The following is a 56,491-nucleotide window of genomic DNA, read 5'->3' as shown; positions in this document are numbered from 1 at the left end:
AAGCAATGCCGGCGCAGACCCGACCGCCTGGCGTGGCCGCCGTCGACCCCGGCAGCGTGCTGCTGCCCGGCCACGACGTGCCGCTGGGGCGGTACACGACGGTGCGGCGGCTGCTGCCGCAGCGGCAGCGCCGGATGGTCGGCGCCTGGTGTTTCGTCGACCACTTCGGGCCGGACGACGTGGCGGAGCGCCCCGGCATGGAGGTGCCGCCGCACCCGCACACCGGCCTGCAGACGGTGACCTGGCTGCTGGACGGGGAGATCCTGCACCGCGACAGCCTGGGCAGCGTCCAGCCGATCCGGCCGGGCCAGCTGAACGTGATGACCTCGGGCCAGGGCATCGCCCACTCGGAGCGGTCGCCCGACGTGCACCCGCCGGTGATGCACGGGGTTCAGCTCTGGGTGGCCCTGCCGGACCCGGCGCGGGCCGGTAGCGCCGACTTCGCCCACCACGCGGACCTGCCCCGCTGGCACGACGGCGGGCTGGACGTCACGCTCCTGGTCGGCGAGATCGCCGGCGAGCGGTCCCCGGCGGTGGTGCACACCCCGCTGGTCGGCGCGCAGCTCGAGCTGACCGGGCCGGCGCCGGTCGACCTGCCGCTGCGCCCCGACTTCGAGTACGCGCTGCTGGCCATGTCCGGCTCGGCGGAGGTCGACGGGGTGCCTTTCGCGCCGGGCGCGCTGCTCTACCTCGGCATCGGGCGGAACCGGTTCACCCTGCGTGGCGAGCCGGGCAGCCGGCTGATGCTGCTCGGCGGTGCGCCCTTCGAGGAGCCGCTGGTGATGTGGTGGAACTTCGTGGGTCGCTCGCACGAGGAGGTGGCCACCGCACGCGAGGACTGGATGGCCGGGCGGCGCTTCGGCGTGGTCGCCGACGATCCCGCGCCGCCGCTGCCCGCCCCGGCGCTGCCCACCACCCGGCTCAAGGCCCGCGACCGCGGCGGCGACATCCGAAGCTGACCGCCCGGCGGCGTCCGAAGCTGACCACCCGGCGGGCGACCCGGACAGGCGGAGCGCCCGGCGGCTGACCAAGGCTGACCGCCCGGCGTGTGACCGGCGGTGGCGCGGGTAGTCGCCGGCATGCCGACCAGTGCGATCTCCAGCATCGAGGACAAGAAGCGTCTGGTACGCCGGCTTGCCGGTAGCAGCCGTGGCTTCGCCGAGCAGTACGGCTTCCAGGTCACCAACAACCCGGCGAGCCTCTTCCAAGTGCTCTACCTGTCGGTCCTGCTGGCCCGACGGGGCGATTTCCGGCGTGCGGTGGAGAGCGCGCGGGCGCTGCGCGACGAGGGGTGGGACAGTGCCGCGCGGCTGGCCCGTTCGCTGCACGAGTCCCGGGTAGACGTGCTGCGCAGAGCCGGGCAGCGCGGTGACGTCGACGCGCTCGCCGACGTGCTCGGCGACCTGGCCCGCGTCGTGGTCGACCGCTACCGGGGTGACCTGCGACGGTTGCGGGCGAAGGCGCACTACGACCCGCGCCAGGAGCGGGAGTTGCTCAGTGAGCTGCCCGGAGTGGACGGGCAGGTGGTCGAGCTGTTCCTGCGCGAGGCGCAGGCGCTCTGGCGGGAGGTGGCCCCGGTCGCCGACCGGCGGGCGCTGGTCGCGGCGCGCCGACTCGGGCTTGGACGGTCCGCGAACGACCTGGCCGGGCTCGCCGGCAGTGGCGAGTCCGAACGGCTCGCCTGGCTGGTGGGCGCGCTCGCCCGGGTGGACCTGGAACAGCGGTATGCCGAGGTGATGCGCTGATCCGGCGACAGTGCCCTGGCCCACAGTTCGCCAAAAATCAGCCGTTCGGATGATGCCGCACTGTATGGTGATCGAGGCAGTCATGCCCGCCCGGTTCGGGCGTTACTACCGGCCTGGTGGTCGCGGCCCGGTTCGGGCCGCGGCTACCACCAGGGACAGGTATCTGCGTGGCGCCCCCGGTCGCGGTTCGCGGCCTGGGGCGCCCGCCTGTCTCCGCGGTCCCGACTCGGCTGCCCGCGTCAACGGGCCAGGCCGGCCAGCAGGTTCACCGTCACCGCGATGACGAACGCCCCGAACAGGTACGACAGCATCGAGTGCATCAGGACGGTCCGGCGCATCTCCGGGCTGGTCAGGGTGGTGTCGGACACCTGGAAGGTGGCCCCGACGGTGAACGCCAGGTAGGCGAAGTCCACGTAGCACGGTGGCAGTGACTGGTGGAAGTTCACTCCGCCGTCCGGCCCGGTGTAGTAGACCCGCGCGTACCGGGCGGCGAACACGGTGTGCACCACCAGCCAGGAGAGCAGCACGCTGAGCACGCCGGCGGCGCCGTACAGGTCGCGGAGCAGGCCCGGCGGAGTGGTGTCGGCGGTGCCCACCACCAGCAGCACCGCGAGCAGGCTGGCCGTACCGGCGCCGAGCAGCACCACGTCGCGGATCGCCCGGTTGGGGTCCTCGTGGGCGGCCAGCCGGGCGGTCTGCACGCCGTCCAGCGGCCAGATCTTGCGCCACACGATGACGAGCCAGGTCACCGCGGCCACGTCCCAACCAACCAGCGGTGCGAGCGGCGGCGACACCAGGACGCCGAATACGCCCCCCACGGCGAGCCCGACCAGCGCCACCACCGCGATCTGGACCATCGCCGGGGTGTGCCCGTCCGGCGGGCCCGGCCGGGATCCTGCCGCCGTCACCCGCTGCCCGTCGTCGTCCCCCGGCGCGGGTCCGGGCACGGCCGGGTCAGATGCCGCGCAGGTGCTGGGAGACCCGTGGGTGCCGGTCGCGGGCCTGCGCGGCGCGCTGCGACGGGCTCAGCTCGGGGGCGGCCTCGATGCCGGCCGAGCGGGCCACCTCGTTGCCGTTGGCGTAGTCCACCGGCGGCAGCGCCCGCAGCGCGCGCAGCACGTCGGGCGGCGCGCCCTCGCGTTCGGCCTCGCGGATCACGTCGTCCTTCTCGGCCGGGTAGTCCAGGCTCGACAGGTACTGCAGGACGTCGGCGTAGCTCGCCATGGGGTCGGCTCCTCGGGGCATCGATCCGGTCACGACCGGCGGCGGTTACCCGCCCCCCGGCCGGTCACGCCCGGCCGGCGGGGAAATCCGGCCTCCGTTTCCGCCGGCGCGCCGCGGGTACCCGCAGGCTCCGACGCAGCCCGAGGAGTACGCGATGAACTACGACACCTTCGTCGACCAGGTGGCCCAGCGGACCCGAACCTCGTCGGAGCAGGCCGTCACCCTGACCCGGGCCACGCTGGTGACACTGGCGGAGCGGCTGACCGGCGGGGAGGTGCTGGACCTGGCCGCGCAGCTGCCGAAGCCGTTGCAGGTGGTGTTGAAGCCGGGGCCCGGCACCGAGGCGGCGGACCGGTTCGGGGCCGCGGAGTTCGTCGCCCGGGTCGGCGAGCGGGCCGCTGTGGACGAGCCGGCCGCCCGGGACGCCATTCGCGCGGTCCTCACCACGCTGCGCGAGGCGATCACCGGCGGCGAGTTCGACGACGTGGTGGTCCAACTCCCGCGCGACTACCGGGACATGGTCGAGCCGGCCATGGCTCCCGGCGCGACGCTGCGCCGGGGCTGAGCACGGCGGGAGCGCGGAAGCCGTTGACCTGGGCAACCATCGACACGCGTAGGGTGGCCCCGCTTGGCGCACCGTCTGAGCCTGACCTAACCTTGTGCCCACGAGGGGAGTACTTCCCACGAACCATTCCGGTCAGTACGGCGTGCCCGGCACGCCTCGGGTGGTTGCCCACGCAAAGGTGGGTGAAGGAGACCTCGAACATGACACGGTGTTCGAGGAGGCTCCATGACTGAGCTGTCGTACCTTTCCGCCGCCGAGCTGTCGACGGTCGGCACCCCCATGCTCTGGGGGGTGACCATCGCCGGCGTGATCGTGCTGCTGGTGCTGGATTTCCTGGTCACCCGCCGCCCGCACGAGGTCTCACTCCGCGAGGCGCTCGGCTGGTCGGCGTTCTACATCGCCCTGCCGCTGGCCTTCGGCGCCTGGGTCTGGAACCGCTACGGCTCCGAGCTGGGCGTGCAGTACCTGACCGGCTACCTGGTCGAGAAATCGCTCTCGGTCGACAACCTCTTCGTCTTCATGCTCCTGCTGGCCGCCTTCGCGGTCCCGGCGGTGCTCGCCCAGCGGGTCCTGCTCTACGGCATCGCCGGCGCACTCGTGCTCCGCGCCGTCTTCATCGCCCTCGGCGCCGCCGCCCTGGAGACCCTGGACTTCGCCTTCCTGCTCTTCGCGATCATCCTCATCGCCACCGCGGTGAAGCTGCTGCGCGACGCCCTCTCCGGGCACCAGCAGGAGGTGGACATCAACAAGATGCGCTCGGTGCGGCTGCTGCGCCGGTTCATGCCGGTCACCGACGACTACCACGGCACCCGGATGACCATCCGGGACGCCGGCCGCCGGACGCTCACCCCGTTTGCCCTGGTGGTGGTGGCCGTGCTCGCCACCGACGTGGTCTTCGCGGTCGACTCGGTGCCCGCCGTCTACGGCATCACCGAGGACCCCTACCTGGTCTTCGCCACCAACGCGTTCGCCCTGCTCGGCCTGCGCGCGCTCTACTTCGTCCTGCACGCCGCGCTCAGCCGGCTGGTGCACCTCAGCTACGGCCTGGCGATCATCCTGGCGTTCATCGGCCTGAAGCTGGGCCTGCACTGGGCACACGGCATCTGGAAGGGCGTGCCGGAGATCCCCACGCTGGCGTCGCTCGGCGTCATCATCGGCGTGCTGGTGGTCGTCACGCTGACCAGCCTGCGCGCCACCCGTGACCGGCAGCCGGCCGAGCCGGAGGTGGTCGCCGAGCGGCGGTGACGCCGCACCGGCGCGGCCGCCGTCCGACCCGGCGGCCGCGCGCCACGCCCAGACACCAGGCGGTACGGGCGAACGGACCCGTCCGGCCTCCGCGGGTGGTACGACTGACGAGTGGGAATTGTGTCTCCAGGCTTCCAGGGCCGCCCCCGCTCGTCGGAGCCGGCGCTGCCGCCGGGGCAGTACCTGACCCAGGACTTCCCGGTGCTCTCCGCCGGCCCGACGCCGAAGGTGCCGCTGGACACCTGGGAGTTCGTCATCAGCACGGAGACCGGCGCCGAGTACAGCTGGTCCTGGTCGGAGCTGATGTCGTTGCCCCAGGAGACGCCGCACGTCGACATCCACTGCGTCACCCGCTGGTCCAAGCTCGGCACCAACTGGCGGGGCGTCTCGCTGGACACCCTGCTGGAAGGGATCGAGACCGACGCGCACTACGCGCTCGCGCACTCCTACGGCGGCTACAGCACCAACCTGCCGCTGGACGACCTGCGCGGCGGACGGGCCTGGGTGGCGCACACCTTCGACGGCGCCGACCTCCCGGCCGAGCACGGCGGCCCGGCCCGGCTGCTGGTGCCGCACCTCTACTTCTGGAAATCCGCCAAGTGGGTGCGCGGCATCCGGCTTTTGACCTCGGACCGGCCCGGGTTCTGGGAGACCGCCGGCTACCACGACTACGGCGACCCGTGGCGCGAACAGCGGTACCAGGGTGACTGAGGGCGTCGCGGTGAGTGTCCCGGCTCGGGCTCCGCTGACCTGGCGGGTCGCCCGGCTGGTGGAGCGCCGGGTGGAGACCGCCACGGCGCAGACCCTGGTGCTGGAGTTGTCCGACTGGCCGGGGCACCTGCCCGGGCAGCACCTCGACATCCGGCTGACCGCACCGGACGGCTACCAGACCGCCCGGTCGTACTCGCTGGCCGGGCCGGTGGTCGACGGCCCGGGCGGGCCGCGGATCGAGGTGACCGTCCAGCGGGTGCCCGACGGCGAGGTGTCGCCGTACCTGATCGACACCTACGCCGAGGGCGACCCGGTGGAGGTACGCGGGCCGGTCGGCGGCTGGTTCGTCTGGCGCGCCCAGGAGAGCGCGCCCGTCCTGCTGGTCGGTGGCGGCTCGGGCATCGTGCCGCTGATGGCGATGCTCCGGGCCCGCCGGGCGGCCGGCAGCCGCACCCCGTTCCGACTGCTCTACTCGGTACGCACCCCGGACGACGTGATCTACGCCGACGAGCTGCGCCGGCGGGGCCGCGACGACCTCGGCCTGGACGTGGCGTACCTCTACACCCGCCAGGCGCCGGAGGGCTGGCGGGGGGAGCCGCACCGGATCGGGTTGGCCGACGTCAACAGCCACGGCTGGCCGGCCGACCTGGAGCCGGTCAACTATGTCTGCGGCCCGACCGGCTTCGTGGAGACGGTGGCCGACCTGCTCGTCGGGCTGGGACACCAGCCCCGCCGGGTGAAGACCGAACGGTTCGGCCCCACCGGCTGACCGCCGAGGAGACCCCATGACGGAGATGTCCTACCTGGACGGCAACATGCTCGACGGCCCGCTGCGGGAGCTGTTCGCCGTCGACCTCAGCACGGCCACCGGCCAGTGCGAGCACTGCGGGGCCGTCGGACCGATGGCCGCGATCCGCGTCTACTCGCACGCACCCGGCTATGTGGGGCGCTGCCCGAACTGCGCGGAGGTCATGCTGCGGCTGGTCCGCTCGCCTGACTGGGCTCGGCTGGACCTGCGCGGCACCACCTTCCTCCAGGTGCCCATGCCGCTCGACCAGCCGCACCCCGGCCCGCTCTAGGCGGCCCCGTCGCGGGTGTCCGGCGGCGGAACCGGCTGGACAAATCCCACGCCGGGCCGTGAAAGTTGTCCGCCGTGAGATACCTGCGCACCGGCGGGCCCGCCGCCATCCGCCGACCCCGACCGGCCGACGAGGCGGAGTTCCTCGCCGCCGCCCACCGCAGCCGCGAGCTGCATCATCCGTGGCTTGCCGCCCCGGACAGCCCGGAGCAGTACGCGGCCTACCTCAGCAAGATCCGTCGGCGGGACGGCGCGGGCTACCTGATCTGCGATCGGGCCAGCGGCGCCATCGCCGGCTACGTGAACATCAGCGGGATCGTGCTGGGCGCGCTGCGCGGCGGTTACCTGGGCTACGCGGCGTTCCTGCCGTACAGCGGGACGGGGCACGCCACGGCTGGCATCCGGCTGGTGATCGAGCACGCGTTCAGCGCGCTCGGCCTGCACCGGCTGGAGGCGAACATCCAGCCGGGCAACGAGCCGTCCCGGCGGGTGGCCCGCAAGCTCGGCTTCCGGCTGGAGGGATTCTCACCCGACTACCTGTTCATCGACGGGGCGTGGCGCGACCACGAGCGGTGGGCGATCACCGCGGGCTGAGCCGGGGAGGGCCGGCCGATGCCGGCCGGCCCTCCCCGGACGCCGGTGCCCGCGCCGGTCAGCTGCCCGGCCGCGGGAACGCCACCGGACTGCGCAGGCCGTCGCGGCCCACCGCGCGGACGCCGAAGAAGACGTTGTCCTTGGACAGGTCGACGGTCACCCGGGTGACGTCGCCGACCGGAATCACCTTCTGCCACTCGGCGGCGGTGGTCTCCCGCCAGAGCACCTCGTAGCCGGCCAGGTCCGGCTCGTCGCCGCGCTGCCAGCGCAGCGTGGTGTTGTTGGTGAGGTCGGTGGTGACGATGACCGCGCCCTTCGGGGTGCCGGGCGCCTGGGCCAGTGACCAGAGCGCGGCGCCGTTCACCCGGGCGACCCGGGTGATGTACCCGAAGTCGCAGAACTCCGGCAGGTCGCCGTACTGCTGCCCGTCCACCACCCGGACGTCCTGGTGCTGGTGGGCGAAGTCCTCGTGCGGCTCGGTGAACCGGCCGGCCGGCCAACCCTGCTCGAGGAACGAGATGTGGTCGCTGCCGCGCAGGTAGCGGTCCCGGCGGTAGATCACCCGGACCTGCATACCGGTCGCGGAGTTCTCGGCCACATCCGTGACGAAGCGGGCGAGCTGCCGCGACGGGGAGTCGTTCTCCCCGCCCACCGACCGGCGGGTGTTCGCCTCGGCCGGGGTCTCCGCGGTCGGCACGCCCTCGGCGAAGAGCCGTACCGCGCGGGGGTCGCGGGTGCCGTCGTCGGCGGTGCTGCTGCCCACGATGTCGTCGCTGAACATCCCCTGCACGTCCGCGCCGGCCGCCTTGAGCTGCTGGGCCAGGTGGGCCGAGCCGTAGAGGCCCTGCTCCTCGGCGGCCACGGCGGCGAAGACGACGGTGGCCGCGGTGCGCCGGGTGGCCATCAACCGGGCCAGCTCCATCACCACCGCCACCCCGGAGGCGTCGTCGTCCGCCCCCGGCGCGTCGCTGACCGCGTCCATCACGTCGGTGGCCCGGGAATCGTAGTGGCCGGTCACCACGTACGTCCGGTTCGGCGACGTCTCCCCGCGCAGGGTCGCCACCACGTTGGTGATCCGGGTCGGCACCGGGATCCGCGACGCCGGCTGCTGGACATAGGACTGCAGCTCGACGGTCATCCGGCCGCCGGACGCGGCCGCGTACTCCCGCATCCGGTCGTAGATCCAGTCCCGGGCGGCGCCGATGCCGCGCTCCGGGTCGTCCTGGGCGGAGAGGGTGTGCCGGGTGCCGAAGGCGGCCAGCCGGCGCACGATCGCCTCGATTCGGCGCTGGTCGACCGCGCGGAGCAACTCGCGCAGCTCGCGGTCCGGTGACTGGGGGCGGGCCGGCCGGCCGGGACCGGCCGGCGTGCTGCTGCCGGTGGCGCCGGCCGGATCGGCGAGGGCGGGTACGGCCACCGTGGCGGCGGTGGCGGCGGTGGCTGCGGTGGCGGCGGTGGCTGCGGACAGGAAGGTGCGGCGGGTGGACCTCGTGGGTCGGGCGCCGCTGTCGTCAGTTCCCATGACGGCAACCTCACCATTGACGGCCGTCGGTGTCCATATCGTTCGGCGTGGATGGGCTGAGGTTTCACCCGGTGCGGGTGATGCCGGCCCCGCCGCTGCTTCCTACCGTGGAGGGATGGCTGCCGCACGCCCGACGCCCGCGGACCCCATGCCCGGCGCGGTCACCGCAGGCGAGAGCGGTGACCAGCGGGCGATGCCGCCCGAGCTGGGCCCGAACTCGATGGCCGTGCTGAGCGGCCCCACCTTCATGTACTCCGACCCGGTCGGCGACGTGCCGCCGGGAAGCATCGGCGGGCTGGTGCACCTGGACACCCGGCTGATCAGCGGCTGGGTGCTGTCGGTCAACGGGGGCCGGCTGCTGGAGCTGGCTTCGGACACGATCGACCACTACTCGGCGCAGTACGTGCTGACCAACCCCGACCTGCCCGGTCTGCCGGTGAACAGCCTGGGGGTCCGTCGGTTGCGTTACGTCGGTGACGGCTTCCACGAACGGGTCACGATGATCTCGTTCTCACCCGAGTCGGTCCAGGTCGAGCTGCGGCTCGCCGTCGACGCCGACTTCGCCGACCTGTTCGAGGTCAAGTCGGGGGTCCGCGACCGGTCGTCGCGGATCGTCCGCCGGCACGCCGCCGACGGCTCCGAGCTCTGCTTCTGCTACGAGCGTGACGGGTTCGCCGCGCAGACCCGGGTGTGCGCGCAGACGCGGGCGGACCGGGTCGAGGGTGACGAGTTGGTGTGGACGTTCACCCTCCAACCGCAGCAGGAGTGGGAGCTCGACCTGCACGTGCCGTTGCCGCCCGGGATGGGGGTGGTGGAGCCGGTCCGTGGCGACATCGCCGACGTGATCCACCGCCGGGCCGACGACCCGCTGCGCCGGTGGGCGGAGGAGCGGGCGGTGCTGCGCAGCGACAACGACGCGCTGGAACGGACGGTGCGCCAGTCCCGCGACGACCTGGCGGCGCTCCGGCTCGACCTGGAGGTCAAGGGCCAGCGGATCATGCTGCCCGGGGCAGGGCTGCCCTGGTTCCTCACCGTCTTCGGCCGGGACACGCTGATCACCGCCTACCAGACTCTGATCGCCGGCCCCACGCTGGCTCGTGGGGCCCTGCTGGCGCTGGCCCGGTTGCAGGGCGAGACCTGCGACGACTTCACCGACGAGGAGCCAGGCAAGATCATGCACGAGGTGCGCAGCGGCGAGCTGACCCGCACCGGGCAGAAGCCGTACGGACCGAACTACGGCACGGCGGACGCCACCCAGCTCTGGCTGATCCTTCTCTCGGAGTACTGGCGGTGGACCCGGGACGACGAGACCGTCCGGTTCCTGCGCGAACACGCGCTCGCGGCGCTGCACTGGATCGACCACTACGGCGACCGGGACGGCGACGGCTACGTGGAGTACGCCACCCGCTCGCCGGAGGGGCTGGGCAACCAGTGCTGGCGGGACTCGCCCGACGGTGTCTGCTTCGCCGGCGGCGGCATCCCGGAGCTGCCCATCGCCACCAGTGACCTGCAGGGCTACGCCTACGACGCGAAGCTGCGGCTGGCCGAGCTGGCCGACGGGCCGCTCGCCGACCCGGAGCTGGCCCAGCGGCTGCGTAGCGACGCGGCCCAGCTGTACGAACGGTTCAACCGGGACTTCTGGATCGAGGAACGGGGGGGCTTTTACGCCGTCGGGCTGGACGCCGACAAGAACCCGATCGACTCGAAGACCTCGAACATGGGGCACCTGCTCTGGAGCGGCATCGTGCCGCCCGAGCGGGCCGACGCCGTGGTCCGGCAGCTGATGGCGGACGACATGTTCTCCGGCTGGGGCATCCGCACCCTGTCCCGGGAGGAGCGGCGGTACAACGCCATCGGCTACCACCTCGGCACCGTCTGGCCGCACGACAACTCGCTGGCGGTGCTCGGCCTCGCCCGGTACGGCTTTCGGGCGGAGGCGAACCAGATCAGCCTGGCGCTGCTGGCGGCGGCCGAGCAGTTCGGCTACCGGCTGCCCGAGGCGCTGGCCGGTTTCCCCCGGTCCCGGGTCATCCGTCCGGTGGCGTACCCGACCGCGTGCAGCCCGCAGGCATGGGCCACCGGCACCCCGCTGGCCCTGGTCCGGGCGATGCTCGGCCTGGAGCCGGTCGACGGCAAGCTGCTGATCGACCCGGACATCCCTGCCGAGCTGGGCCGGATCAGCGCCGAACGGGTCCGGGCCTTCGGCCACCGCTGGGAGCTGGAGGCGGTCGGCAACACCGGCTACGTCCGGCTCTCGCCCGGCTGAGGCCACGTTTGTCCCGGCTTTCGGCGGGAACGGGTCCGCAATGACGAAACCTCGTGTGGTGATCGTGGGGGCCGGGTTCGCCGGTTACCACGCGGCGAAGACGTTGAGCCGGCTGGCCGGCAACCGCGCCGAGATCGTGGTGCTGAACTCGACCGACTACTTCCTCTATCTGCCGCTGCTGCCCGAGGTGGCGGCCGGCGTGGTCGAGCCGACCCGGATCTCGGTGCCGCTCACCGGCACGCTGCGCGGGGTCCGGGTGGTGATCGGTGAGGCCGACGAGGTGGACCTGCAGAACCGGTGGGTCGGCTTCACCCAGCCGGAGGGGGACCGCAACCGGCTCGCGTACGACCGGCTGATCCTCGCCGTCGGCAGCGTCAACAAGCTGCTGCCGATCCCCGGCGTGACCGAGTACGCCCACGGCTTCCGGGGCCTGCCCGAGGCGCTCTACCTGCACGACCACGTGGTCCGCCAGATCGAGCTGGCCGAGCAGGCCGAGGACCCGGCGGAGCAGCAGGCCCGGTCCACCTTCGTGGTGGTGGGCGCCGGCTACACCGGGACCGAGGTGGCCGCGCACGGGCAGCTCTTCACCGACGCGCTGCACGCCCAACGGCCCCGGCTCACCGTGCGCCCCCGGTGGATGCTGCTCGACGTGGCGCCCCGGGTGCTGCCCGAGCTGGACAAGCGGATGTCGGACACCGCGCACCGGGTGCTCGAACGACGCGGCGTGGACGTGCGGATGGGCACGTCGGTCGCCGAGGCCACCGCGGACGGCGTCAAGCTCACCGACGGCGACTACGTCCCGACCTGCTCGCTGGTCTGGTGCGTCGGGGTACGCCCCGACCCGTTCGTGGCCGAGCTGGGCCTGCGCACCGAGCGGGGCCGGCTGGTGGTCGACGAGTACCTGACCGTGCCCGGCTTCCCGGAGGTGTACGCCTGCGGCGACGCGGCGGCGGTGCCCGACGTGACCCGCCCCGGGCAGGTGTGTGCGATGACCGCGCAGCACGCCCAGCGGCAGGGCAAGCTGGCCGCGCACAACATCGCCGCCTCCTACGGCAAGGGCCGCCGCCGGCCGTACAAGCACCACGACCTGGGTTGGGTGGTCGACCTGGGTGGCAAGGACGCGGCGGCGAACCCGCTGCAGCTCAACCTGGCCGGCCTGCCGGCGAAGGCGGTCACCCGCGGCTACCACCTGCTGGCCATGCCGGGCAACCGGGCGCGGGTCAGCGCCGACTGGGTGCTCGACGCGACCCTGCCCCGCCCGGCCGTGCAGCTCGGCCTGGTCCCGGCGAACGCGGTGCCGCTGGAGAGCACCACCCCCGAGGTTGTCGTCCGAGGTCGCTGAGCGACCGCACAACGGTACGGGTGGCCGAGCGGCCACCCGTTTTCCGTGCCGTCAGGCGGGCGGCGGGGCCGTCAGGCCGGCGGTGGGGGACGGCGGATCGGGGCGTACTCGCGCAGCAGGATCTGCACGATGCCCGCAGCCGGGATGGCCAGCAGCGCCCCGACCAGGCCGGCCAGATTGGCCGCGAGCAGCACGCTGACCAGCACGGTCAGCGGGTTGAGTCGGACCGCCCGGGCCAGGATGATCGGCTGGAGCACGTGGTTCTCGAACTGCTGGTAGACCACGAAGAAGACCAGCACCACGATGCCGGCGGTCGGCGAGTGCAGGAACCCGGCCCCGGCCGCGATGACCGCGCCGAGGGTCGCGCCGACCAGGGGGATGAGGTCGGCGATCGCGACCAGCAGGGCGATCACCGCGGCGAACGGCACCCCGGTCACCAGCAGCACCAGGAAGGTCAGCAGGCCGCAGATGACACTGATCAGCAGGTTGCCGGTGAGGTAGCCGGTGACCGTGCGGGAGATCTCCCGGCCGATCCGCCGCCACCGCTCCGCCCGGGCGTCCCCACCCGCGGCCAGCACCGCGCCGGTGATCCGCGGCGACTCCAGCACCATCAGGTACGCCAGCACGATCACCGTCACCAGGCCGGCGACGCCTTCCACCACACCGCGCAGCACCCCGACCGCCGGGGTGCGCAGCCGCTCGCCGTACTGGCGGAGCTGGTCGGAGTGGTTCGCCAGATAGTCCCGCAGCCCGACCCGGTCGAGCAGCCGCCCCACCGGGCCGCGCCCGGCTCGGGCGTCGCGCAGCAGCTCCGGGGCGCGCTCGGCGAACCGGCTCAGCTCGTCGACGAGCGGAGCGATGATCACCGCGGCGAGCGCCGCGAGCACGATGAAGGTGGCCACGAAGACCAGCAGCGTGGCCAGCGCGCGGTGCCGGACCCGCCACCGTTGCAGCCGGTCGACGAGGGGCTTGAGCGCGACGGCGAAGAACGCCGCGACGACGATCCAGACCAACACCCGGCGGGTGGCGTACACCAGGGCCAGCGCGAGCACGGTCGCCAGCGCCAGCCCGATGACGATCAGCGTCCGGCGGGCCGTCGTCCGGTCGTCGGCGTTGCTCATCCGGCGCGGCTACCCGCGCGGCGGCCTTGGAAACCCGTCGGTGTCGGTGGCCGGCCGGGCGCCGACCACGAAGTCGTCCAGCGCCTTTCCGTGCAGCACGCCGCCGGGCACCCGGTCGCGGGCGGCGGCCGTCGCCAGCCGGGCGACCGGCAACCGGTCCGGGCGCAGCGCGGCGGCGAGCACCACGTTGCCGTATCGCCGACCGCGCAGCATCCGCCGGTCGGCGACCAGGCAGACGTCGGCGAAGACCGCGCGCAGGGTGGCCACGTGTACCCGGGTGCTCACCAGCGGCGGCAGGTCGGTGAGGTTCACCAGGTGGATGCCGTCCGGCCGCAGCGTGCGGGCCACCTCGGCGGCGAACTCGACGGTGCGGACGTGACCGGGCATCCGGGCCGCCCGGTAGATGTCGGCGAGCACCAGGTCGTACTGCCCGGCGGGGGCGGTGGTGACCGCGGCGCGGGCGTCGGAGAGTTCGACGCGTACCTCGGGCGGGAGGGCCGGCAGCTCCCGGCTGACCAGTTCGACCACCGCCTCGTCCCGCTCGACGACCAGTTGTGCCGAGCCCGGCCGGCTGGCGGCCAGATAGCGGGGCAGGGTCAGCGCGCCGCCGCCCAGGTGCAGCGCGGAGAGCGGGGTGCCCCCGGTCGCCGCCAGGTCGGCCACCGCGGCCATCCGCCGCACGTACTCGAAGTGCAGGTAGCGGGGGTCAGCGATGTCCACGTAGGACTGTTCGACGCCGCCGGCGAGCAGCAGCCGCCCGGTCCGCCGCGCCGGGTCGGCGACCAGCTCAAGCCGGTCGGCGGCGGATTCCATGGCGGGCACGGTAGCCGGTCACCGGCGGGGCGCCGGCGGTGGGACCGGCGGGCCGGGGTGGTGGCCCACCGGTCCCGCGCCGTCAGCCGCCGGCCATCCCGGCGCCGGCCTCGTCGATCGCGGCGTCGATCCGCCGGGCGAGGTCGAGGTCCAGCGCGGTGACCGCGTCGGCCTGCCGGGACCGTACGGTCAGCACGGCCGCGGTCGGGCCGGGCCGGCCGATCGTCGGCACCCGTCCGGTCTCCTGCCGGAGCTGCTCGATGCGATCCAGCACCCGGTCGAGGTTGTCCGGGGGCAGCGCGATGACCCGGTACAGCTGGGTGTTGTCGCCGGACCAGTAGGGCATGTCGTCGAGCGCCGCCGCCAGTTCCGCCTCGGTGAGCGGAGGCGTCGAGGTGCTCGCGCCGACCACACCGCCGCCGACGGCCGGCGGTTGCAGCAACTCGCGCAGGTCGTCCGGGACGTTCAACGACTCGATCAGGTCGCCGTCGGCCGCGGCGAGCGCCGCGAGCGTCGCCTCGACCTGGTAGCGGGCCTGCTCCGGGGTGTTGCCGCTGATCCGGCCCACCTCGGCCAGGAAGCCGGGCAGATCATGCCGGCGCTCGATGCCGTCGATCGGCACCACGTCGTGCAGCGACTGGGGCACCGCCGAGAGCAGCCGACGGCGGGCGCCCTCGTCCAGCGCGAACGCCAGGACCAGCACCGTCGCCTCGGCCCCCACCTTGGCCGTCCGGAAGTCGACACCGGAGCGGCGCCGGACGTCCTCGACGAGGTCCTGATAACCCATCGACTCGGTTCCGCCCGCGTTCACCCCGGGTGCCAGTTGTGGCCGGGGATTCGCCGGTGTGCCGGTCTGCGGCGGGGACGGTCCGCCTCGGGCCGGGTCCGGCTTGTGTCGGCTGCCGGCCGGCGGCGGCCCGGCGCGCTTGCCCTGGTCGAGGTGAGTGAGCTGCTTGGAGGCGCTCAGGCTGACGCCCGTCTCGCTGGGTTGGCGGCCCTGTTCGCGGGCCTGCCGCGCGAGCGCTCGGCGGCGTTGGTTGTCGCCCTCCATCTGCTTGCGCATGGTGACACCCCTTCCGCTGGGGATCCGTGGTTCCGCCGGTCGCCTTCCCGGCGCCGCCGGGAAGGTAACGGGCGCCGCCGCCCGGGCCCGGCGCGCCGGGCCGGCGGCTTCATCCGGCGCGGGTGAGGGGCGCTCACCCGTCCGGCCCGCACGATCAGCTGAGGACCGGAGTTCTTCCGAGGTACGCGGAAGGAAGGTCGACATGAAGCGGATCGTCGAGATCGTCCCGGCCCGGCCGGGTTGGTACGCCCGCTGGCGCCTCACACCCGAGGCCACCCGCTGCTACCCGGTGAGCCTCTGGGCACTGCTGGAGGAGGCCGACGGCACCGGCCGTGAGGTGATCGGCGTCGACTGCATCGGCCAGTGGCCCGGAGCGGACGACAACGAGGCCGGTGGGGAGTTCGTCCGTTATCTGTTCCAGACGCCGGATTCCGGGCCACCCGAGGATGCCGAGCCGCCGCTGTCGGCCACCGAGCGGCGCGCCGACGGGCCGCGACTGCAACCGGTCACCGCGCAGTAGACCCTGTTCCGGCCCCCGACCCCTGGTCCCAGGGTCGGGGGCCACCCCGTCTGACCGGGCTCGGCCCGGTCGGTCAGCCGATGGCCCGCAGTTCGCCGTCGGACGCCCGCGCCACGGCCAGCAGCTCGGCGAGGCCGGTGCGGTCCAGCAGCTGCTGGAGCTGTGGGCTGACCCCGGTCAGCCGGATCGGGTTGGTGCCGGCGCGGTGCGCCACGAGGAACGCGCTCAGCCCGGAGGAGTCGCAGAGGTCGACCCGGCTCAGGTCGATCACCAGCTGCTGGCAGCCTTGCTGGCGCAGCTCGGCGGCGGCCGAGATGAGCTGCGGCGCGGTGTCGAAGTCCAGGTCACCGGTGAGCGTCAGCCGGGCGGTTGCGGCGTCGAGCCGGCTCACCTCGATGGTCAACAACTGCGCGGGCACGTCACCTATGTTCGCAGCCCTGCGCCGTACCGCAAAGTGGGGGCGGCCGGTGGCGGTCAGGCGCTGGCGGCCGGTCGGTGCGGCGCTGCCCGGGTCTGCGTAGCGGGCCGGGCGAGCAGGCCCGTGACGCCGGTCAGGTCGAGGATCGCGGCCAGGAAGCGGGGGACTGCGCGCAGCTCGATGCTGGTGCCCCCGTCCTGGCCGGTGCGCCAGGCGTAGACGATCACGGCGAGGCCGGTGCTGTCGATGAAGAGCAGGTCGGCGAAGTCCAGGACGATCACCGACGGGGCGTCGGCGAGGACGCGCCCGATCTCCTCGCGCAGCGGGGCGGTGGTGGCGTAGGCCAGGTCGCCGCCGACCCGGATCAGTGGCGCCTGCGGATCCGACCGGTCGACGGAGAAGCTCAGCGGTGCCGGCTCGGGTGTCCGCCCGTGGAATGTCACACTCACGCCTCTCCGCAGGCTGTCTGTCGCCCGGATCGTAACAATCCCGGACGGCCGCCGCCCGGTGGCCGACGGCCGGCCTGCACGGCGCTGGGGTGGCGGTTCGTACACACCGGCGTAGGGTGGACCGTGGGATTTGACCGTGAACGCCGGTTCCCGGCGGGCTGCGCGACGACGAGGAGTGGGGCTTAGCTGGTGACTGCTGCCGACGTCAGGGGCTTCGACCCGGGCGACGGGCGGATCTCCACGCCGAGTGGCGTACGGGCCTCGGCGCGGACGCCAGTGTCCGGCCGTCCCCCACGTGTGCTGCCGCCGCTGGCCCGCGACCGGCCACTCGCCGCCGAGTGGTCCGAGGTCGTCGAGCACTTCCGGGAGGGTCTGATCGTCTGCGACGCCGACGGCGTCGTACGGCAGGTCAGCCCGGTGGCCGAACGCCTGTTGCCGGAGGTCGTGCCCGGTGTCCCGCTCGCCGCTGCCGGCCTGCCCGGCCTGGTCGGTGAACCCGATCCCGCCGGCTTCGCGCACCGGTCCCGTCGGCTGAAGGCCCGACAGGTGCCGCTCTCCGGCGGCCGCTGCTGCTGGTACGTCGAGGACTTCACGGAGAGCGTGAGCCGCGCCGACGCCCTGCTCGCCGAGCGCGCCCGCTCGGCCTTCCTGGCCGTGGTGGGGGAGAAGCTCGGCAACCCGCTGCACCCGGACCGCGCCTCGGCGGCGGTGGTCCGCCTCGCCGTGCCCACCCTCGCCGACGTGGCGGTGCTGGTGCTCGCCCCACGCGCCGGACGGGCCCGCTGGTGGCGGGCCTCCCGGGCCGACGACGAGACGCCGGTGGTGGACAGCGGTGTGCTGGCCGGGCCCGACCTGCCCGCGGCGATCGCGGAAGGGCTGGCCGGGGTCGAACCGCACGCGGTCGACTGGCTGGTCGAGCAGGCGGCCGAGGCCGGCTGGCTGCCCGGCCTGGCGGCACCCGAGGCCGATGCCCGGGTGGTGCCGCTGCCCGGCACGGACGCTCCGGCCGGAGTGCTGCTGGTCGCCCGCCGGGCCTCCCGCTGGTACGACGAGGCCGACGTCGACCTGCTCCGGGCGTTCGCGTCGCGGGGCGGCGCCGCGCTGACCACGGCGCTGCTCTACCGCGACCAGGCCGAGGTCGCCGACACGCTGCAGGCCAGCCTGCTCCCGGTGGAGCCGGCGGAGGCCGCCGGTGTGCAGTGGGGCACCGCCTACCGGCCCGCCCAGGCGGGGCTGCGCATCGGCGGCGACTTCTACGGCTCGCACCGGCTGCCCGACGGCGGCTCGGTGTTCTTCCTCGGTGACGTCTCCGGCAAGGGGGTGGAGGCGGCCGTCTTCACCGGCCAGCTGCGGCAGTGCCTGCATGCGCTGCACCGCGTCGAGTCGCAGCCGAGCCGGTTGCTCGGTCTGCTCAACGACGCCTTGCTGGAGACGACCCAGGCGCACGGGCAGGGCCGCTTCGCCACCCTGGTGCTCGGGGTGGTCCGCCCGCACCGCGACGGCGGACTGACCCTCACCATGGCCGGCGGTGGGCACCTGCCGCCGCTGGTGCTGCGCGGCACCGGCGAGGTCGAGACGGTGCCGCTGCGCGGCATGCTGATCGGGGTGGTCCCGGATCCGCGGGTCGGCGAGGTGACCGTGCGGCTGGCGCCCGGCGAGACGTGCCTGCTCTACAGCGACGGCGTGACCGAGGCCCGCGGTGGTCGCCACGGTGACGAGCAGTTCGGGCCGGAGCGGCTGGTCAACACGCTGGCCGGCTGTCACCGCATGCCGGCGCCCGCCCTGGCCGAGCGGATCGAGCAGGTCACCTGCGACTGGCTGGGGCACGGTGACCACGACGACATCGCGGTGCTGGCGTTGCGCGCGGTCGGCCCGTCCGGCCGGGCGTCCCGCCACCTGCACTCGGTGCCCGCCCCCGGCGGACCGAACGCGGCAGGGGAGAGTCGACCGTGAGCGCACCGGCGACCGAGGCGGGCCCGGCCCACGCCTACCCCGGCTACCTCGACAGCCTCGCCGAGGCCGACGAGTACGCCGCGATCGAGCTGGCGTTGGGCCTGCTGGAGCGCGGCGTGCCCGCCGAGCGCGTACTGCTGGATCTGGTGGCGCCCGCGCAGGCTGAGGTGGGGGAGCGCTGGGCGCGTAACGAGTGGAGCGTCGCCCAGGAGCATGCCGCGACCCACATCAGCGAGCGGGTGGTGGCCGCCGTCGCCGGGCACGCCAACCCGCGGCCGACGCGCGGCCGGATCGTGGTGGCGTGCATGGACGGTGAGTGGCACGCCCTTCCGCCCCGGCTGGTCGCCGAGGTGCTCCGGCTGCGTGGCTGGCAGGTCACCTTCCTCGGGGCCAGCGTCCCGGCCGCGCACCTGGTGTCTTATCTGCACCGGTACGACGCGCACGCGGTCGCGCTGGCCTGTGCGCTGCCGATGCGACTGCCGCACGCGCATCGGATGATCGAGGCGTGTCGTCGCTCCGACGTGCCGGTGGTGGTCGGTGGGCGGGGTTTCGGCGTCGACGGCCGCTGGGCCCGCCGGCTCGGGGTGGCGTGGTCCCCGGACGCTCCGGCGGCCGCCGACCTGATCGCCGACGAGAGGGCGCTGCGCCGGGTCCCGCCGGCCCAGCTGTCCCACCTGGCCGACGACGAGTACCCGAGTCTGGTCCGGCGGCGTGCCGAGCTGATCGACGGCGCGCTGGCCGACCTGCGGGACCGGGTGCCGGCCACCCGGTCCTACACGCCGGCGCAGCTCGACTCGACGGTCAGCGACCTCGGCTACATCGTGGACTTCCTGGGCGCGGCGCTCTATGTGGACGACGCCTCGCTGTTCACCGAGTTCGTCGAGTGGCTGGTTGCCATCCTGACCCACCGGGGGGTGCCGGCCGCCGCGATCGGGCTGACCCTGGAGCACTACGGCCGGGTGCTGCGTGACTACCCGCGTGCGGCCGGTTACCTGGGTCGGAGCCGGGTTCTGGTGGGTGCGGCGGACGGCTGACGCGGCGATGAGCCCGCCTCGCGCCCTGCTTATACTTGCTCCACTGCAAACGTCCTGACTGCGGGGAGCGAGGAGGAGCACGGTGACCTTCACCGTCACGTACGCCGACCGCGACGGTGGCGGCGCCTACCTGCGCCTCGCCGGGGAGCTGGACATGAGCACCGCGCCGCAGCTCAACGCCGCGATCGACCGGCTCACCGCGGCCGGCGAGCGCCGCCTGCTGGTGGACCTCAGCGAGCTGAGCTTCTGCGACTCGACCGGTATCGCCGCCTTCGTCCGAGGGGACAACCAGGCAGCCGCCGACGGCGGGTGGCTGCGGGTGACCGGGGCCAGTGGCCGGGTGGAGCGGGTGCTCCGCCTCACCGGTCTGGCCGAGGTGCTGAGCTACGAACCGGACAACGCCGACCCGGCCTCGCAGATCGTCCCGTGATGGGCTAGATTTCCCCGCCAGCACGTGACCGCGTAGTCCCGTTCCCGCCGACCCGAGGCAGGTAGCTCATGGGCGCAGACAGCCCGAACCCGGTCCGCATTCTCGTGGTGGACGACGACCCGGGCGACGTGCTCATGATCGAGGAGGCGCTCGGGGAATCCGACGTCGACAAGGTCATCGACGTGGTGAGCGACGGCGAGGAGGCGATGGAGTTCCTCCGCCGCGAGGGGCGCCACGCCGACGCGGTCCGGCCCGACGTGATCCTGCTCGACCTGAACATGCCGCGCAAGGACGGGCGGCAGGTGCTCGGCGAGGTCAAGCAGGACGAGGACCTGCGCACCATCCCGATCGTCGTGCTGACCACCTCGAACGCCGACACCGACATCGTGGGCAGCTACACGCTGCAGGCCAACGCGTACGTCACCAAGCCGATCGACCTGGACGACTTCAACGACGTGGTGCACCGGATCGACGAGTTCTTCGGCCGGGTGGTCGTGCTTCCCAAGCGCTCCTGAGCGCTTCTGCCGGCCGCGGGCGGCATTGTCCACCTCGGGGCGCCGGTGACGGCCGATCGGCACGCACGGACGCGCTGGCCGCCCGGATGCTGAACATTTTTCCCGAACCTCCGCGAGACCGCACCGAGCGGTCGAGGATCCAGGTGGGGAAGAATTACCAGCTGCCTGGGGGCGAGAGTATGAGGTTCTCCGTCGTTGAGATCGGCTACGACCAGCGGCAGGTCGATTCCTGCCTGGACGAGCTGGGAGTCCGGTTGACCCGGCTCGCGGCGCTGGCGGAGGGCGTCGCGGGCGTTGCGGGCGCCGGTCGGGAGTGGGACCGGATCCGACAGGAGGCGGGCGGGCTCTGCGGTCTGCTGCGGCGGCTCGACCTGGACGACGCGGCGGTGGTGGGGCGCAACGCGGGTGGGATCGAGCGGGAGGCGACCGAGATCCTGGCCCGGGCCCGGATCGAGCTGGACGCGGCCCGCGAGGAGGCCCGGCAACTCCGCGAGCAGGCGTACGCCGAGGCGGTGCAGGCGCGCCGGGACTTCGAGGCGGCGCTGTACGCCCGTCGGCGGCGGGAGGAGCGGGCGGACGAGATCCTCAGCGGGGTGAGCGTCGAGCCGGTGCCCGCCGACACCCCGACGGCGGCGGCCGGTACGAGCGGGGTGCCCGCGACCCGGGTGGCCGCCGGTGGGCCGGCGGTGGAGCCACCGGGTGGGCGTGACGGGGCCCGGGTGCGCTGACCCCCGCGACGCCTCGGCTCAGGTGAGCGCCTCGACCACGGTGGTCGCCCGCTCCTCGTGCTGGGCGTACGCGTCGGGGAACGCGGAGACCTGCACGGACTGGGCCGCCATGGTCAGACTCATGTCCTGCCAGCCGGGGATCTTGAGCAGCGCGAGGTAGAAGGCCTGCGCCGCGAACGCGGGGCGCATCAGCTCGGCGACGGTGCCCCAGCCGCTGCTGGGCCGCTGCTGGAAGAGCCCGACGGAGTCGTGGTCCCAGCCGATGGCCTGGTGCGGGTAGTCCTGCGACTCGGGCAGCACGCCGCTGGCGTAGTTCAGCAGGGTGCTCTCCTGCATCGCCGTGGCGACCGCGATGATCATGCCCTGCTTGGGCACGTCGAGCTTGCGGCCGACGTCGACGATCACCTTCGCGTTGTCCATCTGCACCTGGGTGAGCCCGGCGACCGGTCGGGGCCGGCTCGGCTTCTTGGGCTTCTTCGGCGCCTTGCGGGTGACCGTGGGGCTGGGCTTCACGGTGGGGCTGGGACTGGCGCTGGGACTGGCCGGGGTGGGGGACGCGGTGCGCTCCAGCGATCGGGAGGCGCGCTCGTCGGCCAGCGCGGCCCGGTCCGCCACCGCCTCGGCCAGCGGCGCGCCCTGGTCGCCGGTCCCGGCCCGGGTGGCGGCGTATCCGGCGAAGCCGAGGCAGCAGGTGACGCCGGTGGCGAGGGCGACCCGCACGGGGGTGGACGTCAGCAGCGCCCGGGGGCCGCGCCGCTGCGGCTCGGCGACGCGATGCCGACCGATCGTCCGTTCGGTGGATGCGGGGTCGGCGGGACGGTTCGCCTGGTCGGCAGCGGGCAGGTTCTGGTCGGAGGGGTCGTCGGGATGCACCCGCCGAGGCTAGAAAGTCGATGGCGTCTTGCCATCCGCCTGGTTGGTGGCATGCGTCACAATTTGCCACCATCGGGGGTGTAATTGCCCCCAGCGTTCAACGAAGGTGACCAAGCGCTCAGAACGGGTATTACGGTTATTACCGAAACGTCAGCCTGAGCGGGACAGATGGGTGATCTTGGTCGAGTGGTACGTCGCTTCACCGCTCCTCCCCTGAACGGCCGAGGGCGTGTTCGTCCGTACGGTGGATCAGGGGTTGGGTCGGGCGGGCCGCGCCGCCGCCGCGGTGGCCTGCTGGCCGCGGCGGCGGTGCTGCTCGCCGCGGTGCTGGCCGGGCACCGTGCGGTGCCCAACGTTCACGGGCTGGGCAGTCTGCTGGACAGCGTGACCCCGCTGCTCGGAATCGGCGTGCCGCTGCTCGCCCTGGCCGCGCTGCTGCGCCGCTCGCGCCTCGCGCTGATCGCGGTGCTGCTGCCCGCCACCGTCTGGGCGGCGCTCTACGCCGGCGCCTGGCTGCGGCCGAGCTCGGCGGGCGGCAGTGCCGGCCTGCGGGTCGCCAGCCAGAACCTGCGCGCCGGCAACCCGGACCCGGCGGCCACCGTGCGCGCCCTCGCCGCGGCCCGCGCCGAGCTGATCGCCCTGCAGGAGGTCGCCGACGACGAGCGGGTGACCGGCGCGCTGCGCGAGAGCCACCCGCACCGGGCGGCCGTGTCCACGGTCGCGCTCTACAGCCGCTACCCCATCCGGGAGCGGGCCGGGGTGGACACCGGCCTCGGCTGGACCCGGGCGTTGCGCGCCGTGGTCGCCACTCCGACCGGTGACCTCACGGTCTACGTGGTCCACCTCGGCTCGGCGCGGGCCGGCGACACCGCCGTGCGCGACCAGACGGTCGCCGAGCTGGCCGCCCGGGTGCGCGCGGACCCGGCCCCGCGCCTGGTCGTCCTCGGCGACCTGAACACGGCGAGCACCGACCGGGTCTTCGCGCCGCTGGCCCGGCTGCTCGCCGACGCGCAGGCCGAGGCCGGCCGGGGCCTCGGGTTCACCTGGCCCGCCCGGGTCCCGGTGACCCGCCCGGACCACGTGCTCTACCGGGGGCTCACGGCGACCTCGGCGGGGGTGCTGCGTACCCCGGCCAGCGACCATCGGGCGGTGACCGCGAGCTTCCGCTGGTGACGGGGACCGCCGGCGGCGCCGGCGGTACGGCTCAGTGCCGGCCGTTCTCCGCCGGCGTGACGGTCAGCCGGTGCCGGCTGTTGTCACCACTGGAGAAGGGCCAGAGCCGGTCGGCATACTCGCACAGCTCAGCCAGCTGCTGCCGGCTCAGCCCCGCCGAGGCGATCGAGGCGTGCACATCCGCCCGGTACCGGCCGTCGTCGTCGCGCCCGAGCTTCGCCTCGGCCCGTACCTGGACCGTGTGCGACTCGTCGGTGATCTCACCGGCCGCCTCGACGGCCGCGTGGTGCAGGCAGGACGCGAACGCCGCGGCGAGCAGCTGTTCGGGTCGTAGCCCGGTGCAGTGCGCCGCCAGCGGGGACGCCAGCGCGGTGGAGAGCCCCCCGTCGTCGGTGCGTACGTGTCCGCCCTCAGCGGTCGCGGCGGCCTCGTGCAGCCAGGAACTCGGATCCGGCATCGCGTTCCTCCCGTCCTCACCGGCCCGGCTACCCGGCCCCCGCCCGGTGAAACCGGCCCCGGCGGCGGGTCAGCGCTCGGTGGCCGCCACCGACCAGTCGGCCATCGGTGCGGCCGCGGTGGCCTCGGTCGCGGCCCGCTCGGTCCACGCGGACACCGGCGCCCGGCGCGGTCGGGGGGTCGCCGGCAGGTGCATCGGCACGTATACCCGGGCGTCCACCGCCTCGGCCAGCAGCAGCGCGGCGATCAGGCTGGTCGGCCGCTCGGCCGGCTCATCGGCCAGGCAGCGGGCGCACAGCTCGACCACCTCCGGCGGCAGCCCGTCGATCTCGGGCAACGGCTGCGGCGGCTGCTGTCGGCGCGCGACGAGCAGCTCGCCGGCGGACTCCGCCGGGTAGGGCAGCCGCCCGGTCAGGCAGTAGTAGAGCAGGACGCCGAGGGCGTACATGTCGGCCGCCGGCGAGGCCGGCGCCCGGTCGAGCTGCTCCGGGGCGAGGTACGCCGGAGTGCCCACCACGATCCCGTCCGGCGCGCAGTCCGCGGACCCGGTGGCGGTGGCGATGCCGAAGTCGAGCACCTTGACCCCGGCCGGGGTGAGGATGACGTTCGCCGGCTTGACGTCACGGTGCACGATCCCGTGGGCGTGCGCGGCGGCCAGCGCCGCGCAGACCTCCGCGCAGACCCGCACCGCGATCCGCCAGTCCAGCGGCCCGCCGCGCAGGTGCGCGGCGAGCGTCTCCCCCTCGGCCAGTTCCATCACGATGTACGGCATCCGGCGATCGGGCAGGGTCGCGCAGGTGCCGAAGTCGTGCACGCTGGCCACGTTCGGGTGCACCAGCCGGGCAGCCGAGCGGGCCTCGGTGCGGATGCGCTCGACCGAGGTGTCCTGGCCGTCCTGACCGGGGGAGAGCAGCTTCACCGCGACCGGCCGGTCCAGCACCACGTCGTGGGCGCGCCACACCTCGGACATCCCACCCACGCCGATGCGCTGTTCGAGCTGGTACCGCCCGTCCAGCGTGCGCATCTGCCGGCTCCTCGTCCTCGTCGTGCCCGCCCATCCCCCGTGGGACGTCTGTGGTCGTCGGTACCCGGCCTCCGATCAGGGCAAACCGCCTTGATCATCAGCCGGCGGTCGGGGACGCGGTGCCGGCGCTGCGGCCGTCCGGCGGGTGCGGTAACTTGCCAGCCAGGGTCGATGTCACCGAGGGTGTCGGCCTGAACACCGAGGGGAGCGGCGATGAGCGTGACCGTACGGTTCGTCGGTGGGCCGGCCCATGACCTGGTCCGGGAGCTGCCCGCCGGGCCGGACGGCGCACCGCCGCCGCGCTGGATCATGCGGCACCCACGGGGCGGCGGCGGGCCGGTCGAGGGCGGCCCGGACCACCTCTACGAACGCGAGACCTCGGACGGCAGCGGCACCTGGACGATGCGCTTCGTGCGCACCGACCCGCTCGGCGTCTCCGAGTAGGCGCAGCGTTGTCGCCGCACAGCGGGCACACAGGTTCCGCAGGGGCGCGGCACAGGAAACCCGCCCACTATGGGGGCATGATCATGGACGCGCAGGGCCGCATCGAACTGCGCCGCCCCGACGGTGAGCCGGTCCGGGTGCTGGTGGTCGACGACGAACCGACGCTCACCGACCTGCTGTCGATGGCGCTGCGCTACGAGGGCTGGCAGGTGCGCAGTGCCGGCAACGGGATGGCGGCGCTGAGCACGGCGCGGCAGTTCCAGCCCGACGCGGTGGTGCTCGACGTGATGCTGCCCGACCTGGACGGCTTCCAGGTGCTGCGCCGGTTGCGCGAGCAGGCGCCCACCGTCCCGGTGCTCTTCCTGACCGCCCGCGACGCGGTGGAGGAGCGGATCGCCGGGCTGACCGTGGGCGGCGACGACTACGTGACCAAGCCGTTCAGCCTCGAGGAGGTGATCGCCCGGCTGCGGGCGCTGCTGCGCCGCTCCGGGTTCGCGGTCGCCGCGCGGGAGGAGGCGGTGCTCACCGTCGGCGACCTCAGCCTCGACGAGGACAGCCACGAGGTACGCCGCGGCGGGCAGTTGGTCACCCTCACCGCCACCGAGTTCGAGCTGCTGCGTTACCTGATGCGCAACCCGCGCCGGGTGCTCAGCAAGGCGCAGATCCTCGACCGGGTCTGGAACTACGACTTCGGCGGGCAGGCCAACGTGGTCGAGCTCTACATCTCGTACCTGCGCAAGAAGATCGACGCCGGCCGGGAGCCGATGATCCACACGCTGCGCGGCGCGGGGTATGTCCTCAAACCGGCCGAGTGACGCCCGGCCACGCGCCGGTGCGCTGCGCCGCCGGCTGGCCGGTTGGTCGTTGCGTACCCGGCTGGTGCTCGCCCTGGTCGCCCTGCTGGCGCTGGTCAGCGTGGCGATCGGTGGGCTCACCACGGTGGCGCTGCGGCACTTCCTGATCGACCGGGTCGACGCCCAGCTGGCCCCCACGGCGATGGGTCGCGGCGACCGTCCGTGGCGCGCGCCGCCGGACGAGCGCGTGGAGATCCCACCCGGCCTGCCGCCCGGGTCGGTGGTCGCCGTCATCGCCGGCGGTCAGGTGACCGCCGCCCGGACCCAGACCGGCAACCTTCCCGGTGGTGAGGCGATCGCGGTCGGCGAGGTCTCGGCGTTGACCCGACTGCCGGTCGGGGGTACGCCCCGCACGGTTGACCTGGGCCAGCGCGGTGACTACCGCGCGGTGGCCCGGCAGTGGCCCAGCGGCCGGGTCCAGGTCGTCGCGCTGCCGCTGGCCGAGGTGCGGGAGACCGTCTGGTGGATGGTCGCCGCGCAGGCCGCGGTGGCCGCCGCCGGGCTGCTCGTCGCCGGTGGTCTCGGCGCGTTGATCGTCCGGGCCACCCTGCGTCCGCTGCGTCGCGTCGCCGCCACCGCCGCCCGGGTCAGCGAGCTGACGCTCGACCGGGGCGAGGTGGCGCTCTCCGAGCGGGTGCCCGAGCCGGACACCGACCCGCGTACCGAGGTGGGCCAGGTCGGCGCCGCGCTGAACCGGATGCTCGGGCACGTCGCCGCCGCCCTCGCCGCCCGGCAGGCCAACGAGACCCGGGTCCGCCAGTTCGTCGCCGACGCCAGCCACGAGCTGCGTACGCCGCTCGCGGCGATCCGGGGGTACGCCGAGGTGGCCCGCCGGGGCCGCGACCGGGTGCCGCCGGACGTCGCGCACGCGTTGCGCCGGGTGGAGTCGGCGAGCACCCGGATGACCAGCCTCGTCGACGACCTGCTGCTGCTGGCCCGGCTCGACTCCGGACGGCCCCTCGCCGTCGAGCCGGTGGACCTCTCCGCCCTGGTGGTGGACGCGGTCAGCGACGCGCACGTGGCCGGCCCCGACCATCGCTGGCAGCTGGACCTGCCGGAGATGGTGATCCTGGTGCCCGGCGACCCCGCCCGGCTGCACCAGGTGCTGGCGAACCTGTTGGCCAACGCCCGGGTGCACACCCCGCCGGGCACCACCGTCACCGTCACCCTGCGCGCCGAGCCGGACGCCGCCGTGCTCAGCGTCGCCGACGACGGGCCGGGCGTGCCGCCGGAGCTGCAACCGGAGGTCTTCGAACGGTTCGCCCGGGCCGACAGCTCGCGCTCGCGCGAGCACGGCAGCACCGGCCTGGGCCTGGCCATCGTGGCGGCAGTGGTGGAGGCGCACCACGGCGCGGTGGCCCTCGACAGCCGGCCCGGCCGGACGGTGTTCACCGTGCGGCTGCCGAATCCCACAGCCGGCGCATAGCCGGCGCACGGGGGTTGGCCAGGCCGGCCGCCGAGGCTTGCCGGCATGGACCGAACAGAGACCCTGCTGACCGTGCCCGCCGGTGCGCCACCGCAGACCACCAGCCCGGACGACGCACCGCCGCCCGCAGCGGCGCGGCCGAGCCGGACCTGGAGCCGGCCGGCCCTGGCGGTGCTGCTGCTCGCCACCGGAGTGCTCTACCTGTGGAGCCTGAGCGCCTCCGGCTGGGCCAACTCCTTCTACGCCGCGGCGGTGCAGGCCGGCTCGGTGAGCTGGAAGGCGTTCTTCTACGGCTCGTCGGACGCGGCGAACTCGATCACCGTCGACAAGACCCCGGCCTCGCTCTGGCTGATGGCCCTCTCGGTACGCGTCTTCGGGTTGAACAGCTGGGCCATGCTCGTCCCGCAGGCGCTCTGCGGGGTCGCCTCGGTCGGCGTGCTCTACGCGGCGGTGAAGCGCTGGTACGGCCCGGCCGCCGGGCTGCTCGCCGGCGCGGTGCTCGCGGTCACCCCGGTGGCCACCCTGATGTTCCGCTTCAACAACCCGGACGCGCTGCTGGTGCTGCTTCTGGTGGCCGGCGCGTACGCCACCGTCCGGGCGGTGGAGGCGGCCAGCACCCGCTGGATCATGCTCGCCGGCGCGCTGGTCGGTCTGGGCTTCCTCACCAAGATGCTGCAGGCGTTCCTGCTGGTGCCGGTCTTCGCCGGTGGTTACCTGCTGGCCGCGCCGACCGGTCTTTGGCGGCGGATCCGCGATCTGCTGCTGGCCGGGCTCGCCCTGGTGGTGGCCGCCGGCTGGTGGGTGGCGGTCGTCGAGCTGGTGCCGGCGAGCGCCCGGCCGTACATCGGCGGCTCGCAGACCAACAGCATCCTGGAGCTGACCCTCGGCTACAACGGCCTCGGCCGGATCACCGGCGACGAGGTCGGCAGCGTCGGCGGGGGCGGCGGCCGGGCGGGCGGCGGCGGACCGTTCGAGGGGCAGACCGGCTGGCTGCGGATGTTCGGCGCCGAGGTCGGCGGTCAGATCTCCTGGCTGCTGCCGGCCGCGCTGATCCTGCTCGTCGCCGGCCTGGTGTTGGCCGGCCGGGCCCCGCGTACCGACCGGAGCCGGGCGGGTCTGGTGCTCTGGGGCGGCTGGCTGGTCGTGACCGGCCTGATCTTCAGCTTCATGTCCGGCATCTTCCACGCGTACTACACGGTGGCGCTCGCCCCGGCGGTCGGCGCGCTGGTCGGCATCGGGGTCACCCTGCTCTGGCGACGGCGCTCGGCGCGCGGCGGTGACCGGTGGCGGGCCCCGGCGGCCACCGCGACGCTGGCCGGCACGCTGGCGGTGACCGCCTGGTGGTCCTGGGTGCTGCTCGGTCGCAGCCCACAGTGGCATCCGTGGCTGCGGACCGCCGTGCTGGTCGCCGGCCTGGCCGTGGCGGCGCTGCTGCTCCTGGTCGACCGGCTGCCCCGCCGGGCCGCGCCGGTGCTGCTCGCGGTCGCCGCCGCCGTGGCGCTCGCCGGGCCGGTGGCGTACTCGGTGCAGACCGCGGCCATGCCACACACCGGCTCGATCCCCTCCGCCGGCCCGTTCGTGGCGGGCGGTCGTGGCGGCGGCTTCCCCGGCGGCCGGCCGCCGGGCGGCCTGGAGCGCCCGGGCGGCGCAGCCTTCCCCGCCGGGCAGAACGGCGCCGGCGTGCCCGCCGGGCAGAACGGCGGCCGCCAGAACGGCGGTCAGGACGGCGGACCCGGCTTCCCGGGCGGGCCGGGCCAGCCCGCCGGTGACGGCACCGGCGGACCGGGCGGTCAGCGTCCGGGCGGCGGGCAGAACGCCGGCCAGCTCCCCGGTGGCGGGCAGAACGCCGGCCAGTTCCCCGGCGGGGGACCGGCGACCCGGGGTGGGGGCATGGGCGGGCTGCTGGACGCCCGGGAGCCCAGCGCGGCGCTGCGCGCGCTGCTGGAACGCGACAGCGACCGGTACACCTGGGTCGCCGCCACGGTCGGGTCGAACAACGCCTCCGGCTACCAGCTCGCCACCGGCGATCCGGTGCTGCCGATCGGCGGGTTCAACGGCAGCGACCCGTCGCCGACGCTGGCCCAGTTCCAGCGGTACGTGGCCGACGGCGAGATCCACTACTTCGTCGGCGGCGGCGGGTTCCGGGCCAACGGCGGCAGCTCCGCGTCGGGCGAGATCGCCTCCTGGGTCGCCGCGAGCTTCCCGGCGCAGACCGTCGATGGGGTCACGGTCTACGACCTGAGCGGCGGGGCGGAGGGATGAGCATGACCAACTCCACCGAAGCGTGGACCAGCCCGCAGACCCGGCAGCGCACACCGGCCGCGGTGCTGGACGTGGTGATCCCGGTCCACAACGAGCAGACCGACCTCGCCCCGTGCGTACGGCGACTGCACGCCCACCTGAGCGCGCACGTCCCGTACCCGTTCCAGATCACCATCGCCGACAACGCCAGCACCGACGACACCCTGGCGACGGCCGAGGCGCTCGCCGCCGAGCTGCCCTCGGTCCGGGTCCTGCACCTGGACGCCAAGGGGCGCGGGCGGGCGCTGCGGGCCGCCTGGTCGGCGTCGACCGCGCCGGTGCTCGCGTACATGGACGTGGACCTCTCCACCGACCTGGCCGCTCTGCTGCCGCTGGTCGCCCCGCTTCATCTCCGGCCACTCCGACCTGGCGATCGGCACCCGGCTGGCGCGGACCTCCCGGGTGGTCCGGGGCGCCAAGCGGGAGGTGATCTCCCGGGCGTACAACCTGCTGCTGCGCGGCACCCTGGCGGTTCGGTTCTCCGACGCGCAGTGCGGCTTCAAGGCGATCCGCGCCGACGTGGCGCGCGGCCTGCTGCCGCTGGTGCAGGACACCGGCTGGTTCTTCGACACCGAGCTGCTGGTGCTCGCCCAGCGGGCCGGGCTGCGGATCCACGAGGTGCCGGTGGACTGGGTGGACGACCCGGACAGCCGGGTGGACATCGTCGCCACCGCCTACGCCGACCTGCGGGGCATCGGGCGACTGGGTCGGGCGCTGCTGACCGGCGCACTGCCCCTGGTCGAGCTGCGTGCGCAGCTGGGCCGGGCGCCGCTGACCGCACCGCCTGCGCGGGTGCCGGTCGGGCTGCCCCGGCAGCTGGTCCGCTTCGCCGCCGTCGGGGTGGCCAGCACCCTGGCGTACCTGCTGCTCTTCGTGGCCACCCGGGGCGCCCTCGGCGCCCAGCCGGCGAACCTGCTGGCGTTGCTGCTCACCGCGGTCGCCAACACCGCGGCCAACCGGCGGCTGACCTTCGGCGTCAGCGGCCGTCGCGACGCCGGGCGGCACCACCTCCAGGGGCTGCTCGCCTTCGCCCTCGGGCTGGGCCTGACCAGCGGCGCGCTGGCCGGGCTGCACGCGGTCACCGCCGCGCCGGGCCGTCCGCTGGAGCTGGCCGTGCTGGTGGTGGCGAACCTGGCCGCGACGGTGCTGCGGTTCGTCCTGCTCCGCCTCGGCATGCACCACCGCCGCAGCTGAGGCCGCCTCGGCATGAGCCACCGCCGGAGCCGAGGCCCCCTCGCCACCGGCGAGACTGAGGCCACCGGGTCAGGGGGCCAGCACCTCGGCGAGGACCTCGACGACGCGCCGCGCGTGGCGTCCGTCGGGGTCCTCGTCGGCGTTCAGGTCCGTCACGCTCATGCCGAGCAGCCGGCCGGCGCGGGCCAGCGGCGTGACGAGTGCGACCAGGTCGGGCCAGCGCAGCCCGTCCGGCTCCGGGTAGGTGACCGCCGGCAGGTCGCGTGGGTCGACCGCGTCCAGGTCGAGGTGCAGCCAGGCCGGGCCGTCGTCGCCGTCAGCCAGCTCCGCGCCGACCGCGCCCGGACCGCGCCGGAGCAGCTCGGCGGCGGGCAGCTGGTGGATCCGTGGGTCGATCCGGGCCGCCTCGACCCGGCTGGCCTCCTCGGTGGGCGGGCGGTGCCCGAGCAGGTGGACCCGGGCGGGGTCGACCAGCGTGCCGTCGACGCCCACCGCGGCGGTCGGGCCGTGCCCGGTGACCACGCTGAGGTCCATGTCGGCGCCCTCGCCGGTCTCGGAGGTCGCGCCGTCGAAGAAGTCCGGGTGGCCGTCGACGAACCACAACTCCGTCCCGGCCGGCAGGGCGAGGCAGATGCCCGGCAGGATCGCGCAGTCCCCGCCCAGCACCAGCGGCCGCCGGCGCGCGGCGAGCAGCTCGCCGACCCGGTCGGCGATCGCCGCGCCGGCCCGGCGTACCGCGGCGGCGCCGATCAGGCCGCTGGCCGGGTCCCGGGTCGGGTCGTCGACCCGGGCGTCGACCCCGCCCCCGTCCTCGGCGTCGAGCGCGGCCAGCAGGCCGGCCCGGCGCAGCGCCGCCGGCGCCCGCAGCTCACCCCGGCCGGCCCCGGATGAGTCCAGCGGCGCGTCCACCACCACCCAGCGCATCTCCGCAGGGTATCGGCGCCCGCACCGGCGGCGCCGCCGATCGCGGGTCCCAAATCGGCGGGCGGTGGGCGCCGGCTAGTCCGTCGTCCCGATGCGCGCCGTCGACCTGGACCGGCCCAGCGCCGGTCGCATCATGCTGCGGGCCACCTGGCTCGGCTTCATCGGCGGTTGGGTCAACGGATGGGCACGTTCCGGCCGGATGGCGTCGAGGAACAGCTCCGCGTTCCGCCGCCACGCGCCCGGCGCCACCGTTCGGGTGACCTTGGCGACCCTGCTGTTCGACAGCGTGATGAAGATCAGGTCCTCGACGGTGAAGTCAGGACGGACGGCGCCCTCGTCGCGAGCCCGGTCGAAGAGCTCCTCAATGCGTCGCTGGATCTGCCCGCGGAGCTTCACCAGCCCCGGCGCGCCGTCGAACCGGGTGGTCATCAGATCGAGGTAGCCGCCACGCTCCGCCTCCAGGGCGCAGGTCTCCATGACGAACTCGACGACCCCTGCCCACCGGTCCGGGTTCGCCGCCGCCCGCTCGACCAGCTCGAGTTGCGCGCGTAGCGGCGGTTCGAGCGTGGCCTCCCACAGCTGGAGCCGTGAGGGGAAGTGCCGGTACAGCGTGCCGGGAGCGACCCCGGCCACCGTGGCGATCCTGTCCATCGGGGCGTCCAGGCCCTCGCCGGTGAACAGCTCCCGCGCCGCCTCGATGATCCGCTCGCGGTTCCGGATGCTGTCTTTGCGCTCGGCCCGCGGCGACCGCCGTACCTCGTCACGAGCGCTCGTCCCCTCCGTCATGCCCGCCATCCTACCGGGAATACCGGAGACATATCTCCGTTATACGGTGTACCGGAGATTGGTCTCGACTTAAGGAGAGGAAGGCTCGGAGGCCGACCCGGCGATCCTTCGTCCTCATTCCACCTCTTGATCTAGGAGCCACCGTGTTCATCACCACCGTCGTCGTCAGCATCGCCTTCGCCGCCCTCCTGGCGGTGTCGGCCGTCGGAAAACTGCACCGTTCCCCCGCGCAGATCGCGACGCTGGAACGGGTCGGAGCGCTGAAGATCGCGCCGATCCTCGCGGTCCTCGAACTCGCCGGCGCCCTGGGCCTCCTCGTCGGCCTGCTGTGGTGGCCGATCGGGATCGCGGCCGGCGTCGGCCTCGTCCTCTACTTCCTCGGAGCGGTCGGCGCGCACCTTCGCGTCGGTGACCGCATGATCCTCCCGCCCGCCATCCTCATGCTCGTCTCGCTCGCCGCTGTCGCCCTCCGGCTGGCATCCGCTGCTTGACCGGCGGCTGTACGGGTAGGCGTGCCACGTCTGCCCGTACACGGCGGCCTCGTCCGCGGCGTCACCACGCCACCACCGATACCGAAGGAACACCTGATGTCCAGTCACCGCGAGCCCACCGCATCGCTGCTGCGACGGGTCAACCTCGCCAAGAGCACGTTCGAGGGGTGGCCGATCTACGAGGTGACGCCCCGCACGGGCGGGGCGACGGGCCACATCCTCTACGTGCACGGCGGCGGTTATGTCAGGCCGCTGCAACCGGCCCACTGGGACTTCATCGCGCGCGTGTCCGCGCTCACCGGCCGGGCGTTGACCGTGCCCGACTTCCCTGTCGCGCCCGAGCAGACCCACCGCGACGTCTTCCCGACCCTGCGGCGGCTCTATGACCACGTCACCAGCCGCACGGGCATGGACCGGTTCGCCGTGATGGGCGACTCCGCCGGCGGCACCATGGGACTGGCGCTCGTCCAGTCGCTGCCGGAGGGACACGCGCGGCCGTCGGATCTCATCCTGATGTCACCCTGGCTCGACGCGACGATGACCAATCCCGACATCGGGGCCATCGAGCCGTACGACCCGATGTCGTCGACTGCGGACCTGAAGCGTCTGGCGCGGATGTGGGCCGGCGACGACGAGCTGTCCACGCCGTGGTTGAGTCCGCTCAACGGGCCGCTGGAGAACCTCGGCCGGCTCACGATATTCACCGGCACGAACGACATTCTCAACCCGGACGCACGCCGGCTGACCGACCTCGCCGCACCGGCCGCGGGAACCGAGGTCGTGTTGCACGAGTACCCGGCCATGACGCACGCCTTCATGCTGCTCGTACCTGGTGCGGAGACGGACGCGGTGCTGGCTGAGATCGTCAACCAGTTGGGCGCGGCGGAGAGCACGACCGGGGCTGTTGCTCGGCCGTCGAGAATCCACCGGTGATGGGGTGGCACCGCTGGTCGGCGTCGTACCCCCGTGGCAGGCTCGGACGTATGTACCGGGAGCGCCCGGCCGGCGTCGCCGGCGCCGTGCTGTGGACCAGCGCCAACCCGGGCGGCGAACGGGTCAGCCGGGTGCTGCCGGACGGCTGCGTGGACCTGATCTGGTCCAGCCGGGCCGGGCTGCTGGTGGCCGGCCCGGACCGGACCGCGTTCGTGAGCGTCAGCGCGCCGGGGGAGCGGTGGGTGGGGCTGCGGCTGCCGCCGGGCGTCGGCCCCGCCGTGTTCGGTGTGCCCGCCGACGAGCTGCGGGACGCCCGGGTGCCGCTCGCCGCGCTCTGGGGCGACCCGGCGGTGGCCGACCTGGCCGAGCGGGTCGCCGCCGACCCGGCGGCCGCGCTGCCGGCGCTCGCCGCTGCCCGGCTGCGGGCGGCCGGCGGGCCGGACCGGCTCGGGGCGCGGGTCGCCCTCGCCGCGGCCGCCGGCGTGCCGGTCGCCGCCATCGCCGCCGAGGTCGACCTGGACCCGCGCGCCCTGCACCGCCGCAGCCGGCGCCTCTTCGGGTACGGCCCGAAGACGCTCACCCGGATCCTGCGGATGCGCCGGGCGCTGGACCTGGCCCGCACCGGCGTGCCGCTGGCCGAGGTGGCCGCCGCCTGCGGCTACGCCGACCAGGCGCACCTCACCCGCGACGTGCGGGACCTGGCCGGCGTCCCGCCGACCGCCCTGCTGGCGGGCTGAACGGGGCACTCACCCCTCGGCGAGCGGGGCGTAAAGGTCGATGCCGTTGCCCTCGGGGTCGTGCAGCACCGCGTAGCGCTGCCCCCAGAAGGCGTCCCAGGGCTTCAGCTCGCCGTGGAAGCCGGCCTCGGTCAGCTCCGCGTACCGGCGGTCGACCTCGGCCGGGTCGGCGCAGCGGAAGGCGAGGTTCATCCGAGGGCTGCCGGTCGGCGGCGTCCAGTCCGGATGGAAGGAACGGATCATCGTCACGTCGTCCCAGGCGATCCGGACGCCGTCGGTGAGGGTCGCCTCCACGTGCGGTTCGGACTCGGCGCCGGGCGGGATGTCCAGCCCGAGCCGACGGTAGAAATCGAGGGTGCGGGCCATGTTGGTGGTGGCCAGGCCGATGAAGTCGAATCGGAGCGTCATGCCGTCCCACGGTAGGGATCGCACCGCCGGGTGTCTTGAACGAAACGGACGGGGGACGAGTGTCCGGTGTGCCCTTCACGGCGACGATGATCGGCGTACGGTGGCAGACAAGTCCGGCTTTCCGGGTCAAAAGCCTCAGGCTCTACCGCTCGGGACGCCGGTGACATGACGGCGAGGGGAAGGAGCGGTCGGTGATCCATCTGGCCTACCTGGACGCGGGGTCCGGCAGCCTGATCGTGCAGGCGGTGGTCGGCGGGGTCGCCGGCGTCGCGGTGGCCGCCAAGCTCTACTGGCGGCGACTGGTCGACCGGTTCCGCCGGCAGCCCACCGACCACCGTTGACCGGCCGGCACCGGCGATGGCGATCTCCCCCGCGGGCCTGCGGCCCGAACCCGGCTCCTTCCGCGACCCGGCCAACCGGGTCTTCCACATCGGCGACGACGTGCTGCGCGGCCTCGACGCGCGGGCGGCCGAGGACTGGCGCGCGCTGGCCGGCGCCGACTTCTTCACCGCGCTGCTCGCCGCCGGCAAGGTCTGCGGCACCGAGGCGCTGGAGCCGACCCTGGTGCCCGCCGACATCCCGTGGGCCGCCGTGCTGCGTCACGAGCGGATCCCGTTCATCTCCCACCCGTACGAGTGGTCGTTCAGCATGCTGCGCGACGCCGCGCTGCTGCACCTGGAGATCCTCCGGGCGGCGCTGCCCGCCGGGTTCACCACCAAGGACGGCTCGGCCTACAACCTCCAGTGGCGCGGCAGCGAACCGGTCTTCATCGACGTCGGCTCCTTCGAGCCGCTACGCGACGGGGAACCCTGGGCCGGCTACCGCCAGTTCTGCCAGACGCTGCTCTACCCGCTGCTGCTCACCGCGCACCTCGGGGTGGACTTCCAGCCGTGGCTGCGGGCCCGGGTGGACGGCATCGAGGCCGACCAGCTCCGGCCGCTGTTCCGCGGCGCCCGGCGGCTGCTGCCCGGCGTACCGACCCACCTGCACCTGCACGGGGCGATGCAGAGCCGCAACGCCGCCGCGAGCACCACCGACGTCCGCGCCCAGTTGCGCGCCGCCGGCTACTCCCGCGAGCTGGCGCTGGCCACCGTACGCGGCATCGAGAAGCTGGTCCGTCGGCTCGACCGGCGCCCCGCGACCAGCCACTGGGCCGACTACCAGCGCACCTGCGGATACTCGTCGCAGGACCGGGTGGCCAAGGAACGCTTCGTCACCGCGGCGCTGGCCGACGGCCCCCGGCCCCGGCTGGTGCTCGACCTCGGCGCCAACGACGGCCGCTACGCCCGCCTCGCCGCCGGGCACGCCGATCAGGTGGTCGCCGTCGAGCAGGACCCGGCCGTCGCCGACGCGCTCTACCGGGCGCTGCGCGAGGAACGGCAGCACCGCGTCCTGCCGTTGGTGATGGACCTCGCCGACCCGTCGCCCGGCGGCGGCTGGCGCGGCGTCGAGCGGGCCTCCTTCGCCGACCGGGCCGCCGCCGCCGACGTGGTGCTCGCCCTGGCCGTGGTGCACCACCTGGCGATCGGCCGCAACGTGCCGCTGCCCGAGGTGGTCGACTGGCTCGCCGGCCTCGGCACGCCCGGCGCGCGGATCGTGGTGGAGTTCGTCCACCCGGACGACCCGATGGCCCGGCGGCTGCTGGCGAACAAGCCCGAGGGCCTCTTCCCGGACTACCGCCGCGAAGAGTTCGAGCGGCTGCTGGCGGCGCGCTGCCGGATCGCCCGGCGTGCGGAGCTGCCGACGGGCACCCGGACCCTGTACACGGCGGTGGTGGGTGGCTGAGCCGGCACCCGCCGGCGGCCCACCGCCGAGCCCGGCCGACGGTGCCGCGCCGCCGACCGGCAGCGCGTCGGCGGGGGAGCGACGCCGGCGCCTGCTGCTCGGCGCGCGGGCCGAGCTGGGCCGGCTGCTGGAGATCGTGGCGCTGGTCGGGCTGGTGGTCACCCAGCCGCTGCTGGACGTGCTCGGTCGCAGCCCCGACTTCTTCCTCTTCCACCGCGCCCACCGGGGGGACATCCTGCTCCTGGTGGCCCTGGTCGCGGTGGTGCCCACCGTGCCACCGGTGCTGCTCGGCGCGCTGAGCCGGCTGGCCGGCCGGGCCGCCCGCTCGGTGACGCACACCGTGCTGGTGGGGGCCCTGCTCGCCGCGCTGGCCGTGCAGGTCGGCCGGCACGGTACGCCGCTGCGGGGCGTACCGCTGCTGTTGGCCGCGGTGGCGCTCGGCGCGCTCGGCGCGGCCGCCCACCGGCGGTGGCGGGCGCCCGGGCGGGTGCTGCGGTTGGCCGCCGTCGGCCCGCTGGTCTTCGTCGGGCTCTTCCTGGCCGTCTCGCCCAGCTCCGTGCTGGTCCTGCCACGCGCCGCGGACGGTGCCGCCGGCACCGCCGCGACCGCCGTGCACCCGCCGGTGGTCATGCTGGTCCTCGACGAACTGCCACTGGTGTCGCTGCTCGGCCCGGACGGCCGCGTCGACGCCGCCCGGTTCCCGCACTTCGCCGAGCTGGCCGGCGGTTCGACCTGGTACCGCAACGCCACCGGGGTCAGCGGCTGGACGCCCTACGCGCTGCCCGCGATGCTCACCGGCAAATATCCGGCGCGGGGCGTCGCGCCGCACTACTCGCAGTACCCGGACAACCTCTTCACCGCCTTCGGCGGCCTGTACGACATCCGCGCCGAGGAGAGCATCACCCGGCTCTGCCCGCCCAGCCGGTGCGAGCAGCCGGTCGCCCCGGAGCAGGGGCTCGGCGTGCTGGTCCGGGAGACCGGTCGGCTGCTGGGTCAGGTCACCGCGCCGCAGGAGAGCCGGATCGACCCGGAGGACTCCTACCGGGAGCAGACCCGCACGGAGGCCGGCCTGGACGCCGCCGAGCCGGTGCCGGCCGACCCGAAGTTCCGCTGGGACAGCCTGGACGACAACCAGCCGGTCCGGTTCACCAGTTTCCTGGCCGGGTTGAAGCCCGCTCCCCGCCCCACGCTGCACTTCCTGCACCTGCTGATGCCGCACTCGCCGTGGGCATTCCTGCCCTCCGGAGTCCGCTACGACGCACCGGACGACCTGCCGAACGACGGCGCCGGCTGGGTGGAGCTGGCCCGGCAGCGGCACCTGGCCCAGCTCGGCTACACCGACCGGCTGATCGGCGAGACGCTGCGCACGCTGCGCGCCAGCGGCCTCTACGACCAGGCGATGGTGGTGGTCACCGCCGATCACGGGGTGAGCTTCAGCAAGGGTTTCCAGGGGCGCGGCATGGACGCCATCAAGGCCGCCCCCGGTGAGGTGGCCTGGGTGCCGATGTTCGTCAAGGAGCCCGGCCAGCGCGCCGGCCGGGTCGACGACCGCAACTGGGAGCACGTCGACCTGCTGCCGACCGTGGCCGACGAGGCCGGCATCCGGCTGCCCTGGCGGGTGGACGGGCGCTCGGCCCGCTCGGCACCCCGGCCGCCCGGCCAGAAGCACTTCTACGACCGGCCGGGGGAGCCGGTGACCATCCCGGACGGGGTGCCGACGCCCCCGCCGCTGCCGGCCGCGCATCCGCTGGTCGGCACGGCCGTGGGGCAGGGACCGGCGGCCGGCGGGTCGGCCCGGGTCGCCGACCTGGCCGCGTTCCGCGCCACCGACCCCGACACCGGCGCCCTGCCGGCGCTGGTCTGGGGTGACGTCCCGGATTCGGTACCCGACGGCACGCTGCTGGCGGTGGCGGTCAACGGCCGGATCGGCGCGGTCGTGCCGGTGGTGCCCCCCGATCCGGGTGGCCGCCGCTTCGCCGCCCTGCTCGCCGACGACCGGCTCTTCCACGCCGGGCCGAACCAACTCGACGTCTACCAGGTCGCCGCCGACGGGAGCCTGCGCCACCTCGCGCTCTCCTGAGCCGACGGGTACCGTTCGTCGGGTTTCCCAGCCCGCCGGTCGGGAATCGGGTGACGCATACCTCACCGCCGAACCACGGTGGGCGGTGTCCTGGGAACCGCAATTACGGTAGAAGCGAAGGCAATTCAACGTAGATCTGCCGGCGAAGCGAGGAACCACATGACGGAAGTCAAGCTCGATCACCCCGGTGGGCAGCTGTCGATGCCGGTGCACTCCGCGGTCGAAGGCCCCGGTGGTATCGGGGTGAGCAAGCTGCTGAAGGAAACCGGGCTGACGACGTACGACCCCGGTTTCGTCAACACCGCGTCGTGCTCGTCCGCGATCACCTACATCGACGGCGACGCAGGGATCCTGCGTTACCGGGGGTACCCGATCGAGCAGCTGGCCGAGAAGTCCTCCTTCCTGGAGGTCTCCTACCTGCTCATCTACGGTGAGCTGCCGACTGAGCAGCAGCTGAACGAGTTCACCGAGTGGATTCGCCGGCACTCGCTGCTGCACGAGGAGATGCGCCGCTTCTTCGACGGCTTCCCCCGGGACGCCCACCCGATGGCCGTGCTCTCCTCGGCGGTCAGCGCGCTCTCCACCTTCTACCAGGACAGCCTGGACCCGTTCGACTCCGAGCACGTGGAGATCTCCACGGTCCGGCTGATGGCGAAGGTCCCCACCATCGCCTCGTACGCCTACAAGAAGTCGATCGGGCAGCCGCTGCTCTACCCGGACAACTCGCTGGGGTACGTGGACAACCTGCTGCGGATGACCTTCGGCGTGCCGGCGGAGCCGTACGAGGTCGACCCGGTGATGGCCCGGGTGCTGGACATGCTCTTCATCCTGCACGCCGACCACGAGCAGAACTGCTCCACCTCGACCGTCCGGCTGGTGGGCTCCAGCAACGCCAACCTGTTCGCCTCGGTCTCGGCCGGCGTGAACGCGCTCTTCGGCCCGCTGCACGGCGGCGCCAACCAGGCCGTGCTGGAGATGCTCCAGAAGATCAAGGCCGACGGCGGCGACGTCCGCTCCTTCGTGCAGAAGGTGAAGGACAAGCAGGACGGCGTCAAGCTGATGGGCTTCGGCCACCGGGTCTACAAGAACTACGACCCGCGCGCCGCCATCGTGAAGAAGGCCGCTCAGGACGTGCTCGGCCGGATGGCCAAGCCGGACCCGCTGCTGGACATCGCGATGGAGCTGGAGGAGATCGCGCTCGCCGACGACTTCTTCGTCTCCCGCCGGCTCTACCCGAACGTGGACTTCTACACCGGCCTGATCTACAAGGCCATGGGCTTCCCGACCAAGATGTTCACGGTGCTCTTCGCCCTGGGCCGGCTCCCCGGCTGGATCGCCCAGTGGCGCGAGATGATCAGCGACCCGGAGACCAAGATCGGCCGTCCGCGGCAAGTCTACGCCGGCTCGCCCGAGCGGGACTACGTGCCCTTCGGCAACCGCTGACCTTCGGCTCCACCACCGGCAGGCCGCCGACCCACTCGGGTCTGGCGGCCTGCCGCGTCTGCGGTTGCGGGCGTGCCCGCGGTGCCAGCAACCCGTCCTGCTCGCTGTCGAACTGCTCCATATCTGGACCGGGCGGGCCGGGCCCGCAGGTCGGGCTCGCCGGCGGCTGCCGCGTCATCGGGACGAGGTTGGCGACCCGCGCGAGACGAAACCGGGTAGCGGGACGACCGGTGGCGTTGCGTAGTGTTGGCGCCATGTCGAGCCCTGAGGCATCCAAGGTGGGGGCTTTCGGTCACGCCGTCAGCCCCCGGAACCGCTGAGTTCCCAGTCCGCTGCCACGCGGCTCTCGCCGCGTAGGACATTACGCGCACCCTTGGGGCTGGCCGCGGTGACGAGACGTCTCTTCGTTCTCTCTCACCTCGGAGCTCTCGATGCCTCTGCCGCTCTACCTGCTTGCCGTGGCGGTCTTCGCCATGGGTACCTCGGAGTTCATGCTCGCCGGCCTGGTGCCGGACATCGCCACGAGCCTCAACGTGTCAGTCGGGGCCGCCGGGCTTCTGACCTCGGCGTTCGCTGTGGGCATGGTCGCCGGCGCGCCGCTGATGGCGGCGCTCGCACGCCGGTGGCCGGCCCGGGCCGGTCTGCTGGGCTTCGTGCTGGTTTTCGCCGTGGCCCACGTTGTGGGCGCCCTCACGACGAGTTTCACGGTCCTGCTCGTCACCCGGGTGATCGCCGCCCTGGCCAACGCCGGCTTCCTGGCTGTGGCACTGAGCACGGCGTCCACGCTCGTCGCAGGTGATCAGAAAGGACGCGCGCTGGCGGTGCTGCTCTCCGGTACGACGGTGGCCACCATCGCCGGAGTTCCCGGCGGCGCGTTGCTCGGCGCGTTGCTCGGCTGGCGGGCGACCTTCTGGGCGATCGCACTACTCTGCCTGCCCGCTGCCTACGGCGTCGTGCGAAGCATTCCGGCCCGTGCCGGGACGAACCCGCAGGGCACTGCGGCCGGCTCGTCCCTGCGAGGCGAGCTCGCCCAGCTCGCTAGGCCCAGGCTGGTCCTGATCATGCTGCTCGGTGCCCTGGTCAACGCTGCCACCTTCGCCACGTTCACTTTCCTGGCGCCGATCGTGACCGGCACCGCCGGCCTGGGCGAGCTGTGGGTCCCGGTCGTGCTGGTGCTCTTCGGTATCGGGTCGTTTGCCGGCGTCACCCTCGCGGGACGGCTCTCCGATCATCGTCCCGGCATCGTGATCGCAGTCGGTGGCTCGTTGCTGTTGCTCGGCTGGGTGGCGCTGGCAACCCTCGCTGCCCGGCCGGTGGCGCTTCTGCTCCTCGTGTTCGTGCAGGGCATGCTCTCCTTCGCGTTGGGCAGCACCCTGATCGCCAGAGTGCTCTACGCGGCGGCGGACGCCCCCACCATGGGCGGGTCGTACGCGACCGCTGCGCTCAACATCGGTGCTGCTGGCGGCCCCGTCGTCGCGGCAGCGACCCTCGGTGCCGACGCTGGTGACCTCGGGCCGGTGTGGGTCAGCGGCCTCCTCGTTGCGATCGCCCTGCTCATCGCCCTGCCGCTGCTGCGCGTCATCGCACCCCGCGTCGAGAAGACGACCCGATGACCCACGCGAGACGGGGGAGCGCGGTCTGATCAGCGGTTCATATCTGGAGCAGGTCGACAGCGTCGGCGGGGCAGCCCTGCCCCGCCGACGCGTCGGTCAGGCAGCCCTGCCCCGCCGACGCGTAGGTCAGGCAGGGCTGCCCCGCCGACGCGTACCTCAGCGCAGGCCGGCGGCGGCCAGGAGGTTGCCGGCGGCGACCGGCGGGAGAGCGCGGCCGGCCGACATGCGCTGGGCGGCGCGCTCGGCCGTGAACGCCGGGGCGGTGGCGATGGCGGCACCGTAGCTGGCCGCGGTGCGCTGCGCGATCGCCGCCCAGCCGTACTGCTCGTGCACCATCGCGCGGGCCCGGCGGGCCAGCGCCCGCGCCCGGTCCCGGTCGGAGAGCAGCGCGTGCACCGCCTCGGTCAGCCCGTCCGGGTCCTGCGGCCGGAAGGTCATCCCGGTCACCCCCGGCTCGACGATCTCGGCCAGCCCGCCGGTCGCGGCGACCGCGAGCGGGGCGCCGGCCGCCGCCCCTTCCAGGGCGACCATGCCGAACGGCTCGTAGATGCTCGGCACCGCGAAGCAGTCCGACGCCGCCATCACCGCGGGCAGCTCGGCGCCGCCCAGGAAGCCGGGCATGCTGACCGCGCCGGCCAGGCCGAGCCGGTGCACGTCGGCCTCCAGCTCGGTTCGGTACGGGCCGTCACCGGCGATCACCACGCGCAGGCCGGGGTGCCGCTCCCGCAGCCGGGGCACCCCGGCGAGCAGGTGCTGCACACCCTTCTCGTAGACCAGCCGGCCGGCGAAGGTGACCAGCGGACCGTCCCCGGCGAACCGGGCCCGGGCGGCGGCCACCGCGCTGCGCGACGCCCGCCAGCGGTGCGGCTCGACCCCGTTGGCCACCACGTCGACCCGCCCGGCCGGCACCCCGAAGAGCCCGGTCACCTCGTCACGCATGTAGCCCGAGCAGACGATCACCCGGCCGGACTCGGTGCTGAGCCACTGCTCGACGCCGTGGATGGTGCGGTTCATATCCTCGGGCAGCCAGCCCTGGTGCCGGCCCGCCTCGGTGGCGTGGATCGTGGTGACCAGCGGGATGTCCAGGTGCTCGCGCAACGTCATCGCGGTGTGCGCGACGAGCCAGTCGTGGGCGTGGATGACGTCGTAGTCGCCGGCCTCGGTGGCGCGCAGGGCGGCCCGGGTGAGGGTGTGGTTGAAGGCCATGGTCCAGGCCAGCAGGCTGCCGGTGGCCAGCGGGAAGGTGACCGGGTCCTCGGCGGCGCGGACGATGCGAACGCCGTCGCCGTACTCCTCGAGCGGGGCGCCCTCGGCGTGGCGGGTGACGACGGTGACCTCGTGGCCGGCGGCGGCCAGGGCGACGGAGAGGGCGTGCACGTGCCGGCCGAGGCCACCGACGAGCACCGGCGGGTACTCCCACGACAGCATCAGGATGCGCCGCTTCGGCGGCGCGACGCCGGCCGGGCCGGAGTTCGGGATCTGGGCCCGGGTGAGGGTGGGTCGGCAGGCGCGGTCCGGGGCGGTGGCGAGCTGGTCGCCGAGCCGGAGGGTCGTCACATCTTTCTCCGTACAGGCAGGGTCGGACGCGCCGACACCAGTGGCGGCAGAGCGGGAGATGGTGGTGGGCCGAGGGCCGAGGAGGGACGTGCGCCGACGCGCGCCCCTGAACAAGGAAAGGCCATCCGGCGCGATATCGCATCTCGAAAACGGGCCAAGGTGACGGACGACACCTGACAGTCCCGTCCGGGCGCAGACCGGCCGTTTTCCGGGCGCCGGCTGAAAGGATGGATTGGCCGAACCGGGGGCGGGGCATTACCGCCGTACGCACTGTCCGGCCCGCCGTCCGGTGCGCTCATGATGCGGTGCGCTCATGATCAGAACCGAAGGAGCGACATGCAGGTCTGGCCGGGCGAGCGCTACCCCCTCGGCGCCACGTACGACGGAATGGGTACCAACTTCGCCATCTTCTCCGAGGTGGCGGAGAAGATCGAACTCTGTCTCTTCGACGAGTGGGATACCGGCGCCGAGCTGCGGGTCGAGCTGCGCGAGGTGGACGCCTACGTCTGGCACGCGTACCTGCCGGGGATCGAGCCGGGACAGCGCTACGGCTACCGGGTGCACGGCCCCTACGACCCGGCGAACGGGCTGCGCTGCAACCCGAACAAGCTGCTGCTCGACCCGTACGCGAAGGCGGTCGACGGCGACGTGAGCTGGGACCCGGCGGTCTACGACTACGACCTCGGCGACCCGGAGCGGATGTCGGAGACCGACTCGGCGCCGTTCATGCCGAAGTCCGTGGTGGTCAACCCCTACTTCGACTGGGGCAACGACAAGCCGCCGCGCACCCCCTACCACCACTCGGTGATCTACGAGGCGCACGTGCGCGGGCTGACCATGCGCCACCCGGACATCCCCGAGGAGCTGCGCGGCACGTACGCCGGGATCGCCTCCCCGCCGATGATCGAGCACCTCACGAAGCTCGGGGTGACCGCCATCGAGCTGATGCCGGTGCACCAGTTCGTGCACGACCACCGCCTGGTCGACCTGGGGCTGCGCAACTACTGGGGTTACAACACCATCGGCTTCTTCGCCCCGCACCACGGCTACTCCGCGCTCGGCCGGCTCGGCCAGCAGGTACAGGAGTTCCGCGGCATGGTCAAGGCGCTGCACGCCGCCGGCATCGAGGTCATCCTCGACGTGGTCTACAACCACACCGCCGAGGGCAACCACCTCGGGCCGACGCTGAGCTTCAAGGGCGTGGACGCGCCCAGCTACTACCGGCTCTCGGAGGAGGACCGGCGCTACTTCGTCGACTACACCGGCACCGGCAACAGCCTCAACGTGCGCAGCCCGCACTCGCTTCAGCTGATCATGGATTCGCTGCGCTACTGGGTGCAGGAGATGCACGTCGACGGCTTCCGCTTCGACCTCGCCGCCACCCTGGCCCGGGAGTTCTACGAGGTCGACCGGCTCTCCACGTTCTTCGAGGTGGTGCAGCAGGACCCGGTGGTCAGCCAGGTCAAGCTGATCGCCGAGCCGTGGGACGTCGGCCCCGGCGGCTACCAGGTGGGCAACTTCCCGCCGCTGTGGACCGAGTGGAACGGCAAGTACCGCGACACCGTGCGGGACTTCTGGCGCGGCGAGCCGGCCACCCTGGCCGAGTTCGCCTCCCGGATCTCCGGCTCCGCCGACCTCTACCAGGACGACGGGCGGCGCCCCTTCCACAGCATCAACTTCGTCACCGTCCACGACGGGTTCACCCTGCACGACCTGGTGTCGTACAACGACAAGCACAACGAGGCCAACGGCGAGGAGAACCGCGACGGCGAGAGCCACAACCGGTCCTGGAACTGCGGCGTGGAGGGCGACACCGACGACGAGGCGGTGCTCGCGCTGCGCGCCAAGCAACGGCGCAACTTCCTGGCCACCCTGGTGCTGTCGCAGGGCGTGCCGATGATCGGCCACGGCGACGAGCTGGGCCGCAGCCAGCGGGGCAACAACAACGCCTACTGCCAGGACAGCGAGCTGGCCTGGATCGACTGGGAGAACGCCGACTCGCAGCTGCTGGAGTTCGTCCGGACGCTGACCGCGTTCCGGGCCCGGCACCAGGTGTTCCGCCGCCGCCGGTTCTTCACCGGCCTGCCGGTCGGCGGCCGGGAGGTCGACGCCCCGCTGCCCGACCTGGCCTGGTACACCCCGGACGGGCGGGAGATGACCGGCGAAGACTGGGGCAACGACTTCGGCCGCTCGGTGGCGCTCTTCGTCAACGGCGAGGGCATCCGCGAGCGCGGCCAGTACGGCCAGCGCCACCACGACGCCTCGTTCCTGCTCTGCTTCAACGCCCACGACGCGCCGCTGGACTTCACCCTGCCCGGCAGCGAGTACGGCCAGAAGTGGGAACGGGTGATCAGCACCGCCGAACCCGAACCGGGCGACGTCACCGTGATCAGCGCGGGCGGCACCCTGCGGGTGCCGGACCGTTCCCTGGTGGTGCTGGAGAGGACGATCTGACATGGCTGCCACCCCTCAGCCCGACTCGTCGACCCCGACCGGCCCGGTCCGGACCACCTACCGGGTGCAGGTCCGTCCCGGCTTCGACCTGGACGCCACCGCCGGCCTCGCCGGCTACCTCGGCGACCTCGGCGTCAGCCACCTCTACAGCGCGCCGCTGCTCACCGCCACCCCCGGCTCGGCGCACGGCTACGACGTGGTCGACCACCGGGCCGTCAACCCGGAGCTGGGCGGCGAGGCGGGCCGGCAGCGGCTGCTGCGGGCGCTGCGCGCCGCCGGGCTGGGCCTGGTCGTCGACATCGTGCCCAACCACGCCGGGGTGGCCATGCCGGCGGCCAACCCCGCCTGGTGGGACGTGCTGGCCCGGGGCCGCTCCTCGGCGTACGCCGACTGGTTCGACATCGACTGGGACCGGGGCCGGCTGCTGCTGCCGGTGCTGGCCGACGCGCCGGACGCCCTCGACGAGCTCAAGCTGGTCGACGGCGAGCTGCGCTACCACGAGCACCGGTTCCCGGTCGCCGACGGCACCGGCGACGGCAGCCCGCGCGAGGTGCACGACCGGCAGCACTACGAGCTGGTCTCCTGGCGGCGCGGCGACACCGAGCTGACGTACCGCCGGTTCTTCGCCGTCTCCGACCTGGCCGGGCTGCGGGTGGAGGACCCGGCGGTCTTCGCCGCCACCCACGAGCAGATCCTGCGCTGGGCCGCCGCCGGGGAGGTCGACGGCATCCGGGTCGACCACCCCGACGGGCTGCGCGACCCGGCCGGCTACCTGGCCCGGCTGCGCGCCGCCGCGCCGGACCAATGGCTGGTCGTGGAGAAGATTCTCGAGTACGGCGAGGAGCTGCCGGACTGGCCGGTGGACGGCACCACCGGCTACGAGGCCCTCGCGGCGGTCAGCGGGCTCTTCGTCGACCCGGACGCCGAGGGGGACTTCACCGCCCTGGACACCCGGCTGGCCGGGCGGCACACCTCCTGGGAGGACCTCACCCACGCCACCAAGCTGGCCGCCGCCACCCGACTGCTCGCCGCCGAGCTGACCCGGCTGGCCGCGCTCGCCCCCGACGTGCCGTCCGAGGCGGCCCGGGCCGCGCTGGCCGAGTTGGCCGCCGCATTCGCCGTCTACCGGGGCTACCCACCGCACGGCGCCCGGCACCTCGCCGCCGCCCGCGCCGAGGCCGGCCGGCGCCGCCCCGACCTGGCCGGCGCACTGGACGCGGTCACCCGCCGGCTGCGCGACCCCGACGACGAGCTGGCCCGGCGCTTCCCGCAGCTGACCGGGGCGGTGATGGCCAAGGGGGTGGAGGACACCGCCTTCTACCGGTGGAGCCGGTTCGTCGCGCTCAACGAGGTCGGCGGCAGCCCCGCCCACTTCGGGGTGCCGCCGGCGGAGTTCCACCGCTTCGTCGCCGCCCGGCAGGTCCGCTGGCCGGCCGGCATGACGGCGCTCTCCACCCACGACACGAAGCGCAGCGAGGACGTCCGGGCCCGGCTCGCCGTGCTCAGCGAGTTGCCGGAGCAGTGGGCGCAGCGGGTCACCGGGTGGATGGCCGCCGCGGAGCTGCCCGACCCGGCCTTCGCGCACCTGCTGTGGCAGACCGCCGTCGGCGCCTGGCCGATCGAGCGGGAGCGGCTGCACGCGTACGTGGAGAAGGCCGCCCGGGAGGCGTCCACGTCGACCAGCTGGGCCGACCCCGACCCGGCCTTCGAGCGGGCCATGCGCGCGGTGGTCGACCGGATGTACGACGATCCGCGGCTGCACGCCGAGCTGACCGCGTTCGCCGACGAGATCACCCCGGCCGGCTGGTCCAACTCCCTCGGGCAGAAGCTGGTCCAGCTGGCCATGCCCGGGGTGCCGGACGTCTACCAGGGCACCGAGCTGTGGGACAACTCCCTGGTCGACCCGGACAATCGCCGCCCGGTCGACTTCGTCGTACGCCGGGAGCTGTTGACCCGGCTCGACGGCGGCTGGCAGCCGCCGGTCGACGCCCACGGGGCGGCGAAGCTCCTGGTGGTCTCGCGGACGCTGCGGCTGCGCCGCGACCGGTCCGACCTGTTCACCGGCTATCGGCCGGTGCCGGCGCGCGGGCCGGCCGGGCGGCATGCGGTGGCCTTCGATCGCGGCGGCGCGGTCGCGGTCGCCACCCGGCTGCCGCTGCGGCTGGCGCAGTCCGGTGGCTGGCGTGACACGGTCCTGTCGCTTCCCGTTAACAACGTGACCGACCTGTTCACCGGGCGGGTCTACAGTGGCGGGGAGACCTCTCTGGCCGACCTGCTGGCCACCTACCCTGTCGCGCTGCTGGCTCCCACCAACGAGTCCGTGGAGGCTGCGTCATGACCGAGTTCACGGTGTGGGCACCTGAGGCCACCCGGGTCCGACTACGACTGACCGGCGACTCCGACCACGAGATGGCCGCCGGCCCGAACGGCTGGTGGCGGGTGGACGTACCCGACGCCGGGCCCGGCACCGACTACGCCTTCCTGCTCGACGACGACGACCAGCCGCTGCCCGACCCCCGCTCGCCCTGGCAGCCGGCCGGGGTGCACGGGCCGAGCCGGCGCTACGACCACGCCGCGTTCGACTGGACCGACAGCTCGTGGACCGGCCGGCAGCTGCCCGGCAGCGTCCTCTACGAGCTGCACGTCGGCACCTTCACCCCGGAGGGCACCTTCGACGCGGCCATCGACCGCCTCGACCACCTGGTCGAGCTGGGCGTCGACCTGATCGAGCTGCTGCCGGTCAACGCGTTCAACGGCGAGCACAACTGGGGCTACGACGGGGTCTGCTGGTATGCCCCGCACCAGCCCTACGGCGGCCCCGACGGGCTGAAACGCCTGGTCGACGCGGCGCACGGCAAGGGGCTGGGGGTGATCCTCGACGTCGTCTACAACCATTTCGGGCCCTCCGGGGCCTACGCGCCGCGGTTCGGGCCCTACCTCGCCGACCAGAGCAACACCTGGGGCCGCTCGGTCAACCTGGACGGCCCGCACTCCGACGAGGTACGCCGCTACATCATCGACAGCGTGCTGATGTGGCTGCGCGACTACCACGTCGACGGGCTGCGCCTGGACGCCGTGCACGCCCTGCCGGACACCCGGGCGGTGCCGCTGCTGGAGGAGCTGGCGATCGAGGTCGAGTCGCTCGCCACCCACCTCAACCGGCCGCTGTCGCTGATCGCCGAATCCGACCTCAACGACCCGAAACTGATCACCCCCCGTGAGGCGGGCGGCTTCGGCCTGCACGCCCAGTGGAACGACGACGCCCACCACGCGCTGCACACCCTGCTCACCGGCGAGCGGCAGGGCTACTACGGCGACTTCGGCTCGCTGGAAACCCTCGCCGAGGTTCTCACCGGCGCCTTCTTCCACACCGGCACCTGGTCCAGCTTCCGCAACCGCCAGCACGGCCGCCCGGTCGACCGGCAGCGCACCCCCGGCCACCGGTTCGTGGCATACCTGCAGAACCACGACCAGATCGGCAACCGCGCCACCGGCGACCGGATCTCGGCTTCGCTCTCGCCTTCTCTGCTGCGGGTGGGGGCTGTCCTTCTGCTCACCGCGCCCTTCACCCCGATGCTGTTCATGGGGGAGGAGTGGGCGGCTTCGACGCCCTGGCAGTTCTTCACCTCGCATCCCGAGCCGGAGCTGGCTACCGCGGTGGCCACCGGGCGGCGGCGGGAGTTCGCCGCGCACGGCTGGCCGGAGGGGGACGTGCCGGACCCGCAGGACCCGCAGACGTACCTGCGGTCGCGGCTGGACTGGGCAGAGCTGGACAAGCCCGAACACCGGGAGATGCTCGACTTCTACCGGCGGCTGATCGCCCTCCGCAAGAGCCGGGCTGACCTGTCCGACCCGCGGCTGAACAGCGTCGAGGTGCGGCACGGCGACCAGTTCCTGCTGATGCGGCGCGGCGACACGCTGGTGGTGGCGAACCTCGCCGGTCGGGCGCAAGGGATCTCGTTGCCGGGGGTGGCGCGGCGGGTACTGCTGGCCACGGGGGAGGGCGTCACGGTGATGCGGGACCGGATCGAGCTACCGGCCGAGACGGCGGCGATCGTGGCGCTGTGAGGTCGAGGTCGATGCGCTTGGTAGGAGGATGGACGCGGATCGCGGCATGGGCGCCCGGCTGAGTTCAGTCCGGCCAGGTTGCCCTGCGCCCGCCTAAACGGTCATTTGCCAGCGACACGGCGAGGATTTGGCTACGTCTGTTATGCCTCGGCGACCCGGCCAACGACGTAATCGTATTTTTGCTCCCGGTTGTCGAATGCCTCGCGAGTTCCTTCCAGAACATCGATGGTGTGTCCACCGATGATCCGCTGGGCGAGCGAACCGGAAGTGTATCGGAAGGATCCGTCCGCGTATGTTGCGGCAACCAACTGGTCGGCATCGCCGACGATGGCCAGATTCGGATTGTGCGTTACGGCGACCACCTGTCGGCGCGCGAGAGCGCTGCGAAGGGCAGGGATCAACAGATTGCGTACGGTCTGGTTGTCGAGGTTTTCCTCCGGCTGGTCCAGCAGGAGCGGGCGATCCGAGGTATCCACTAGTAGGTAGAACATCAGCAAGACAAGGCCACGCTGACCCGGCGAAAGTTCCGACAGTTCATGCCCGGCGGATCGGATCACATACTGACCTTCAAGCCAGCGCAGGCCATATATCGCCGACAACAGGTCCGCCGCCTTATAGGCCGACCGCATGATCGAGGACAGCATTCTTGGCCGGCCGCCGCTGGCACCTTTAGCAGCGGTAAGCCTAGCTTCGATCGCTGACAACGACGCATATAAGGCGTCAGCCGAACCAAGATCAGCCCCATCTAGGAGCAGGTCACGGTCCCCCGAATCAACAACCTCGGGAAATTCGGACAGCCGCTGCTTGTTTACCATCTCAACCCACGACTTCAGGAAATCCCTTGCGCGCAGCTCCACGCCGAACTCTAGGCCCACCTGTTGGCAGAGCTCGCTGCCCGCGACAAACTCGGTTGCTCCGCCGTACGCTGCCCGCTGGACAGCGAAAATGGCCATCGACGCTTGGTGCACCTCACGAAAAGAAGCCTCAAGCCGACTCCGCGCGGCGGCGTGCTGTTCCGGGATCGAGTCACGTTGAGACACAAGAGCCTGCAGCCCCAGCATCGAATCAACGTTTCCCGCGTCGCCGATCAGATGCGATCGCCGCAGCTCTAGATCGGCGAGTGTGGTTAGGTCAGCCTCTGTGCCGACAGAGTGCTCCAAGAGCTCTCGCTCAACGTCCAGGATTTCCGTGCTCGCGCGTTCAGCCCGCGCGTTAAGCCCCTCCACCGGGTCTGACAGCTGGCTCTGTCGCATTTTCGTTTGATCGTCGATGTTCCGAATGAGCCCGTCGATAATCTGTTCGGCAATTGACATCTCGAAGAACGCGGAAGGGGCAGTCCCGAGCACTTCAGCAAGATCACGAGCATGTCCGGAGGTAATCCCGACAGCGTCCGCCAAGCGCTGACGAAGGTCGGCGGCATTCCTAAGCCGTTCCGTCGACTCGGCGACCACACGCGTCGTCTCCTGGATTTCGTGAGCAAGTTCGTCACGGCGGCGAATAGCATCGTCGCGGCGCGCCGAGAGCGCTTCCGTGGCTGCACCCGCGACCCGGTGTCGCTCGTCGAGCGAGGCCTTGAGAATCAAGACTTGCGCTTCAATTTCGGCAATCTGCTCCTGAATGGCCGCCAGGCGTCCATCCAGGTTTAGCGCTAGGAGGCGCTCTTGGGCGGACTCCATGTCGATCAAGGCGGCGGCCGCTGCCTGAAGGCGACCGCGCGCGGCCGCGAGCTTTTCCTTCGGGTACTTTGACTGCCGATCGACAAAGTCGCGCAGCGAGACCGAGTCCCCGCGGTCGGAAGCCGGCACGTGACGAAAGACGACCTGCTCAATCTCCCGTTCGAACTGCCGCTTCTCGACGCTGTCAGGATCCGCCGAGCAGACGCGCTCGATGAGGGACTGCGGCAGGTAGTCGACGCGGACCTGCTCACTCGCCACAAAAGGCTCATCCAGTGAGATCCTGCGTGATGTGCCGTCGCACCAATTCAAAGTGGCGTCGTACTCGCGTGCCTCGCGGCCCTTGTTGTGCAGGAACCGAGTCTCTTTCAAGAAAGAGAAATCCTCCCGGCGGTCACTGTTAGCTGCGGCAGCGATTACATCTAGCAGTGCAGACTTACCCTGACCCTTGTTGCCCAACACTACAGTGAACCCGGGATTCAATGGCACCTTGCAGTCGAAGAGGGAAGGTCCGGCCGAATCAATGTTCCTTCGAACTGCAATCGCATCGACAATCGTCTCAGGCTTGGTGGCCAGCCGATGCAAGGCCGTTGGCCGCCGGTCAACCGTAACGCGATGATCGTACTCACGCAACGCATGACGGAGACCCTTGAAGGTCGGGTCAGCATTGATCCAGGTAAAACAGTTCCCGAGGCGATCCTTCTCCGTGCTAGTCATCCAGGTGTGTGCATCGCTGCAGTCGATCAGCTTGCTGTTTACCCGGTGGTTTATCAGGGCATCACGGCCGGCCGTGAATTCCTCCCGGTTGGCCGCAGCGGTGAACACCGCATCAGCAGCGTTCAACAACGTCTTTTTGGTCGCAATCGACTGATCATTCCACTTCAGCGAGGCCCACTCCGTCTTGCCGACAGCCAGGATCACTCGTGATTCAAGCACCGAGTTCCGCCGCACGGCCTCAACGGCACGCTCGAACGGTACGCAGATATTGTTGAAGCCCTCCTCCCGGTCGCTGCCGAAGTGTGCCAGCTCGGATGTCGGGACCTGACCCTTAATCTTCGCGCCTAGGCTCTCCATCGACTCTAGGCTCACCGCCTGGCTCCACTCGTCGTAAGGATCATCCTCTCGGAGCCTGTAGGTTGGTCGTAGCGCACCAATCAGCTGCGTCTTAATCACTTCAACGTGCAACGTCGGATCACAGATGAAGTGAAGATTGATCCGACGCAACCGTCCATCGGTACCACCGAAGTTGTCGCAACGGATTTCCATAACCGGAAAGACGGCGGCCAAGTTTGGCAGGCGACCGGAATCGAACTCCTGCCGCACGCGCACGTAGCCGTCGAGGAACCAGTAGTCGTTGATTCCGACAACGCTGAGTTCCGGCGGCAGCGCAGCCAGCTCGGTTAGGAACCTGTCCCAAGGGTCCGCGCCGCTGTAGCCGTGGTGCAGGGAGTCAGGCGTGTGTACATGCAGGTCCCACATCCGCCACTCGGTCCCACGCTCAAACAATGCAGCTAGTCCATTCGCCGATGCAGCCGCCGGCCGCTAAGATCTCATCACATACGTGACGGCTTTGTACCACCCCCTGAAGGGCACGGGCGGGCAATGTCCGATTCAGGCCTTATGCGCGTGTTGCCCGAACTGGCTGCGCCGATGGCCGTAAGGGCTCGACGGATTAGCACGCGCTCATCGGCAGATCCGGAAGCCGTGCGGTGCGTCGCATGCAGGCCCTCCGTCGCGGCTCGCCACGCACCCGGCGACCGTAGTCAACTCTGACGCTGCGGCATACATGTGCGAGTGCGCGGGGCCGCGCTTCTCGGCACTCAGCGTCATCGCCTGGACGCGCTGTCGGTGTACCGTCCAATCGTGCGGGGATGGCAGGCCGTGGCCGCTGTCCCAGTCCTCTACCTGGAAGTGGGCGAAGGCATGGTGAAGAAGCCGGACACCATCGGGGCCGGGATCCGGTACTAGCAGGATGCGCCGTGGCGCAAGGACTCAGGCCGTCCTCGCTGGGCTGGCCGGTGTCACTCAGTCCTACGCGTCGCAGGTCGAGTCGGGTCGGGTCGGGTCGGGTCGGAAGACCATTGACCGTCGCTCCACTCTCGTCGCCCTCGCTGCTGCGCTCCATGTCACGGTGGCCGACCTGCTCGGCCAGGGCACCGAGTCCGGCGATCCGGCCCGCGAGAGTGCCGCCGAGTGCATAAAGGCGATCTGGTCGGCCCTTCGGTGTCCCGGCGACCGCCGTCCGCCAGGGCGCGACCGAGGTCAAGCCAGTAGGACTGCTGGCGGATGGACGCCGCGAGACCCTGCGGTCGCACAGTCCGGGACAGTTCGATCACCCGCCCGGATTCGCCCTGCTCCGCCGCGACCCTCGACCTACACAGCCGACCGGCTGGCCACTGAGATCGCCCGTAGCGATCGCGGGCGAGTGGGTTGAGAGCAAACGGCACCGGCGCGGCCCGCTCGGCCTGCACGAACGCGGCCAGCGCTACGGCAGATGCTGGGTCAGCTTCACCTCTCGGCGGCGTTGACGTCGACGGTCAGTGGTCGCCTGGATGTCGCATGCGATCATCTCGCCGAGGCGAAGAGCTGGGGACAAGGTCGAGCGGGGCGTCCGTCCCCTGGAGGTACTCGGTGATCCAGGAACTGGTACCCGCGCCACAACGCGTCCAGCAAATGCCCGGCACGTGTAGATGTGATCGCCAACGGGTCGCCCCCGTTGGCCGGACTGTCCGGCAGGCGCAGATCCAACTCCTGCTGCCCCGCGGCCAGCCGCTGCCGCCTTGAGTAGCTCCACGTCCGCGTCCGTGTGCGCGGACCCGATGTGCTCGATGTCCCGCGATCCCCGGCGCTGGGAATGCACGACCTGCACCGCCCGCGCCCCAGACGCCGTCTTCACCGTCCGCACGTACGCCATGACCGACACGACAAAACCCGCTGAATTTTGTGTGCTGATCTTACGCGTTAGCCCGGCGGAGGCGTTCGGCTGCCTGCGCCCGCAGCGCTTCGGCGCCCGCCGGGTGCCACCGCACAGTGCCATCTCCCGAGCGTTGTACGCAGCCATCCACAAGCTGGCCGCCCATGCGATCTCCAGCTCCACGGCCGTGAACAAGCGCCCTCGAATGTCTTGATAAGCCGCCAGGAACGCCTCGGAGCTTTCGATCGGCGCCAGCGTGGGCGGTCCGGAACTGGCGAACGACCCGCTCGCCGCTCCCACCAGCGCCGCCTCCGGCTGCCACGCCAGGCTGTCCCAGTCGTGCACCGCCCACACCTGCCGACCATGCCACCGCAGGTTCTGCGCCTCGAAGTCGGCGTGGCCGAGCACGCACGGCAAGCCGGCGGCCAGCAGCCGCCCCCGGGCCCGCTCAGCCGTCTCAACGATGTGCGCGGACACGACACTCTGGTCCCGGCTGTCGAGAAAGTCGCTCGCCGGCCACACCCCAGAATCGGTGTGGTCCCACCGCACCCAGGGCGGATTCGGAAGCGGCGGCACGACGCGCACGCCGGCAAGTACGCCCATCAGCCGGGCGAACACCTCCGCGCAGCGCACAGCAACGTCCGGGCAGTCCCCGTGCAACACCTCGCCGCCGGGCCGCAATTCCTCGGCGTGCACGGCCAGTGCACCGACATCGACCACCGGCGTGAGCGGCCGGGCACACGGAAACCCGCGCTCGGCCAGCCGGGCCTGTGCCGCGACACACGCCGAGGCCCGGCCGCCGTCGGCGCGCGCCTTGACCACGACGTCCCTGCCACCGACCAACCGCAGACCGAACACCATCGAGACCTGTCGCGACTGGAACAGCATGCCGGCCGGATCTCCGCCCAGTTGGTCAAGACACCAAGCCGGCAACCAGTCCGGCAGCTCGTCCAACGACACACTCAGGACTGTGTCATAGCCCACCGAACGCACCGGAGGCGTGATCGTCTGCTGGACGAGGACCGAACCTCCGTGACGATCCGCCCTGCCACACATCGCCCGATGCAGTGCCGCAGTCATCACCGACCCGCACCTGTGGCAGCTCCAGTAATTCAACGACCTGGCTTAGTGGGCAGTTTCTGCTCTCGCGAACCCGAAACATGCAGGTCACAGCCTCAAGCCGGCCAGAACCCAGAATGGTGTCTCAAGTTGGCAGGTGGTAGGCCCAACCACCATCTGCCCTCGGGCAGCCCGATCGGCCACGGACGAGTCGATCTATACGCCGGACTGCCGGCATGAAGTCTGGGGTGTGGCCGCAGACCCATAGCCTACTGAACGGTCAGGTTCGGCGGGACAGCTGAGCCGCCCGCAAGGTAACCCGGGGCGTGTCGGCTTCGCGCGTGTATCGCTGAGCGGACCCTTGGAGCAACACCGCGGGGAAGGCGCTGCGTGGCGTCCCCCGCCGAGAAGAAGCCAACATCCTCCAACTCCTGTCCGGACAACTCGAATCCGTCGAGGCCGGTGATGGTCCCGCAGTCGAAAGT

General features: G+C 72.5%; 50 protein-coding genes and 1 pseudogene (2 of these 51 running past the window's edge). 33 read left to right on the top strand and 18 right to left on the bottom strand.

All coding sequences use genetic code 11. The features are described from left to right. Both ACIP9D_RS01095 and ACIP9D_RS01090 read left to right on the top strand, forming a co-directional pair. Window positions 1–959, top strand: partial view of a pirin family protein gene (locus tag ACIP9D_RS01095; RefSeq protein WP_350876717.1) — the 3' portion only. The gene continues 13 nt to the left of window position 1, outside the view; only the last 959 of its 972 coding nucleotides appear in the window; its start codon lies off the left edge, out of view; it ends in the stop codon at window positions 957–959. Between the two features lie 120 nt (window positions 960–1,079). After that, entirely contained in the window at window positions 1,080–1,745 is a 666-nt protein-coding gene (locus ACIP9D_RS01090) for a hypothetical protein (RefSeq protein WP_350876715.1), read from the top strand. 239 nt (window positions 1,746–1,984) lie between these two features. On the opposite strand, the gene ACIP9D_RS01085 is transcribed toward ACIP9D_RS01090, so the two are convergent. Beyond that, window positions 1,985–2,692, bottom strand: a complete 708-nt coding sequence (locus ACIP9D_RS01085) for a DUF1345 domain-containing protein (RefSeq protein ID WP_350876713.1) — start codon at window positions 2,690–2,692, stop codon at window positions 1,985–1,987. Between the two features lie 7 nt (window positions 2,693–2,699). Beyond that, window positions 2,700–2,969 carry a DUF2795 domain-containing protein gene (locus ACIP9D_RS01080; RefSeq protein WP_350876711.1) on the bottom strand — a complete coding sequence of 90 codons (270 nt, stop codon included), beginning with the start codon at window positions 2,967–2,969 and terminating at the stop codon, window positions 2,700–2,702. A 154-nt stretch (window positions 2,970–3,123) separates the two neighbouring features. On the opposite strand from ACIP9D_RS01080, the gene ACIP9D_RS01075 reads away from it, so the two are divergent. From ACIP9D_RS01075 to ACIP9D_RS01050, 6 genes are all read left to right on the top strand, one after another. Next, window positions 3,124–3,534: a DUF2267 domain-containing protein gene (locus ACIP9D_RS01075; RefSeq protein ID WP_350876709.1), complete on the top strand. Its 411-nt coding sequence runs from the start codon at window positions 3,124–3,126 to the stop codon at window positions 3,532–3,534. A 225-nt stretch (window positions 3,535–3,759) separates the two neighbouring features. Further along, complete coding sequence (locus tag ACIP9D_RS01070; protein WP_350876707.1) at window positions 3,760–4,779, top strand: TerC/Alx family metal homeostasis membrane protein; 1,020 nt, start codon at window positions 3,760–3,762, stop codon at window positions 4,777–4,779. Window positions 4,780–4,899: 120 nt separating this feature from the next. Continuing rightward, window positions 4,900–5,490, top strand: coding sequence for a sulfite oxidase-like oxidoreductase (locus ACIP9D_RS01065; RefSeq protein ID WP_350876705.1), 591 nt, complete (start codon window positions 4,900–4,902; stop codon window positions 5,488–5,490). Next, on the top strand, window positions 5,483–6,259 hold the full coding sequence (locus tag ACIP9D_RS01060; RefSeq protein WP_350876703.1) for a ferredoxin reductase: 777 nt from the start codon (window positions 5,483–5,485) through the stop codon (window positions 6,257–6,259). Before ACIP9D_RS01065 ends, ACIP9D_RS01060 begins: the two co-directional genes overlap by 8 nt. Before the next feature lie 16 nt (window positions 6,260–6,275). After that, window positions 6,276–6,569: a DUF6510 family protein gene (locus ACIP9D_RS01055; protein ID WP_350876701.1), complete on the top strand. Its 294-nt coding sequence runs from the start codon at window positions 6,276–6,278 to the stop codon at window positions 6,567–6,569. Between the two features lie 74 nt (window positions 6,570–6,643). After that, entirely contained in the window at window positions 6,644–7,162 is a 519-nt protein-coding gene (locus ACIP9D_RS01050) for a GNAT family protein (protein WP_350876699.1), read from the top strand. 58 nt (window positions 7,163–7,220) lie between these two features. Here ACIP9D_RS01050 and ACIP9D_RS01045 read toward each other — a convergent pair whose 3' ends face one another. Continuing rightward, window positions 7,221–8,684, bottom strand: a complete 1,464-nt coding sequence (locus ACIP9D_RS01045; protein WP_350876697.1) for a M20/M25/M40 family metallo-hydrolase — start codon at window positions 8,682–8,684, stop codon at window positions 7,221–7,223. A 115-nt stretch (window positions 8,685–8,799) separates the two neighbouring features. Here ACIP9D_RS01045 and ACIP9D_RS01040 point away from each other — a divergent pair, with 115 nt between their 5' ends. Then, window positions 8,800–10,950 (top strand): glycogen debranching N-terminal domain-containing protein, encoded by a 2,151-nt coding sequence (locus tag ACIP9D_RS01040; protein ID WP_350876695.1) that lies wholly within the window; start codon window positions 8,800–8,802, stop codon window positions 10,948–10,950. Between the two features lie 40 nt (window positions 10,951–10,990). After that, window positions 10,991–12,292: an NAD(P)/FAD-dependent oxidoreductase gene (locus ACIP9D_RS01035; RefSeq protein ID WP_350876694.1), complete on the top strand. Its 1,302-nt coding sequence runs from the start codon at window positions 10,991–10,993 to the stop codon at window positions 12,290–12,292. Between the two features lie 71 nt (window positions 12,293–12,363). Here ACIP9D_RS01035 and ACIP9D_RS01030 read toward each other — a convergent pair whose 3' ends face one another. From ACIP9D_RS01030 to ACIP9D_RS01020, 3 genes are all read right to left on the bottom strand, one after another. Beyond that, a complete protein-coding gene (locus tag ACIP9D_RS01030) occupies window positions 12,364–13,413 on the bottom strand; it encodes an AI-2E family transporter (RefSeq protein WP_350876692.1) in 1,050 nt (349 codons plus the stop codon). Between the two features lie 9 nt (window positions 13,414–13,422). After that, window positions 13,423–14,226: a fused MFS/spermidine synthase gene (locus tag ACIP9D_RS01025; protein ID WP_350876691.1), complete on the bottom strand. Its 804-nt coding sequence runs from the start codon at window positions 14,224–14,226 to the stop codon at window positions 13,423–13,425. An 82-nt stretch (window positions 14,227–14,308) separates the two neighbouring features. Continuing rightward, complete coding sequence (locus tag ACIP9D_RS01020; protein WP_350876688.1) at window positions 14,309–15,289, bottom strand: DUF2267 domain-containing protein; 981 nt, start codon at window positions 15,287–15,289, stop codon at window positions 14,309–14,311. 202 nt (window positions 15,290–15,491) lie between these two features. Here ACIP9D_RS01020 and ACIP9D_RS01015 point away from each other — a divergent pair, with 202 nt between their 5' ends. Continuing rightward, a complete protein-coding gene (locus ACIP9D_RS01015) occupies window positions 15,492–15,809 on the top strand; it encodes a hypothetical protein (RefSeq protein WP_350876686.1) in 318 nt (105 codons plus the stop codon). A gap of 73 nt (window positions 15,810–15,882) precedes the next feature. On the opposite strand, the gene ACIP9D_RS01010 is transcribed toward ACIP9D_RS01015, so the two are convergent. Both ACIP9D_RS01010 and ACIP9D_RS01005 read right to left on the bottom strand, forming a co-directional pair. After that, window positions 15,883–16,227 carry an STAS domain-containing protein gene (locus tag ACIP9D_RS01010; protein WP_350876684.1) on the bottom strand — a complete coding sequence of 115 codons (345 nt, stop codon included), beginning with the start codon at window positions 16,225–16,227 and terminating at the stop codon, window positions 15,883–15,885. A gap of 56 nt (window positions 16,228–16,283) precedes the next feature. Beyond that, a complete protein-coding gene (locus ACIP9D_RS01005; protein WP_350876682.1) occupies window positions 16,284–16,676 on the bottom strand; it encodes an STAS domain-containing protein in 393 nt (130 codons plus the stop codon). A 189-nt stretch (window positions 16,677–16,865) separates the two neighbouring features. Between ACIP9D_RS01005 and ACIP9D_RS01000 the strand changes: the two genes are divergently transcribed. From ACIP9D_RS01000 to ACIP9D_RS00980, 5 genes are all read left to right on the top strand, one after another. Beyond that, window positions 16,866–18,629, top strand: coding sequence for a SpoIIE family protein phosphatase (locus ACIP9D_RS01000; RefSeq protein ID WP_350876680.1), 1,764 nt, complete (start codon window positions 16,866–16,868; stop codon window positions 18,627–18,629). Continuing rightward, complete coding sequence (locus ACIP9D_RS00995) at window positions 18,626–19,663, top strand: cobalamin-dependent protein (RefSeq protein WP_350876678.1); 1,038 nt, start codon at window positions 18,626–18,628, stop codon at window positions 19,661–19,663. The genes ACIP9D_RS01000 and ACIP9D_RS00995 overlap by 4 nt, the downstream gene beginning before the upstream one ends. An 82-nt stretch (window positions 19,664–19,745) precedes the next feature. Further along, window positions 19,746–20,093 (top strand): STAS domain-containing protein, encoded by a 348-nt coding sequence (locus ACIP9D_RS00990; RefSeq protein WP_350876676.1) that lies wholly within the window; start codon window positions 19,746–19,748, stop codon window positions 20,091–20,093. A 68-nt stretch (window positions 20,094–20,161) separates the two neighbouring features. Next, a complete protein-coding gene (locus tag ACIP9D_RS00985) occupies window positions 20,162–20,608 on the top strand; it encodes a response regulator (protein ID WP_350876674.1) in 447 nt (148 codons plus the stop codon). 179 nt (window positions 20,609–20,787) lie between these two features. Continuing rightward, complete coding sequence (locus ACIP9D_RS00980; RefSeq protein ID WP_350876672.1) at window positions 20,788–21,336, top strand: ATPase; 549 nt, start codon at window positions 20,788–20,790, stop codon at window positions 21,334–21,336. Window positions 21,337–21,354: 18 nt separating this feature from the next. On the opposite strand, the gene ACIP9D_RS00975 is transcribed toward ACIP9D_RS00980, so the two are convergent. Continuing rightward, complete coding sequence (locus ACIP9D_RS00975; protein WP_350876670.1) at window positions 21,355–22,209, bottom strand: hypothetical protein; 855 nt, start codon at window positions 22,207–22,209, stop codon at window positions 21,355–21,357. Between the two features lie 309 nt (window positions 22,210–22,518). On the opposite strand from ACIP9D_RS00975, the gene ACIP9D_RS00970 reads away from it, so the two are divergent. After that, window positions 22,519–23,382: an endonuclease/exonuclease/phosphatase family protein gene (locus ACIP9D_RS00970; protein WP_350876668.1), complete on the top strand. Its 864-nt coding sequence runs from the start codon at window positions 22,519–22,521 to the stop codon at window positions 23,380–23,382. 31 nt (window positions 23,383–23,413) lie between these two features. On the opposite strand, the gene ACIP9D_RS00965 is transcribed toward ACIP9D_RS00970, so the two are convergent. Together ACIP9D_RS00965 and ACIP9D_RS00960 are read right to left on the bottom strand one after the other, a co-directional pair. Further along, entirely contained in the window at window positions 23,414–23,839 is a 426-nt protein-coding gene (locus ACIP9D_RS00965; protein ID WP_350876666.1) for an OsmC family protein, read from the bottom strand. Window positions 23,840–23,908: 69 nt separating this feature from the next. Then, window positions 23,909–24,862 (bottom strand): serine/threonine-protein kinase, encoded by a 954-nt coding sequence (locus tag ACIP9D_RS00960; RefSeq protein WP_350876664.1) that lies wholly within the window; start codon window positions 24,860–24,862, stop codon window positions 23,909–23,911. Window positions 24,863–25,075: 213 nt separating this feature from the next. On the opposite strand from ACIP9D_RS00960, the gene ACIP9D_RS00955 reads away from it, so the two are divergent. The 5 genes and pseudogenes from ACIP9D_RS00955 (at window position 25,076) to ACIP9D_RS00935 (ending at window position 31,081) form a co-directional block, all read left to right on the top strand. After that, window positions 25,076–25,306, top strand: a complete 231-nt coding sequence (locus ACIP9D_RS00955) for a hypothetical protein (RefSeq protein WP_350876662.1) — start codon at window positions 25,076–25,078, stop codon at window positions 25,304–25,306. Between the two features lie 77 nt (window positions 25,307–25,383). Next, window positions 25,384–26,121 (top strand): response regulator transcription factor, encoded by a 738-nt coding sequence (locus tag ACIP9D_RS00950; protein WP_350876660.1) that lies wholly within the window; start codon window positions 25,384–25,386, stop codon window positions 26,119–26,121. Further along, the gene (locus tag ACIP9D_RS00945; protein ID WP_400449116.1) at window positions 26,099–27,586 is read left to right on the top strand and encodes an ATP-binding protein; all 1,488 of its coding nucleotides are present in this window, start codon (window positions 26,099–26,101) and stop codon (window positions 27,584–27,586) included. The genes ACIP9D_RS00950 and ACIP9D_RS00945 overlap by 23 nt, the downstream gene beginning before the upstream one ends. A gap of 45 nt (window positions 27,587–27,631) precedes the next feature. Then, window positions 27,632–29,848: a glycosyltransferase family 39 protein gene (locus ACIP9D_RS00940; protein WP_350876658.1), complete on the top strand. Its 2,217-nt coding sequence runs from the start codon at window positions 27,632–27,634 to the stop codon at window positions 29,846–29,848. A gap of 2 nt (window positions 29,849–29,850) precedes the next feature. Beyond that, window positions 29,851–31,081, top strand: a pseudogene (locus ACIP9D_RS00935) (glycosyltransferase). Window positions 31,082–31,150: 69 nt separating this feature from the next. Here ACIP9D_RS00935 and ACIP9D_RS00930 read toward each other — a convergent pair. Together ACIP9D_RS00930 and ACIP9D_RS00925 are read right to left on the bottom strand one after the other, a co-directional pair. Continuing rightward, on the bottom strand, window positions 31,151–32,005 hold the full coding sequence (locus ACIP9D_RS00930; RefSeq protein ID WP_350876656.1) for an arginase family protein: 855 nt from the start codon (window positions 32,003–32,005) through the stop codon (window positions 31,151–31,153). Window positions 32,006–32,080: 75 nt separating this feature from the next. Further along, window positions 32,081–32,791, bottom strand: a complete 711-nt coding sequence (locus ACIP9D_RS00925) for a helix-turn-helix domain-containing protein (RefSeq protein ID WP_350876654.1) — start codon at window positions 32,789–32,791, stop codon at window positions 32,081–32,083. Between the two features lie 143 nt (window positions 32,792–32,934). Between ACIP9D_RS00925 and ACIP9D_RS00920 the strand changes: the two genes are divergently transcribed. The 3 genes from ACIP9D_RS00920 to ACIP9D_RS00910 all read left to right on the top strand — a co-directional run bounded on the left by ACIP9D_RS00920 (window position 32,935) and on the right by ACIP9D_RS00910 (window position 34,952). Further along, entirely contained in the window at window positions 32,935–33,282 is a 348-nt protein-coding gene (locus tag ACIP9D_RS00920) for a DoxX family protein (protein WP_350876652.1), read from the top strand. Between the two features lie 96 nt (window positions 33,283–33,378). Beyond that, entirely contained in the window at window positions 33,379–34,215 is an 837-nt protein-coding gene (locus ACIP9D_RS00915) for an alpha/beta hydrolase (protein ID WP_350876650.1), read from the top strand. A gap of 50 nt (window positions 34,216–34,265) precedes the next feature. After that, window positions 34,266–34,952, top strand: coding sequence for a helix-turn-helix transcriptional regulator (locus tag ACIP9D_RS00910; protein WP_350876648.1), 687 nt, complete (start codon window positions 34,266–34,268; stop codon window positions 34,950–34,952). A gap of 9 nt (window positions 34,953–34,961) precedes the next feature. On the opposite strand, the gene ACIP9D_RS00905 is transcribed toward ACIP9D_RS00910, so the two are convergent. Next, window positions 34,962–35,360, bottom strand: a complete 399-nt coding sequence (locus ACIP9D_RS00905; protein WP_350876646.1) for a VOC family protein — start codon at window positions 35,358–35,360, stop codon at window positions 34,962–34,964. Between the two features lie 191 nt (window positions 35,361–35,551). Here ACIP9D_RS00905 and ACIP9D_RS00900 point away from each other — a divergent pair, with 191 nt between their 5' ends. From ACIP9D_RS00900 to ACIP9D_RS00880, 5 genes are all read left to right on the top strand, one after another. After that, window positions 35,552–35,701: a hypothetical protein gene (locus tag ACIP9D_RS00900; protein WP_350876644.1), complete on the top strand. Its 150-nt coding sequence runs from the start codon at window positions 35,552–35,554 to the stop codon at window positions 35,699–35,701. A gap of 16 nt (window positions 35,702–35,717) precedes the next feature. Then, complete coding sequence (locus ACIP9D_RS00895) at window positions 35,718–37,145, top strand: class I SAM-dependent methyltransferase (RefSeq protein WP_350876642.1); 1,428 nt, start codon at window positions 35,718–35,720, stop codon at window positions 37,143–37,145. Further along, complete coding sequence (locus tag ACIP9D_RS00890; RefSeq protein WP_400449112.1) at window positions 37,138–39,225, top strand: sulfatase-like hydrolase/transferase; 2,088 nt, start codon at window positions 37,138–37,140, stop codon at window positions 39,223–39,225. Before ACIP9D_RS00895 ends, ACIP9D_RS00890 begins: the two co-directional genes overlap by 8 nt. Before the next feature lie 159 nt (window positions 39,226–39,384). Continuing rightward, window positions 39,385–40,668, top strand: coding sequence for a citrate synthase (locus ACIP9D_RS00885; protein WP_350876640.1), 1,284 nt, complete (start codon window positions 39,385–39,387; stop codon window positions 40,666–40,668). 431 nt (window positions 40,669–41,099) lie between these two features. Then, window positions 41,100–42,281 (top strand): Cmx/CmrA family chloramphenicol efflux MFS transporter, encoded by a 1,182-nt coding sequence (locus ACIP9D_RS00880; protein WP_350876638.1) that lies wholly within the window; start codon window positions 41,100–41,102, stop codon window positions 42,279–42,281. Window positions 42,282–42,437: 156 nt separating this feature from the next. Here ACIP9D_RS00880 and ACIP9D_RS00875 read toward each other — a convergent pair whose 3' ends face one another. Continuing rightward, complete coding sequence (locus tag ACIP9D_RS00875; protein WP_350876636.1) at window positions 42,438–43,838, bottom strand: glycosyltransferase family 4 protein; 1,401 nt, start codon at window positions 43,836–43,838, stop codon at window positions 42,438–42,440. 336 nt (window positions 43,839–44,174) lie between these two features. On the opposite strand from ACIP9D_RS00875, the gene glgX reads away from it, so the two are divergent. The 3 genes from glgX to treZ are packed head-to-tail and all read left to right on the top strand — an operon-like array spanning window position 44,175 to window position 50,360. Further along, on the top strand, window positions 44,175–46,292 hold the full coding sequence (glgX, locus tag ACIP9D_RS00870) for a glycogen debranching protein GlgX (protein WP_350876634.1): 2,118 nt from the start codon (window positions 44,175–44,177) through the stop codon (window positions 46,290–46,292). A 1-nt stretch (window position 46,293) separates the two neighbouring features. Further along, window positions 46,294–48,630 (top strand): malto-oligosyltrehalose synthase, encoded by a 2,337-nt coding sequence (gene treY, locus ACIP9D_RS00865; RefSeq protein WP_350876632.1) that lies wholly within the window; start codon window positions 46,294–46,296, stop codon window positions 48,628–48,630. Beyond that, window positions 48,627–50,360, top strand: a complete 1,734-nt coding sequence (treZ, locus tag ACIP9D_RS00860) for a malto-oligosyltrehalose trehalohydrolase (protein WP_350876630.1) — start codon at window positions 48,627–48,629, stop codon at window positions 50,358–50,360. Before treY ends, treZ begins: the two co-directional genes overlap by 4 nt. Before the next feature lie 140 nt (window positions 50,361–50,500). Here treZ and ACIP9D_RS00855 read toward each other — a convergent pair whose 3' ends face one another. The 3 genes from ACIP9D_RS00855 to ACIP9D_RS00845 form a co-directional block, all read right to left on the bottom strand. Further along, a complete protein-coding gene (locus tag ACIP9D_RS00855) occupies window positions 50,501–53,539 on the bottom strand; it encodes a TrlF family AAA-like ATPase (protein WP_350876628.1) in 3,039 nt (1,012 codons plus the stop codon). Between the two features lie 979 nt (window positions 53,540–54,518). Continuing rightward, on the bottom strand, window positions 54,519–56,027 hold the full coding sequence (locus ACIP9D_RS00850) for a hypothetical protein (protein ID WP_350876626.1): 1,509 nt from the start codon (window positions 56,025–56,027) through the stop codon (window positions 54,519–54,521). Window positions 56,028–56,275: 248 nt separating this feature from the next. After that, window positions 56,276–56,491, bottom strand: the 3' portion of a protein-coding gene (locus ACIP9D_RS00845; RefSeq protein ID WP_350876624.1) for an NUDIX hydrolase. It continues 285 nt past the right edge of the window; only the last 216 of its 501 coding nucleotides appear in the window; the start codon falls outside the window, past its right edge; it ends in the stop codon at window positions 56,276–56,278.

The organism is Micromonospora sp. NPDC093243 (assembly GCF_044753725.1).
GTDB lineage: Bacteria > Actinomycetota > Actinomycetes > Mycobacteriales > Micromonosporaceae > Micromonospora.
Note: the sequence above shows the minus strand (reverse complement) of the source record. Positions and strands in the feature narration are given on the sequence as shown.

What these genes read in the sequence shown, in the direction of transcription:
- ACIP9D_RS01090 (WP_350876715.1), top strand. Translation starts at nt 1,080, where the DNA reads ATGCCGACCAGTGCGATCTCCAGCATCGAGGACAAGAAGCGTCTGGTA.
- ACIP9D_RS01080 (WP_350876711.1), bottom strand. Translation starts at nt 2,969, where the DNA reads ATGGCGAGCTACGCCGACGTCCTGCAGTACCTGTCGAGCCTGGACTAC.
- ACIP9D_RS01075 (WP_350876709.1), top strand. Translation starts at nt 3,124, where the DNA reads ATGAACTACGACACCTTCGTCGACCAGGTGGCCCAGCGGACCCGAACC.
- ACIP9D_RS01070 (WP_350876707.1), top strand. Translation starts at nt 3,760, where the DNA reads ATGACTGAGCTGTCGTACCTTTCCGCCGCCGAGCTGTCGACGGTCGGC.
- ACIP9D_RS01055 (WP_350876701.1), top strand. Translation starts at nt 6,276, where the DNA reads ATGACGGAGATGTCCTACCTGGACGGCAACATGCTCGACGGCCCGCTG.
- ACIP9D_RS01045 (WP_350876697.1), bottom strand. Translation starts at nt 8,684, where the DNA reads ATGGGAACTGACGACAGCGGCGCCCGACCCACGAGGTCCACCCGCCGC.
- ACIP9D_RS01040 (WP_350876695.1), top strand. Translation starts at nt 8,800, where the DNA reads ATGGCTGCCGCACGCCCGACGCCCGCGGACCCCATGCCCGGCGCGGTC.
- ACIP9D_RS01035 (WP_350876694.1), top strand. Translation starts at nt 10,991, where the DNA reads ATGACGAAACCTCGTGTGGTGATCGTGGGGGCCGGGTTCGCCGGTTAC.
- ACIP9D_RS01030 (WP_350876692.1), bottom strand. Translation starts at nt 13,413, where the DNA reads ATGAGCAACGCCGACGACCGGACGACGGCCCGCCGGACGCTGATCGTC.
- ACIP9D_RS01025 (WP_350876691.1), bottom strand. Translation starts at nt 14,226, where the DNA reads ATGGAATCCGCCGCCGACCGGCTTGAGCTGGTCGCCGACCCGGCGCGG.
- ACIP9D_RS01020 (WP_350876688.1), bottom strand. Translation starts at nt 15,289, where the DNA reads ATGCGCAAGCAGATGGAGGGCGACAACCAACGCCGCCGAGCGCTCGCG.
- ACIP9D_RS01015 (WP_350876686.1), top strand. Translation starts at nt 15,492, where the DNA reads ATGAAGCGGATCGTCGAGATCGTCCCGGCCCGGCCGGGTTGGTACGCC.
- ACIP9D_RS00985 (WP_350876674.1), top strand. Translation starts at nt 20,162, where the DNA reads ATGGGCGCAGACAGCCCGAACCCGGTCCGCATTCTCGTGGTGGACGAC.
- ACIP9D_RS00980 (WP_350876672.1), top strand. Translation starts at nt 20,788, where the DNA reads ATGAGGTTCTCCGTCGTTGAGATCGGCTACGACCAGCGGCAGGTCGAT.
- ACIP9D_RS00965 (WP_350876666.1), bottom strand. Translation starts at nt 23,839, where the DNA reads ATGCCGGATCCGAGTTCCTGGCTGCACGAGGCCGCCGCGACCGCTGAG.
- ACIP9D_RS00960 (WP_350876664.1), bottom strand. Translation starts at nt 24,862, where the DNA reads ATGCGCACGCTGGACGGGCGGTACCAGCTCGAACAGCGCATCGGCGTG.
- ACIP9D_RS00955 (WP_350876662.1), top strand. Translation starts at nt 25,076, where the DNA reads ATGAGCGTGACCGTACGGTTCGTCGGTGGGCCGGCCCATGACCTGGTC.
- ACIP9D_RS00950 (WP_350876660.1), top strand. Translation starts at nt 25,384, where the DNA reads ATGATCATGGACGCGCAGGGCCGCATCGAACTGCGCCGCCCCGACGGT.
- ACIP9D_RS00945 (WP_400449116.1), top strand. Translation starts at nt 26,099, where the DNA reads ATGTCCTCAAACCGGCCGAGTGACGCCCGGCCACGCGCCGGTGCGCTG.
- ACIP9D_RS00940 (WP_350876658.1), top strand. Translation starts at nt 27,632, where the DNA reads ATGGACCGAACAGAGACCCTGCTGACCGTGCCCGCCGGTGCGCCACCG.
- ACIP9D_RS00930 (WP_350876656.1), bottom strand. Translation starts at nt 32,005, where the DNA reads ATGCGCTGGGTGGTGGTGGACGCGCCGCTGGACTCATCCGGGGCCGGC.
- ACIP9D_RS00925 (WP_350876654.1), bottom strand. Translation starts at nt 32,791, where the DNA reads ATGACGGAGGGGACGAGCGCTCGTGACGAGGTACGGCGGTCGCCGCGG.
- ACIP9D_RS00915 (WP_350876650.1), top strand. Translation starts at nt 33,379, where the DNA reads ATGTCCAGTCACCGCGAGCCCACCGCATCGCTGCTGCGACGGGTCAAC.
- ACIP9D_RS00910 (WP_350876648.1), top strand. Translation starts at nt 34,266, where the DNA reads ATGTACCGGGAGCGCCCGGCCGGCGTCGCCGGCGCCGTGCTGTGGACC.
- ACIP9D_RS00905 (WP_350876646.1), bottom strand. Translation starts at nt 35,360, where the DNA reads ATGACGCTCCGATTCGACTTCATCGGCCTGGCCACCACCAACATGGCC.
- ACIP9D_RS00895 (WP_350876642.1), top strand. Translation starts at nt 35,718, where the DNA reads ATGGCGATCTCCCCCGCGGGCCTGCGGCCCGAACCCGGCTCCTTCCGC.
- ACIP9D_RS00885 (WP_350876640.1), top strand. Translation starts at nt 39,385, where the DNA reads ATGACGGAAGTCAAGCTCGATCACCCCGGTGGGCAGCTGTCGATGCCG.
- ACIP9D_RS00880 (WP_350876638.1), top strand. Translation starts at nt 41,100, where the DNA reads ATGCCTCTGCCGCTCTACCTGCTTGCCGTGGCGGTCTTCGCCATGGGT.
- glgX (WP_350876634.1), top strand. Translation starts at nt 44,175, where the DNA reads ATGCAGGTCTGGCCGGGCGAGCGCTACCCCCTCGGCGCCACGTACGAC.
- treY (WP_350876632.1), top strand. Translation starts at nt 46,294, where the DNA reads ATGGCTGCCACCCCTCAGCCCGACTCGTCGACCCCGACCGGCCCGGTC.
- treZ (WP_350876630.1), top strand. Translation starts at nt 48,627, where the DNA reads ATGACCGAGTTCACGGTGTGGGCACCTGAGGCCACCCGGGTCCGACTA.
- ACIP9D_RS00850 (WP_350876626.1), bottom strand. Translation starts at nt 56,027, where the DNA reads ATGACTGCGGCACTGCATCGGGCGATGTGTGGCAGGGCGGATCGTCAC.